This window comes from Synechococcus sp. OH20, from assembly GCF_047502685.1.
Taxonomy (GTDB): Bacteria; Cyanobacteriota; Cyanobacteriia; order Thermostichales; family Thermostichaceae; genus Thermostichus.
Genome location: NZ_JANSIQ010000054.1, coordinates 57,293 through 110,909 on the forward strand (window position 1 = coordinate 57,293; position 53,617 = coordinate 110,909).

Below are 53,617 nucleotides of genomic sequence, written 5' to 3' on the forward strand. Positions count from 1 at the left end.
CGACGGTCACGCAAAAATTCCCATAGCAAGCGTTCGGCGGTAGTCGCCTCGCGGCGTAACTGCTGTGCTCTGGCAATCAGTTCCCGGCTGGCTTCAGGCAATTTGTACTCCCCTTCTCCTGCTGCGTGGGAGAAGGAATCCGGGGATGAGGGCCATCCCCCCTCTCCTGCAGTGCGGGAGAGGGGGTTAGGGGGTGAGGGCACAAACACATTCCCCACCAGCCGATACCCCTTCGCCTCCAGCTCCGCGCGAGTGCGGAAAAGGCCGGAGTCGTTGGACATATCGAACATGCGTAGAAAGTGCACACCCCAGGGGTTGGCCCTCACCCCCGGCCCCTCTCCCCTTGTGGGAGAGGGGGGAGAGTTTTCATTCACTAGCACCGGCACGCGCTGGTAGATAGCCTTTGTCAGCTCGGCATCCTGACGGGTGCGGAAGACGGGCAGGGTGCGGGTGTTGGGATTGATACGGGCAATGTCGTCGGCGGTTAGGGTGAATACACGGCGTGGGTCGCGCAGGTGTTCGGTGCGAGTTGCAAAGAAGCTGAAGGTAGGGGGGCTCACCGACGTGCTTCTCCTGCAGATGGTGAGCAGGCAGAATTTCATACGACTATCTACTGCTGGAAAGAGTTTGTCGCGGTTTTCAAAATCAAACAGGCTGACCAGTTGCCCCTTTTCCACCAGGTCGGCGAAGAAGAATTGGTTGGTGGCGTCGGTGGCGATGCCAGTTGGCACGATGATGCCGGCCCGCCCGCGAGGGTTGAGCAGGGCGCGGACGCGCTCGGCAAACACAGAGTAGGTGTTGATGTCGCCGCGACCGGTATGGGGATATAGCCCACTGCCACGCAGGAAGCGGCTGGTGCTTTCGGCGGCGTGCAGGGCGCGCTGATAGTCTTGCCAGAGGGTGGGGTTGGTGTTGGCGAGTGCTGCAATTAGCCGCCTGCGCGTCGCTGCGTTAGCTGCACGGGCGATGGCGGTATCGCGGCTGGCAAAGAACTCTTCTTCCTGCAACTTGATGCGTTCCCAGGGTGGGTTGCCGAGGATAACATCGAAGCCGCCCTCACTCCCCCAGCCCCCTTCTCCGGGCGAGGGGGGAAGGTGAAACACCTCCGGGAACTCCAGTGGCCAGTGGAAGAAGCGCTGTTCGCAAGCCAGGGCTACGGCGGTGGCCAGAGCGCGGGAGTTGGCTCGATTTTCTAGCCGCTCGCTGACCGCTTTCGTGGTAATGGCCGCCGAGAAGTCCGAGGTCAAGCGCTGGAAAAAGGCCGCCGTCCAAAGGTTGCAGGCTTCTGTCAGTTTCTGGTGTTCTGGGTTTTGACAGTAGCGGGTGTAGAGCTCCTGCTTGCGGCGTACATTGGCTGGCGAGTCGTCCTGGATAGCTTCGAGCTGCTGCCGCTCCTGGCTGAGCTGGGCCACCACCTGGTCGGCCTCAAGCGGCAGAGAAAGCTGGCCTGTTTCCAAATCCCTGCGCTCGGCGCGATTTCGCCCCTTCAGAGAGCGGGCAGCCTCCCTGGAGTCGGCACTTACCGGCTCGAAAGCAGCATCAGGAAGGCCCTTTTCCAGAACCTTTAGATCCGGCACCCCCACCAGCGAGTCGCCACACTTGATGCGGTGATCGAGGAAGGTAAGCGGTTTGCCGGCGCAATGGGCCTCCAGCCAGAGGGCTACGCGGCAGAGTTCCACCGCCAAGGGGTTTTTGTCCACGCCGTAGAGGCAGTGGGCCACCACGTCGCGGATGGCCTCGCGCACAGTCTCGGGGGCGGGCTCCTCTTCGCCGGTGCGAACCTTGGCCAGCTCCTTGCCCAGATGTCGGGCAGCCGCCAAGAGAAAATGCCCAGAGCCACAGGCGGGATCCAGAACCCGCAGCGATAGGATGGCCCGTTCCTTTTCCTCACGGCCGGCTGCAGACTTCAGCCGCTCCTGCAGCACTGGCTCCAGGGCCGAGCGGACAAGTTCTGCCACCAGCTCCGGCGGGGTGTAGTAGGAGCCGGTACTTTTGCGCTCAGAGCCGTAGCCTAAGTCAAAGCAGGGCACACTGCCTGAGGTGTCAATCTGGGGCCGGTAGTCGAGCAGGCTTTCGTAGACGGATCCCAGCTCCTCTACGTCCAAAGCGGCGTAGTTGACCCGGCGCGGCGGCGAGGTCGCGTTCTCTTGGTAGTAGGCCAGGTGCCAGAAGGCCTGCAGCAGATCCCGGTTGCTCAGGCTGCACCCATCCAGCTCCAAAGGGGCAAACAACTCGCCGTTGAGAGGTGCAGCCCCTAGATGCTCTGCCAGCTCCTCCTGGGAAAGCACTCGCCAGAGCACCCGCAGGCTGCACCAGAGATCCTCATGCTCCGTAAAAGCGCTGCGCCGCTCCAAAAGTCGCCGCAGCCGACTCACGCCGTAGTGATCCCGGTAGAGGGGGCTGGCGCTAATTAGCCCCCGCTCCTCCGAGACTAAGAGAAACAAAAAGCGGTAGACCAGCCGCAGCAGTTGCCGGTAGAACTCCTCCGGGGTAAGGCAGTTCGATCCTGGAGAAGCCAGCCGCTCCCGCAGGTGGGAGTTTTTGGGATGGGCAAGAAAACCCTTGGCCAGGCCCTTGAGGCACTCTTCCACCCCATCCCGCAGCCGCTCGCGGACTCGCCCCCCCTGTTCCAGAGCCTGCTGGTAGTACTTCTCCAGCCAACACTCCCGCGCCTGCTCTGCCTTTTGGGGCAAACGGCTGCGGTGCAGCAGGCGAAACAGGATGGCAAAGTCGTTAAAGCGCTGCTCCTCTAGGATCTGCTGCAGGTCAAACTCCACATAGGCCTGCCGGCGCACAAAGGTGCTGTCCCGCAATAGACGGAGGGTCAGCCCGTTGGTGACGATGCCCCAGAGGTGCTCGCTGCGGTTGAGATACTCCTGCAGCAGTGAGTGAGGGGCTAGACGCGGCCTGCCAGTGGAAGCCAGCCGCCCCAGCTCCTGGCGTACCCCCACAATGTGCACCGGCGGAGCATCCTCTGCTTCGCCGGCGCGGTGCGAAATGGCAAAGGTGGCACCGTCCAGCTCATAGGCCCGTGGGTTGTAGCGCAGCTCGTAGCCCAGAAAGCTAAGAAAGGGAATAACCCAGGCATCGCGGGTAACCGACGTGGCCGGATCCCCTTCCGGCAGACGGGCCAGCCGGCGGCGGAAAACTTCCCACTGGGTGCGGGCCTCGGCAAAGACGCTGGCAATTTCTTCCGTCAGGCTGCGCTTGTCTTCTAGCCCAAAGTCTTTCGGCTTCTGGCCTGACAGCTCGCCAGCCAAAAGCTGCTCCAGAATGTCCGGCCCCAAGAGGCCCCCTTCAAGGCGTACAGCAGGAAATTGGCTCATCTGGACAGCAGAGGTTGTAGGACAAGAATTCCCAGCAGATCGGGGGGAAACTGCGGCTTAACCTCCAGCCCGCGCACGCGCTGGGAGATGGCCTGTCGGATGCGCTTGTGGGCCTCAGCCAGCTCGCCAGCTCGCTGGAAAATGGCCTCCCGGATCCCTTGCTGAAGGGGGTGTCCTAGACCCCAGTTTTCTGCAGTCGGCGGCCAGGGGCTGAGGCTGTCTAGCACCTGCTGCACCAACTCCTGCTTTTCTACAAGCGGCAGGTTGGCATCTGGCTTGGCTGCGGCCAAAAGCTGGAGCGCTGCCCTACTTTCCAGCCAGCGGGCTTCGCCTCTTTCTAGGCCAACCCCTCCCAGCACCAGCACCTCCTCCGCTAGCAGAGGCTGAGCCAGCGGCTGCTCCACTAGGTAGCGCACCCGCAGCAACAAGAGGGTGGTGAGCGCAGCCACAGCCCGCGTCCGAACGACCCCGCAGCGGGAGACGACGGCCTCTTCAGGCTTATCTAAGGCCTTCTCTAAGAAAAAGTGGGCCAGGGCAGCGATGAGGCGGTGGTTGCGGCCAACGTATTCCGCTCCTTCCGGCGTGGGGGAGATGAAGCTAATCCGCCACTGTCCACCCTTGGGCTGGGGCAGGACTGAACGAATGGCCTCCGGCAGGGTTGCTGTGCCCTCCTGGCTGAGGTTGACCCGGAAGACTCCAGACTGCCGGTCAGGGATCACAGCCAGACCTAGGCGCTGGGCAGCAGTTAGAAAAAATTGCTGCACGGCCTGCGGATCCCCCAGCACAGCGTCTGTGGCCTCCAGTTCCCGCTGCACTTCTTCCGGCTTGAGGGATCGCTGGGCAAAACGGGTGCGGTTGCGCCGCTCCTGCTCAGCAGAGCGATCCCACTGGGCGTGAAACTGGCTCACCTCTGCCATCCCCAGATCCAGCGCCAACTGGCGCTCCCCTGAGCCGGATCCCTGGCGCAGAAAAAGGGCCTCCAGCACCGCCTGGGTAACGCTTTCACTCGCTTCGGGCACAGGCACGTGGGTGCCAAGGGTGCGGCGGATTTCCCGCGCCTTGTCCAGCAGCACCTGCAGCACCGCACCGTCCACAGGGTTATCCCGCCCGAAAAAGCGGACGACCTTGACCCGTTCGGCCCGTTGGCCATAGCGATCCACCCGCCCCTCCCGCTGTTCCAGCCGGTTGGGGTTCCAGGGCAGGTCGTAGTGGATGACGGCTGTAAACTTTTCCTGCAGGTTGATCCCTTCCGAGAGGCAGTCGGTGGCCACCAGCACCCGTGGCTGGTCAACGGCAATTTCCGCAATCTTGGCCTCCCGTTCCTCGTCGCCCATGCGGCCGGTTACGCAGGCTACCTGAGTTGCGGATCCCAGGTGCTGCCGAAGGTGGTCGGCAAGATACCCTGCTGTGGCCACATAGCGGCACCAGAGAATGGGGTGAAAGCCCTCGGCGAGGAGCCGCTTCACCAGCTCGATGGCCCGCGCCAGCTTGGTGTCTTGGTCTACGCCGTGAAGTTGGTGGGCCAGACGGGCAAGCTCCCGCAACCGGCGGCGGTCGCTGTCGGGCAGAGTTTGCTCTGCAGCTTCAAGAGCTGGCAGCGGTAATTCATCGTCAGTACGCTCTTGTGCCGACTCGAACACCCAGCGGCTAAAGCTCTCCTCAGCCTCTTCTTCCCGAGAGCCTGCGCTGCGATTGGCCAGCGCCGCCAGAGCCGCTGCCGGACTGGACATGACACAGCGCAAAAGAGCCAGCGCCCCCCAGTAGCGTACGCGCCGCTGCCGCTGCTCCATCTGCTGGCCGGTGCGCACCAGCTCCGAGCAGAAGGCATAGGTGCGCTCAAACAGCTCGCGGTAGCAGCGTGAAAGGTCATAGGTCTCATCTTCAGCTTCCCGGGTTGGGAAGCAGGCTGTTTCTTGCCAGGTCTCCTTGATGTCCCGCCGTGTGCGCTGGACAAAGTGACGGGCCAGCTCGATGCGCTGGTTCTCCTTGAGATCCTGAAGGTCCCACTCCTCGAACTCCGGCCGCAGCAGCCTCAGCAACGACCGGAAGGCCTCTGGGATGCCGCTGTGGGGAGTAGCCGTCAGCAGGATTAGGTGGCGGTTGGGCGCTTGGGCAATAGCTCTCAAAAGAGCATGCCGCTCCTGCTGAGCTCTGCCGGAACTGGCCGCTGCCGCCCCGTGCACTTCGTCGGCAATGATCAGCTCAGGACAAAACTGCAGAAATTGAGGGCGGTTGCGCTCCGTTTTAACAAAATCAATGCTGGCCACCTGCACCGGGAAGTATTCGTAGAGATTTTGTCCCGGCGGGGTTTGCCGCTCCAGTTGCCCTACCGTCCCCGACCGGATAACTACCGGCTCGAGGTTAAACTTTTCCGCCAGCTCCCTGGCCCACTGCTCGCACAAGTAAGGCGGGCAGAGGACACAAAAGCGGCGGATCTCGCCGCGATCCAGAAGTTCTCTGGCTATCAGCAGCGCTTCAATGGTCTTGCCCACTCCCACATCATCGGCAATAAATAGCCGCACCGGATCAAGGCGCAGCGCCATGAGCAACGGCACAAACTGGTAGGTTCGTGGCCGGATGGAGATGCGCCCCAGCGAGCGGAAGGGAGTGGCGCCCTCGCGTAAGATAAGGCGCGCTGCCTGCCAGAGGAGATGGGCGGCTGCAGCATCGGCAACTTGGTCGGCGCGGGGCAGCGGGAAGAAGGCCGGCTCGATGCGCTCAAAGGGCAAGGTGCCGCCTATGAGGTTCATCAGTTGTCGGTGAAGGCAAATCGCGTCCTCTGGCCTGCCAGTAAGGGGCCGCAGCACTACCCCTTCTTCGGAATCAGCGGGGAGCACCACCCACTCGCGCTCGCGGCAGCGGACAATTGAACCAGGCTGCATCGATTGGGATCCCTATGAGCGACTCACCTTCCTTTACCGCATCTTTGCCGCTCTTTGGGGTAACTGCCGAACTTCTTCGGCTTTTTCGGGGGCGCTGACCTTAGATTTGCCTCTTACAGGCCAGGGATCCCATCCCCTTTCCCTGGCCCTCATCAATAAGTTAAGAATGGGCAAGAAGTTAAGAATGGGCAAGTTTGACACTCCCACCGCCTAAAGGCAGGGGATTCTTACGCAGTTCAAAAATGAACTCGTAAAGGCGCTGTCAAGACACCTCTAGACAGTTCCTTGAGGCAAAGCCCCAAGGTTCTGCTTACTTTTCTGATCGCATTCTGATCGCATAAGCAGGACGGAGTCCTTGCAGGTTGGCTGAGACGTTAGTATCTCCCGGACGCTTGCCACCGGTCGGGTTTTTCACCGTTTTAGGGGCTCGCCTGGGAACGGCACGTCTCGGTGACAACCATACCATTGATGAGCAACTAAAGTTGCTTACGGGCTTTTCCGCCCCGCACTAAAGTACGGGGCTACCAAGCTATCCCTCTGTGTGTTACGCTTAACTCGCTAGGGAGTATGTTGCGACCTTTCCGGTGCCGGTTCCAAATTCCAGGGTGGGCAGATGAGCGACGAACAGTTGGATGATTTGCAGGAGGCTATGAGCACTGCTGGTCGATCGATCAAAAAAGCGGCCCGACGTGGGGCCTATGAAACTGCCCAGACAGTAGGAGAGGAGCGACGGCGCATCCGTATTCGCACCCTGGATGGCACCGATATTCGCGGCGAGGTATTCCTAGAAGGGACGAAGTTCGAGCGACGGGTTTCCAGCCTGCTCAACGACGAGCGCACGTTTGTCCCCTTAACCGACTCGGAAATGTTCATCAACGGACACCGCGTCGCCCATGCCGACTTTATCTGCGTCAACAAAAACGCCATTTCCTACGTTCTGGAAGAATAGCCTGGCTTGAACCGTCAATCGAGTCGTTTGGGTTGTCCCCCAACCTCTGGGGTGGCTCTCTCCCGATACGATGTCAGCGGCGGTAGGATGAAACAGAGCTGGCCCCAAGCACTTCCAGCCGCTTGCCCGATGAGCAGCACCCGTTATCCGTTTGAGCGCGTTCGCGAGCATTTGCTCTTTCAGTCCTTGGCAGATGCTGAGTGGAAGGCATTGACGGCTGCCCTACTGCCCAGTCGCTTTTCTCCCGGCCAGGTAATCTTCCAAGAAGGGGATCCCAGCAGCGACCTGTACGTAGTTCTCAGCGGGATCGTGGAGCTGCGGCGCCAGTACATGCGCTATCCCGGCGATTACTGGCTGGCAACACTGCATGCTGGGCGCGTGTTTGGAGAACTTTCCTTGCTGACGGGGCGGCGGCGCTCCTTTACCGCAGTGAGCCTAACCGAGGTGCAAACCCTGCGCCTCTCCAGCGAAGGGCTGCTCCTATTGCCCCTGGAAGTCCAGGTGAAGCTTTACCGCGCCTGGACCCAGATCATCGGCGAGCGCCTCTTTTGGCTCGACAGCATGTTCGCAGATCTCCTGGAACAACGGGGGGCGGAAAATGTCGCCTCGGCTATGGCCCTGCTGCAGCAGCGCTATCCTGCTTGAGGAAAAAGAACCCCTGCCGGCAGGCTGGGATCCCTAGAATCAAGGTTCTGGCGCTCCTACAAAGAAGACAAAAATCAAGCGGTGGGATCCCAAATTTTATCTTCAGAATAGCCAGGGCTTGCGGTATTATGTGCTAAGCAGCAGCTCCCGAAGCATTTCAAGCAGCGAGGTTAAGAGCAGTGGTCAGGGTAGCCATCAACGGATTCGGTCGCATCGGTCGCAACTTTTTGCGTTGTTGGCTGGGGCGCTCCCAGTCCAACTTGGATATTGTTGCCATCAACGACACCTCAGACGCTCGCACGGCTGCCCATCTGCTCAAGTACGACTCCATCCTCGGGCCACTGCAAGGGGTGGAAGTGGAGGCCGCCGAGGGTGGCCTGCTGGTTAACGGCAAGCACATCCACGCCGTTTCCGATCGCAACCCCAGCAACCTGCCCTGGAAAGAGTGGAAAGTGGATCTTGTTATTGAGGCCACAGGTGTTTTTGTAGACTACCAGGGTGCCTCTAAACACATAGAGGCGGGAGCCAAGAAGGTGATGATCACGGCTCCGGCCAAGGGAGGCGACATCCCTACCTTTGTGTATGGCGTTAACCAACACACCTATGACCCGGTGCGGCACAACATTGTCAGCAACGCCAGTTGCACCACCAACTGCCTTACCCCCCTCCTCAAAGTGCTGCTGGACAAGTTCGGCGTCCTGCGGGCTACGATGACCACCACCCACAGCTACACCGGCGACCAGCGGATTTTGGATGGTGGCCACCGCGATCTGCGACGGGCGCGGGCGGCGGCGCTGAGCATGGTGCCCACTACCACCGGGGCGGCCAAGGCAGTAGCGCTGGTGATCCCCGAACTGAAGGGCAAGCTGAACGGGGTAGCAGTACGGGTTCCCACGCCCAATGTGTCGCTGGTGGACTTGGTGGTGCAAACAGAGCGGCGTGTGATTGCCGAAGAGGTGAACGCGGCTCTCAAGGAAGCTTCAGAGACCACGATGAAAGGGATCATTGCCTACTCCGATATCCCCTTGGTCTCCATCGACTATCGCGGCCACGACTGCTCGGCGATTGTGGATGCGGAGATGACCAGTGTGCTGGACGGGGATCTGGTGAAGGTGATGGCCTGGTACGACAACGAGTGGGGCTACTCGCAGCGGGTCCTGGATCTGGCTGAATACATGGCTGCTCACTGGGTTGAGTAGGCTGTTGTTTCCTGTCTCAATCCCTCAGAGGCGGAGAGGGAGAATTCGGCAAAAACTTGCCAGCGCTTGCCGTCATGGCTGAGGAGGGTGAGAGCGGAGGCGAGAAAGGATCCCTGGAAAGGGCGAGTTTTGAACTGTGGCCAGGCGGTGCGAAACTGGGCCGGGCTGAGATCCCGAAAGGCCACAGTCATGTGGGGGACAAAGGGACGAGCTGGGGTAGGGGTCGGCTCTGGCTTAAGCAGCAGATTCATGTGGCGCTGTGTCTTGGCCTGGAGCTGTTGCAGCTCAGGGGAGGGCTCGACGTGGATATAGATAACCCGTGGCGCGAAGGCACCGAAGCCGCGGAGCTCAACGGCAACCGGAGCCTGCTCCTTGGCAAACTCTCCCAGGGATCCCGTCAGGGCTGGCAGCTCGGCAGTGGGCCACTCGAAAGGAGGCACCAGGGTAATGTGAGGGGGCGAGCGCAGGGCTGCGCGGCTGGCAAATTGCTCGGCAAACTGTTGTTTGATGGCGGTCACTTGCTCCTGCAAGTCTGCCGGGGGTAGGAGGGCGAGAAACAGCCGCTGTTGGGGAGCGTCGTTCACCATTGCTGGACAGGTGAGGAACCTGTATTATCCAGGCTAGGACAGCCCAGCCCCAGACCTCTACCCCATTCCCTAAGGGTCACAGGGTTTGTCGGGATGCCCGGCATCTTCTTTAGCCACTCATATTCTCATATAATTATCTAGCGATTATCTAGTAGCAGTAGGCTAGAGGGCTCCTCTATGACCCAGCTTTCCGCTCCCCTTCCCCCGCCGGCAACCGTATCTCCAGAGCCTGAGCCGGATCCGATTCCGTCCTACCATTGGCATCTCTTTCTCTGCGCCGACCAGACCAAGCCCAAGTGCTGCGAGAAAGCGGTGGGACTGGAAGCCTGGGAATACCTGAGGCTGCGGATTCAGCAGTTGAACCTAGAGCTGGCGGGCGTAGGCCCTCTGCGCGTCAACCGCACCAAGGCCAACTGCCTGCGGGCCTGCAACTATGGTGTTCCCGGGCCAGTGCTGTTGGTGTACCCCGGTGGGTTTTGGTACCACTCGGCCACGCCCCCGGTGATAGAGCGGGTGCTGCAAGAGCATATCCTGGGCGGGATCCCGGTGGCCGAGTATCTGGTAGCCCAAGATACCCTCAGCGCCCCTGATCCAAAAGAGCGTGGATAGCCTGCACGTACTCTGCCGTCGCCTGTTGCAAATCAGCCTTATCGCTGGAAGCAGGGGGGGGGATCACCTTGCCGATGCGCACCGTGATGGGGCAGAACAGCCGCGGCCAGCGGGATCCCTTGGGCAGCACCTTCTCGGTACCCCAGAGGGCCACGGGGAGCAGAGGTGTCTGGGTGCGCGCTGCCACCAAGGCAGCCCCCAGGTGAGGCTGGGGAATGCGGCCATCGGGGGTGCGGGTGCCGTTGAGAAAGATCCCCACCGCCCATCCCCGCGCCAGGGCTGCTTCCGTGGCTCGCAAGGCAGCGCGGTCAGAGCCGCCTCTCTTGACCGGGTAGGCCCCGTAGAGCCGGATCACCTGCTTCAGCGCTGGCACCCGAAACAGCTCTTCCTTGGCCATGAAGGCTACAGGGCGGCGCACTGCATTGGCCACCAGCGGCGGATCCAAGTGGCTGGCATGGTTGCTGACAATGATCAGGGATCCCTGGCGAGGCACGTTTTCCTGGCCATAGGTGCGGCCAAAATACAGTCCCCGAAACAGTGGATTGACCACTAGCCACTTGAGCAGCCAGTAGGCCAACCAATCCTGGCGGCGATAGCCCATCTGGACGATTTCCCAACTTGGGGGTAGCTCCCTCTTTGAGTGTAGGGGAAAGCGGGGGATCCCCAGCGACTTTGGAGATAGGTTTTCCTGAGACCTTCACTTAGGGTGGGATGCAGTGAGGGCCAGGAGTATGTCACCTCTCCAGATCAGGATCCTCGCCCAAAGCCCGCAACCTTTCCGCCAGACGCTCAGCCCGTTGGCGCTCCTGTTCGGCTCGTTGGCGTTCCAGCTCGGCCCGCTGGTGCTCCCGCTCGGCTCGTTGGTGCTCCAGCTCGGCCCGCTCATCTCCCGTCAACAGCAACTGCCCTTGGGCATCGCACCAGCGCAGCCAGCGGGCTTGTTTCCCCTCGAAAACTCCGTCCCACAGCTTCAGGCCCAGCTCCACCTGTTCCAGCCAGGTCTCGGTCATTTCCGCATAGTGGCGGCCTCGCAGCTCGAAAATGCGCAGCTCCTCTGGCCCCAGCTCGTGGTTGGGATCAAAAACCACGTAGTAGCTGACCCGCATCTGCTCGTAGCGACTGAGCTTGCCCCCTAGCTCGTCGCCTTCGCGGTTGGAGACAATCTCAATCACCACATCCGGCGGCTTGTCAAATTGCCAGAGCAGATAGCACCGGTTCTGCTTCTCCCACCATTGTTCCGGCACCGTGACATCCAGGCTGAGAAAAACATCCGGCACGATGGGAGGTCGGTTAGGGGTGGTGTAGATGCCCACATTGGCTGCTGCCAGGAAGGTTTTGTGGGGCAGAGAGCTGTAGAGTGCCCCCGTCAGGAGACGCTGCTGCTTTTCAGAGGCAAAGTTATCCACCGGGGTATCGTCCTCAGTGACCAGATCAGCGATGTCGGGCAGCAGCAGTTCAGTATCCATGGGCGAAGGCAGTCGGGGATGTCGACATCTTAGCCGTTTCCCCTACTTTTTGCCGCAGAGGACAAGGGCGGCAAAGCTGGCCGCTCTCCAGAAGGGATCCCGCCCGGAGAATGGGGTATCACGGCAAAAGGGATCTCTTTGAGGAAGAACCTTGAACTGTGACGCTTTGGTGATTGGCTGTGGCGTGGTGGGCTGTGCCATCGCCTACGAGCTGTCTTCCGCAGGGCTATCAGTGGTTGGGATCGACGCCAAGGATCCGGCCTCAGGCGCCACGGGCGCGTCACTGGGGGTGTTGATGGGGATCTGCAGCCGCCAGCCGGATGGGGAGGTGGTGCAGTTGCGCCTGAAAAGCCTGGAGCAGTTTGATCCCTTGATTGCCCGGCTGGAAGCGGACTTGGGTCGGAATTTGCCCGTCAATCGGCACGGCATCCTCAAGCTCCTTCGGGAGGAGGAAGTGGACGCTTGGCAAGCAACCCTGGCGGCTCGGCGGCAAGCAGGTTACCGCCTGGAGCTGCTTAGCCCCGGCGAAGTGGGATCCCTGCAGCCGGGTTTGCGCAGCGACCTGGCGGGGGCCCTCTACTCGCCCCAGGATCGCCAAGTCCAACCCAAGCTCCTCACTCAGGCCCTCTTGGAAGCAGCCCAGCGCAAGGGATCCCGCTTTTTCTTCCATCAGCCGGTTCAGAAGATGCAGCGCAGCCCGGATCCCCCCTTTCGCCTGCAGGCAATTGATACGCCCGCCCTCACCTTCTCGGCGGGGCACGTCATTCTGGCGGCAGGGCTGGGCAGCTCTCCTCTGGCCAAAGAGCTGGGGTTGCAGATGCCGTTGCAGGCCGTCAAGGGCCAGGCCCTGCGGGTCAAAGCGCCTAGGATCCCCCTGGGGCCGGTGGTCAGCGACGAGGATCTGCATCTGGTCCCCCTGGGCGATGGATCCCTGTGGGTGGGGGCAACCGTGGAGTTTCAGACCCCCCATCCCCAGCCGACGCTGCTGGCGCTGCAAGATCTGCTGGCCCGCGCCATCCGGCTCTGCCCGGCTTTGGCCGAAGCGACTTTGTTGGAGCACTGGGCCGGCCACCGCCCTCGACCGGTGGGGCAGCGCGCCCCCATCCTGGGGCCGGCTCCCGGCTATGTCAATCTTTTTGTTGCCACTGGCCACTACCGCAATGGAGTGTTGCTGGCCCCGATTAGCGCCGCCGTCCTGAGAGATTTGGTGCTGAAAGGGAAAACAGCCCTCTGCGATCTAAGCGCTTTTGCCCCAAGACCTAAACAGGGCTGAGCGGGCCTATCCCCTGAGGGAGGCGGACTTATGTCAGAATAGAAGGCTGCCCGGCTCAGGCCGGGCCAGCGTGTGACCTGTCGAGTCCTGCAAAGGAGAAGAGAGCCTTGCCGAAGTTCGCCCTAAAAGCCCTGTGGCTAGAAAACGACTTGGCTATTGCTGTGGATCAGGTGGTGGCCAAAAACCGCAGCCCCCTCACCCACTACTTTTTCTGGCCTCGGGATGACGCTTGGGAGCAGCTTAAAGCTGAGCTCGAGAGCAAAACTTGGATCAGCGAGGAAGATCGCATCACTCTGCTCAACCAAGCCACCGAACTCATCAACTACTGGCAAAACGGCGGACGCAACCGCCCCATCAGCGAAGCCCAGGCCCAGTTTCCCGACATCCTGATCGGCGGCAACTCCTAAGCCTCTCGGCCACAACCTGACCCCGGATCTGTCCCACCTTGCTGAGTCTCCCAGTTTTGGGCTAGATTGGCACTCAGGAGTTTAGAGTGCTAACTTTCTGTTGGCTGAGCCGATGGATTCTTCCACTCCGCCCGGCAGCACTCGGCACAGGTAGCCCAGTCGAAATTACGAGGATCGCGGATTTTATGGCAAAACGGATTCTGTTTAGAGAAGAGGCCCGCAAGGCGCTGGAGCAGGGCATCAATCAACTGGCGGATGCGATCAAGGTTACGGTTGGCCCCAAAGGGCGCAACGTGGTCTTGGAGAAGAAGTTTGGTGCCCCCCAGATCGTCAACGATGGGGTCACGATTGCCAAAGAAATCGAGTTGGCGGATCCCTTGGAGAACACCGGTGCCCAGTTGATGCGGGAAGTGGCCTCCAAGACCAACGATGTGGCCGGGGATGGTACCACCACTGCCACCATCTTGGCCCAGAGCATGGTGCGGGAAGGGCTGAAAAACATTTCAGCGGGTGCCAACCCTGTGGCCTTGCGGCGCGGCATTGAAAAGACCACCGCCTACTTAGTGGAGCAAATTGCCGCCCATGCCAAGCCTGTGGAAGGCCGCAAAACCATTGCGGAAGTAGCCACCATCTCTGCCGGCAATGACAGCGAGGTGGGGGAGATGATTGCCAAGGCCATGGATGCCGTGGGGCGAGAGGGGGTGATCACCGTCGAGGAATCCAAGTCCTTGGAGACGGAATTGGAAGTTGTAGAAGGGATGCAGTTCGACCGCGGCTACATTTCCCCCTATTTTGTTACCGACACCGAGCGGATGGTGGCCGAATACGAAAATGCCTATCTGCTCATCACCAGCAACAAGATCTCCAGCCTGCAAGATTTGCTGCCCATCCTGGAGCGGGTGGCCCGTGAAGGTCGGCCTCTTTTGGTCATCGCAGAAGATGTGGAGGGAGAAGCGCTGGCCACTCTGGTGGTCAACAAGCTGCGGGGGGTGCTCAACGCGGTGGCGGTCAAGGCTCCGGCTTTTGGGGATCGGCGCAAGGCCATGCTGGAAGACATTGCCATTCTCACCGGCGGGCAGCTCATCTCCGAGGATCTGGGCATCAAGTTGGAGAACGTCACCCTGAACATGATGGGGGTGGCCCGCAAGATCACCGTCACCAAAGATAAAACGACAATCGTCACCGATGGCAGCACCAAGGCGGCGGTGGAGAAGCGGGTGGCCCAAATTCGCAAGCAACTGGAAACCACCGATTCCGAGTACGACCGCGAGAAGCTGCAGGAGCGGATTGCCAAGTTGGCCGGTGGGGTGGCGGTGATCAAAGTGGGGGCTGCCACCGAAACAGAGCTCAAAGACCGCAAGCTGCGCATTGAGGATGCCCTGAATGCCACTCGAGCGGCGGTGGAAGAAGGGATCGTTCCCGGCGGTGGGGCGACGCTTTTGCATCTGGCCAAAGGGATCCCGGCTTTCAAGGCAACCTTGAAGTCGGAAGAGCAGGTGGGGGCAGAGATTGTCTACCGGGCTTTGCAGGCTCCGCTCTATCAGATTGCCCACAATGCCGGTCTGGAAGGGTCGGTGGTGGTGGAAAAAGTTCTGGAGAAGGAGATGCCTTTTGGCTTCGATGCCCTGACCGGAACCTATGTGGACATGTTTGCTCAGGGGATCGTGGATCCGGCCAAGGTGGTGCGCTCGGCGTTGCAAAACGCGGCTTCCATAGCCGGAATGTATCTCACGACCGAAGCGATTGTGGTGGAAAAACCTGAGCCCAAACCGGCAGCCCCGACGGCTGGCTCCGGGGGCATGGGTATGATGTAGCCCCTCAAACGTAAGCTCCGGCGCTGCTGGGACGGGCTTAGTCTTGGATGTACTCCGCGCCGGAGAGCAGGGCAGCTTCGGCCTTCTGAAACTCCCGTCCCAGGTAGGCCGCATGGCTGAGCTGAGAGACAACCCTCTCCTGCTCTTTTTCGAAGATCTGCACACACAGTTCTTTGGCCGTGCGTCCAACATACACCCGTTCAGGGGAGCGATTGACGGAGCCCCTGGCCGGGAGCACGGCTCCTGTTTCCGGATCGGTGGCCAGCCCCCGCTCGTTAATTACAGTGCGGTAGTACTTGGCGCAAATCAGGTTCTGCTCCCGATCCAGGTAGATGACAAAGTAACCCGCCGGATCCAGCTCCAAGGGCCGGCGGGAGAGATGGTCGTCAAGGCTGCGCATCTGCTCGCTCAGGGGCGTGGAGGAAGGAAGCATAGAACGGCTGACCCAAGACCGCAAGAGAGAAACGTAGCCGAGGCTACGTTTGCCTGCCTTCATTGTGACAGATGAAGCTGCTTTTTGGACAACCTCGGTTCTGGCGGATGGATCCTGTCTTGGGCTAGCGGGGGGCCACTCGATAAAATCGTGTGGTCGTCACCCACTGGTCGGAAGGGATCCCTTCGACGACAATGGCGCGGGCGATGGCACTGCCCAATTGGGATCCCCGCACCCGCACATCGGCAAAGGAGCCACTCTGCTCAAAAGAGGCGATCTCCTGGAAGTTCAGCGGACGGGGAGAGGCTACGGCCAACACCTGGGCTTGGCCGAAAGGTGGAGCGATGGTCAACCGGTAGCTGGCCCCCGGCGGTGGAAAGGTACGCACTTCTCCAGCCCGCAGAAACTCGTTCCCGCCGGAAAAGCGGTTGGGCAAAATCAGATGGGTGCGGCCATCGGCTTGGATGCTGAACAGATAGACGTAGGCATCGCGGTTGGTGCTCAGGGTAATGGCAATCGGTTCTCCAGGCCGGTAGATGGGGTTCGACCCGCGCCGATCCAGCTCCAAATTGACCTGCAAGTCAGAAGGAACGGGGTTGACGATGATGGAGCGGGTGCCAATCTCCAACTGAGCAGTGTCGGCCAGTTGCAGCCTTCGCAAGGGGGGGTAAATGCCCAAGGTTTGCGGAAAAACAGCGGTGGCCGGAGCTACAGACAACCCCAGAGCCAAGGGTAGGAAAAGCAGTTTGGCGTTCATTGTTCAACACCGGATCAAGGGTTATGTTCATCCTAGGAACGGGCCCAGGTGGAGCGGCTCAGGCTTTGCGCAATCTCCAATCTCCTGCCGCGGCAGTTTCTCCTACTGCAGATGGCATCACCGAGGGGAAAAAAACGCTGCAGCGGCGAGGGCACGGCTCCCTTCTCGGCATCTGGAGGAACGTAGCTGAGAGCGGCTAAGCTGCAAATAAGGGATCCCTTCCTCACGCCAGATTCCAAGTCAACCCCCAACCGGCTTATGGCTCACGACAGCTACCAAGAGGGCATCGCGGCGGTACAAGCGGGAGATTTCCAGTCGGCCATGCGGGCGTTTCGGCAAGCAGTTGCTGCCGACCCAACCCACACCGAAGCTCGGTACAAGCTGGCCTGGGTGCTGGGTATGAGCGGCTACCTGGATCCGGCCTTGGCAGAGCTGGAAGCCGTTTTGGCGGCAGATCCCAACCATGTGGCAGCCCATTACAATCGAGGGGCCCTCCTGTTGCAAAAGGCCCAACTGGAAGCAGATGAGGATGGCCAAATCGAGCTATCCGTTCTGCAGCAGGCGGAAGCAGCCTTTCAAGCGGTGATGCGCTTGGATCCCACCGATCAACGAGCCTTTGCTTTTCTCAATTTGGTCAGGCGGGCCATTCGCAACCACCAGCCGCCCACCCAGGTCTCTAGCGGCAGTGGCGGGTAAACCCCTGCACCAAGGCTTCAATCGGCGCAATGCTGGGATCCCCGAGTTCGGCCTCTGCTTCTTGAGAGACCTGTCGTACCACTTCTGGGGGCAACTGCAGCCTATCCACCAACTGCCGAAAGGCGTCCAGCTCTTCCAGATTCACCACGGGTTCTTCCGGGCTGCGGGCGCTGGCCGCAATCACCAGGTAGCCCAACTTGAGGATGAGACGCTTCTCGGCCTCATCGTTGACTTTGGACAGCACCTCTGCCAACGGGACTTGCTGCACCAAATACTGGCGGATCTCCTGCGCTAAGCTGGCCTGCTGGCCGGGATGCGAAGCAAAATGCCGCGAGAGTTGCTGGGCGATGAGCTCCACTTCCGCAACCTCCAGCGCGCCATCAGACCAGGCCATCGCGGTGACAGCTCGCAGCAGATTCATTTGCTTGGGGGTAATGCCGGGCGGGGATGGAGTGGGCATATATCCTCCTGGGGTGGCTCATCTGCCAGTTTAGAAGCGGATCCCAGACCATTTCGGTTAAGTTTGGTGTCTGCTCGATGGCTCTTTCCAACCCGATTCAGACACTCACTTCCTGCTTCACCCCGGCCCCTCTCCCCAAGAAAGAGGGAAGCGCTTGGGCGTCCTACCAGTCGCATGCTCTGTGTAGCCCAAGGCGCAGGGGCAACGCATCGGAGAATGAGTCTCTTGGCTCAATCAGCCTAGCCCGCGGAACTGCTCCCACTGAGCGGGGGTAAAGGTGCGCAGAGCCAAAGCATGGAGGCGGCCATCCTGTAAATAGGTTTTCAAGGCCTCATTCACCAGCCGATGCTGCTTGATCAGGGGCAGGCCCTGAAATTGCTCGGCCACTACAATGGCCTGAAAGTGGCTGCCATCGCCGACAGTGTCTTCCACCTGCACCCTTGCGCCGGGCAGGGCAGCCTGTAGCAACGCCTCGATTTCTCGTGGATCCATGCGCTGTTGTCCCCATGGTCTGTTCAAATGTGTGCCGGAGCTCAAGATCCCGTTTCGGATCTCAACCTGCTCATCCATCACCCTAGACGCTTCTGGGGCAAAACGGGATCCCTTCCTCTGCTCTGCAGGTGGGATGGCTCAGAACCAGAACCTCGGTGATGGGACCGCGTTTGTGGCCCTGGCAGTTGATGGCACGGCTGGCAACGATGGTTTGGATGGGGTAATCCCGGTACAGCTCCCGCACAAAGGGGCAATCGGAATTGGAGAGCAGCACCTGCACCCCTCGGTCGGCCAACTTCCCAAATACCTCTCGCAGGCGGATTTGTTCGGTTTCGCCAAACGCAAACCGGCTGTAGGCGGTGAAGCTGCTGCTGGCAGACAGCGGATGGTAAGGAGGATCCAGATAGACAAAATCTCCGGGTTCGGCCCGTTCCAGCACCTGCCAAAACGGCTGCACCGCGATCTCTACGCCCTGTAAAACTCGTGCCACGGCCCGCAGGTTCTCCGCGTCGCAAATGCGGGGATGACGGTAACGGCCCAGAGGGACATTAAACTCTCCCCGCGAGTTTTCCCGGTAGAGGCCGTTGAAACAGGTTTTGTTTAGGTAAATCAGCCGTGCCGCCCGTTGCACCGGATCCGCAAAACGAGTTGCGCGGATCGTGTAGTAGTGCTCCCGGCTGTGGTGGGCTTGGTGGTGGCTGAGCAGAGCAATGATCTCCTCCACCCGATCCCGCAGGCAGCAATATACATTCACCAGCTCAGGGTTGATATCCGACAACACAAAGCGCCGCGGGATCCCTTGGGCCAGATGAAAAAAGACCGCTCCACCCCCCAAAAAGGGCTCGTGATAGGTGTTCCAGTTGCGCGGGAAAAAGGGTTCGTATTGGCTGAGCAGTTGCCCTTTCCCCCCTGCCCATTTTAGGAAGGGACGCGCTCGAACGGCTGGTGCTGCCGGGGCGGGGTTTGGACTCCCGCGTTCTTCCCAACGCAAAGCCCCGCCTTTGCTCGGGCTGAGGCCGTGAACGGGCGGACAAGGGTAGGAAGGTATCTGGCCGTTCATTGGTGTTTACTTTTTTACCTTCTAAGTGCTCCGCGCTGCTAGCGCCCTCACCCCCGGCCCCTCTCCCGGAGGGAGTCAGCCCTCACCCCCGGCCCCTCTCCCGGAGGGAGAGGGGAGTTAGGGGTAGCGCTCCGCCTCGCCAGTGCGTTCGCGGCGGCTTTGCGTAGCAATAACGACGTAGAGAAACGTTTCATTGACTACAAAACCTGAGGTGTTGGGCAAATGATGCTGGGCGGGGGGTAACGGTTCTGGGAGCAGTATTCCCTCTCTGCAGCGAATGGGCTAGGACTGCATTTGGCTCATCGCCTCTAGGTCCAACACTTTGGCCACCTGTTCCGGGCTCATCAAGTTGCGCTCCAACAGGATTTGGCGGATGGGTTTGCCGGTTTCCAGGGAGAGCTTGGCTATCTCTGCCGCCTGCAAATAGCCAATGTAGGGGTTGAGGGCGGTCACCAGAGCGAGAGTTCCTTCCGCATAGCTGCGGCACCGCTCCGGGTAGGGGATGATGCCTTGAATGCAGCGCTCGGCGAAGACCCGCAGGCTGTTGTTCAAGATCTGCAGGCTGTGCAGAAGGTCGTAGGCGATGAGGGGCATCATCACGTTCAGCTCAAATTGCCCCGCCTGAGCACAGAGGGTGATGGCGGTGTCCAGCCCGATCACCTGGAAGCAGACCATGTTCAGCATCTCGGCCAGCACCGGGTTGTACTTGCCGGGCATGATGGAGGAGCCGGGCTGCACCGGCGGCAGTTGAATCTCCTTGAGGCCGGTCTTGGGGCCGGAATCCATCAGCCGCAGGTCATTGGCCAGTTTGATGCCGTCCTGGGCCAGGTTGCGCAGGGATCCCGACAGGTGCACAAAGGGGGCCATGCTCTGCATCGCTGCCATGGGATGGGGAGCCGGGGTGAGGGGCAACTGGGTGTAATCCGCCAGCCGCTGCACCACCTGTTGTCGGTACTGGGGGGGGGTGTTGAGGCCGGTGCCGACCGCGCTGCCCCCCAAACCTAAGCTGCACAGAGCCTGGCTGGCCTCCTCGATCCAGCGGCGGTGCTGGGCAAAGATGGCCGCATAGGCCCCAAAGCTGTCCCCCAGCCTTACAGGGACAGCATCCTGTAAATGGGTGCGACCGGCTTTGAGGATGCCGCGAAACTCTTGGGCCTTCTGCTCCAGTGCCGCCACCAGGTTGTCCAGTGTGACCAACAGATCCCGCCGCACCCGCGACAGGGCGGCCAGGCGGATGGCGGTGGGGATCACGTCGTTGGTGGACTGGCCGTAGTTGACGTGGTCGTTGGGGCTGACCCGCTCGTAGCGTCCCTTGGGCTCCCCCAGGATCTCCAAAGCCCGGTTGGCCAGCACCTCGTTCACATTCATGTGGTGAGAGGTGCCCGCCCCCGCCTGGTACACATCCACCACAAATTGATCCCGCAGAGATCCCTGGAGGATCTCGTCTGCTGCTTGGACAATCGCCTTGGCCACCTCTGCCGGAATGCAGCCCAGCTCGCCGTTGACTTCAGCCGCCGCCTTTTTGATCAGCACACAGGCTTCCACGTACTCCGGCAGAGGCCTGAGGCCGCTGATGGGAAAGTTCTCCAGGGCGCGGGCGGTTTGGATGCCGTAGTAAACCGATTGGGGCAGTTGTCGCTCCCCCATCGAGTCTCGTTCGCTGCGCACTTGCGGCGGAGTAGTCTCTGGAACCATGGCCGGATGATGTTTGGGGGCCGCCGCTTCAGCCGGCAGGCAGGGATCCCTTTTCCTGGAGGGCGGCCAACTGTTGGCCGATGCGCTCGTTGTTTTCCGCCAAAACCAGTACCATGGCCGCGCAGGCCAGATGGACTCCGGCCCGAAATTCCGCCGAAGACTTGTACTGGATCAGCGCCTCGCTATCCCCCTCCCGCGGGCTCAAGATGAGCTGAACCGACTTCTGGGCCAGGTCTTTTAGTTCCCGTTCCGTTAAACCCAGTTGCACCGCTTTTGCCCTCCCTGCTGGCCGACAAACAACCCTCGATCCCGTCCGGATCGCTGCTTTGGTTATCCTACCGCGGAACCTGACCGGATCCCAGGTGAGCGAGCCTTGACAACTCTTGACAGCTCTAGAAGGAGATAGAAAATGCCAGCTAGTATAGGTGCAGCATGCCTTGGCCGGCGGGCCGACAGCCGCTTGGAGAGTTCAAGTCTGTGGGTCGGCGCCGCCCAAAAGGTGTCTGCTTCTTTTGGCATTTGTCTTTGTCCTGCGTTCCGTTCAGAGAGGAAAACTTGTCCGTAGAGCGTCCACTTGACCGCTTTCCCCGCAAGCAGCGTGCAGAGCTGCCGGCCATCAACGAGCGCATCCGCTTCCCCAAAATCCGCCTCATCGATACCGACGGCACCCAGTTGGGGATCATGAGCCCGCGCGAAGCCCTGCGCCTGGCCGAAGAAAAAGACCTAGACCTGGTCTTGGTGAGCGACAAAGCGGATCCCCCCGTCTGCCGCATCATGGACTACGGCAAGTTCAAGTTTGAGAAGGAGAAAAAAGAGCGGGAGGCCCGCAAAAAACAACACACTGCCGAGATCAAGGAAGTGAAGTTTCGCTACAACATCGGCGAGCACGACTACCACGTGCGCCTGCGCAGCGCCCAACAGTTCCTGGGGGATGGAGACAAGGTGAAAGCCACGGTGATGTTTCGCGGTCGCGAGGCCCAGCACGCCGAGTTGGGGGAAGAACTGCTGCAGCGCTTGTTCAAAGACCTAGAAGGCGTAGCGGAAATGCAGCAGCCTCCCCAAAAGGAAGGGCGCAACATCACGATGATCCTCTCCCCGAAAAAATCCACCTGAGGAGGGATCCCGCCATGCCTCTTGCTGTTGGGGATCCCGCGCCGGAGTTCACCTTGCCCGATGCCGAGGGCAACTTGATCAGCTTGAGCCAGTTGCGGGGCTGGCGGGTGGTGCTCTATTTTTACCCGCGGGACAACACCCCCGGCTGCACCCAAGAAGCCTGTGGCTTTCGGGATGCCTACGCCGAGTATCAGGCCCAGGGGATCCACATCTTGGGGGTGAGCGCCGACGATGCCCGTTCCCACCAAAAATTTGCCCAGAAGCTGCAACTGCCTTTTCCGCTGTTGGTGGACGAGGGGGCTAAGGTGGCCACTGCCTACGGCGTCTATGGCCCGAAAAAGTTCATGGGCAAAGTCTATAACGGCATCCACCGCACCACCTTTGTCATCGATCCGGAGGGGAAGATCGAGGCCGTCATCACCAAGGTCAAAGTGGAGACCCACGCGGCGGAGCTGCTCCAGCAGTTGACCGGCTCCTAGTCTCTCCGTTGGTGGGTGCAGGGGGAGCAGCCCTGTCGGCAAAGGTGCCGAGATTAGGACAAGAAGAGAGCGGGCAGGGGATATAACGATACAAAGTGCCGGTATGGATTCCCCTGGCGCCGTGTCCCGACGCAGCCGTACCACCAAGTCCATTCACGACAGCTACCAAGTTTTGGGTTTGGCTGGCCAAGGTCAGTATGGGCGCGTGTTTTGCGCCCGGCCCCGCCAAGGGGGGGAGCTGGTGGCCCTCAAGGAGCTGCCGGCGGAGCGTTTCCCCACCCCCAACCTGCTGCGGGAGCTGCGCTACTTGCTGACGTTGAACCATCCCAATATCACCCGCTGCTACGCCCTCGAACATGCCCGCGAGGGGCGGTATTTGGTGTTGGAGTACTGCGAGGGGGGCACCCTGCGGGAGCTGATCGACCAGGTGGAGCGGGGGCTGTGGCTGCCGGTCAAGCAGGTTTTGGGCTTTGTGGATCAGATCTTGGCCGGGCTGGATCATGCCCATCGCCAGGGGGTGATCCACTGCGATGTGAAGCCGGAGAACATTTTGCTCAAGCCCACACCCCAGGGCTGGCAACTGAAGCTGACGGACTTTGGCATCGCCCGCCACCCCCAACCTGCCCCCGGCGAGATCGCCGCCACCGGCTCGCCGGCCTACATGGCGCCAGAGCGGTTCTACGGCCAGTTTGGCCCCGCTTCTGACCTCTACGCGGTGGGGATCATCCTCCTGGAGCTGTTGACGGGTCAGCGGCCCTTTTCCGGCTCCCCCAGCCAGTTGATGCACGCCCACCTTAACCAGCCGTTTGTCTGCCCAGAAGGGATCCCGGCCCCGCTGCAGGAACTGCTGGAGATCACGTTGCGCAAGTTGCCCTTGCGGCGGTTTCGCACGGCGGCGCAGATGCGCTCAGCTCTGGCGGTGTTTGCTCAGGAGTGGCAGGAGCCGGCCAGTTGTTGGGTTGGCCCGCACCTGTCCAGGCGATCCCCCCCCGGCCTGCAGGTCTGGGATCTGCCGGATCCGGGTTTTGTGGGCGGTGGCGGGATGGAGTCCCCGCCTGAGCAAAAGTTCTACATCTGCGAGGATCCCAGTGGCTGCCGTTCCCCGCTGCTGTTGCGAGTGACCTCCCAGAAGCTGGAGTGGCTGGAGCTGCAGACCCTTGCCTCAGGAGCGCCGCCTCTGGCCTGTTTCTCCTTGGCCGAACCGTTGCGGCAAGTGCTGCCTTTGCCGAGCTTCCCGGAGGCTTTGGCTTTTTCCAAAAGCAGCCTTTTGCACCTGAGTCCCGCGCGCATCCGTACCCTGCTGAGTTTTGCGGAGGATTGGCAGGCCACCTGGCTGGCAAAGCGGCAGGAGTTGGTCTGGGCCACCGCCCAAGAGCTGGGGGCTGTGCAGTGGCAGCCGACCGGGCCCCAGCCTTTCCCCGATTCCCATCGCTACTTTCGTTGGCCTGGCCCGCAGCCGGCTGGGACGGGATCCCTGCCCCGCTTGCTGGCCCTCTCGGATTATCTGGTTTTGCTGACTGGTGCGGGGCGGCAGTGGGTGCAGATGAGCCTTGTGCCTTATCCCACCGGCTTGCCTTTGCAGCCGGGATCCCAGCCGCTGCGCTATCGCCTACCCCTGGATCCCCAAGGGATGGCGGTCAGCCTGGGGGAACGGCTGCTCTTTGCGGCCCAGCAGGGTTGCTGCCCCTACCTCGACTCGGTACAGGTGAATCCGCTGCGGGTGCGCCGCTGGTTTTTGAGAGGGTGGCCTGTCCAGATGGTCCAAGCCCCTTGGGGTCTGCTGCTGCTGTGTCGGGAGGGAGAAGAGTTCTCGTCCCTCTGGCTGTACGGCGAAGGGGGGGATCCCTTGGCCCAGGTGGCCGTGCCCGTCGGATCTGAAGTGTTGCAGGTGGGGCAAAAGGGGCTGGTCTGGCTGCAGGTGCTGACAGCCGGGCAGTCACAGCGCTTCCAGCTTTGGCAATTGGATCTCAACCAGTTGCCTGTGGATGGCCATACTGCCGAGGTGATCCCCTTGGAGTGAACGACTCCCGACACTCATCTTCGTTGAGTAAACACAATTCACCAATACAGTGCCGGGCTTCCCGCCGATTAAGCTAAAGACAGGACAGCCAACCCGGCACAAGGAAAATTCTTAAAAAAATTCTTGAGGTCGTCTTTTAAATCGTATTTTGGCCTCGGCCTGCCCAACTCCCGACGGTAGTGAGTTTTGTATTGCGCTGATCGTGTTGATGTTGTTGTGGAGGACGTCTTGCCATGGGTCAACATCTGCCAGAACCCTCTGCCCTGGGGGAGGATCCCAGCTTGTTGGTGGAGCGGCTGCGACGCAAAGAGGGCCGTTGGCTGGATTGGGCCAAGGCCTGCCAAAGCTTGCAGCAACAGAAAATGACTCCCCAGGCCATCTTTGAGGCGACTGGGCTTGAGCCCGCCCAGCAAAATCAGATCCTCGTCGCCGCCCAGGTTTACGAGGGGATGGCCAAAGCCGGCGCCAGCCCGGCGGTTCTGGAGCATTTTGCCCACCGAGGCAGCGATATCCTCTACGAGCTGCGCATCCTCTCGCCACAGGATCGGGTTCGGGTGGCGGAATTCGTCCTCAACCGCCATTTGAATGTCGATGAAGCTCATGAGATCGCCCGTGCCGTGAAAAATTACGCCCAACTGCAACGGCTTCCGGACGGGTTTACGGATCACCCCGGCGATGCGGTGGCCTATCAAGCCTGGAGAACGGCCCAGCAAACCCGCGATCTGCAGGAGCGCACTCGGGCTATCGGTCGAGCGTTTCGGTATGTCCATAGCGATACAGCCCGCCAGCAGGTGGAGCAGCTCCTATCCACGGTTGCTGCCAGCTCCCGACCCCAACGCAGCGTTTTGCCCAAGCTGTCTGTGTTTCGCCTGGAAGAAGATCTGCCGCGCCTGCTGCCGGTGGCCGGATCCCTGCCCCTGGCGACCGACATCTGGGAACAGATCCCTGCCGGCGAGCCCCAAGGGCCTTTTGGCTGGGTCACCAGCCCGGCGGAGCAGACTTGGATGGCCTTGCCCGCTTGGCCGGTGATGCAAAAGGCCGGGGATCCGGTCGTCCTACCAGTAGAAAACGGGCTGCTGGGATCCCTGTTGGGCTTGCCGGTGGCCCCTGAGGAAGAACGGGATCCGGTCTTGCTGGTGGTGGATCGCGCTGTTCGGGTTTGGGAAGGAACGGCGGGATTTTTCCTGCTGGATCGGGCTGGACTGGTGGCAGTGGAGTGGATTGAGGATTCACCCTCCTCTCCCCTGTTGGGCCAGGTGCTGCTGGCCGTGCGCCCACCGCGGGTTTTCGATGAGGAGCTGGCTCAGGATCCCTGGCAGTTGGAAGAATAGGCCATCGCAGTGGCCTAGTTGAGCAGAGCCAAGTTATCCCGATGCACAGCGGTATCGACCCCCTCGTAGCCCAGAATGTGAGGGATCTCGGCAGTTTTTTTGCCCTTGATCTGCCGCAGTTCTGCGGCGCTGTAGTTCACCAGACCCCGTGCCACCTCCTGACCGCTGGGATCGCACAGGCGCACGGCGGCCCCCGCCTCAAATTCCCCAGAAACGGCCGTGATCCCTGCCGGCAGCAGCGAACGTCCTTGCTGGCACACCGCCCGTACCGCCCCCTCATCCAAAGTCAAAGATCCCTCGGGGATGAGGCCATAGGCAATCCATCGCTTGCGGGCGCTGGCGGGCTGGGGAGCCGGATCAAAGCGGGTGCCGATGGCCTCGCCGGCCAGAATGGCCGGGATCTGCTCAGGCCGTTTGCCGTTGGTGATCACCACCGTGACGCCTGCGGCTGTAGCAATTTGAGCAGCGGTTAGCTTGGTGGCCATGCCGCCGGTGCCCCAGCCGCTTTTTCCCTGGGCTTCGGCCTTCACCTGGAGAGGGATCCCGGGCAACACCCGCTCGATGGGCTCAGCAGACGGATCCCGGTTGGGGTCAGCCGAATAGAGCTTGTCCACATCGGTGAGCAAGATGAGCCACTTGGCCTGCACCATGCTGGCCACCAACGCCGAAAGCGAGTCGTTGTCGCCGAATTTCAGCTCCTCCACTGCCACGGTGTCGTTTTCGTTGACGATGGGGATAACCCCCATCTGCAGCAGTTGGGCAAACGTGCGATTGGCGTTCACGTAGCGGCTGCGCTCCACCAGATCGCCGCGGGTGAGCAAAACTTGGGCAATCGGCTGGTTGAGAGCCGAGAAGAGGTCATCGTAAAGGCGGATCAGCCGTCCCTGCCCCACCGCAGCCACCGCCTGCTTTTCGGCAATGGCCGTCGGTCGTTGCCGCCAGCCCAGGCGAGCACAACCTACCCCCACCGCTCCGGAGGAGACCAAGATCACCGCGTACCCCTGCCTGCGCAAGTGGGTTAGTACCTCCACCAGCGGCCCCAGCACCGAAAGGCGCAACAGGCCGGTTTGCGTGTCCGTCAGGCTGGAGGTGCCGATCTTCACCACCACCGTCACGTCTGTTGTTGCCATCCCCCTCCTCAACCCATCCCTATCTCACCATAGCGGAGGGCCATCGCTTGCCCTCAGAGTCACCACAGGCGAGAATAAAAACAGTCGAGAAAGCCATCCTCAAGCTCATCTTTCTGTCTGCCTGTGAATCCTGTTCGCACCCTCGCCGCCACCAAAGCGACCTTTTTCAGCGCCTACCCTCGCCCGATCAACGCCGTCTATCGGCGGGTGGTGGAAGAGTTGCTGGTGGAGCTGCATCTGACCACTGTCAACAGTGCCTTCACCTACGACCCGTTTTTTGCTTTGGGGCTGGTCACCCTCTACGAGGGGCTGATGGAAGCTTACCACCCCCCTGAACAGCGAGAGGCCATTTTCAACGCCCTCTGTAAGGCTCTCCACCTCAAGCCGGAGGTGTTGCGCAAGAATGCCGGCGATCTGCTCGAGTTGATGCGCAGCGGGGATCCACGCCAAAGACTGGATCTCCTTTGTCTCAAACCGGGGGCGGAAGATGTGGGCGGGTTGAAAGCCATTTTGGAGCGCATGACCCAGCCTCCCTATGCCTACAGCCGGGTTTTGGCGGTTGGCCTTTACACAGCCTATGAAGTTGTAGCCAAGTCCCTTTTCAAAGAACCGGAAGAGCGCACCCGTCGCTTTTTGGAGGATGTGGTGGGCAAGCTGCCCTTCTCGGCAGAGCGGGTGAAAAAAGATCTGGAGCTCTACCGCAGCAGCTTGGATCGCATGAAGCAGGCGCGGGCCATTGTCGAAGAAATGGTGAAAGCCGCCCGACGCCAGCAGGAACGTCGCCAATCGACCGCCTCTTTGCCCGAGACTTCCGTTGCCGATCCCAAAGAACCCAGCAGCTAAGCCAAGTAGCCAGCCCAGGCTTCCACTACCTCGGGGGAACCGTACCAGCGCCGCCCACCTCGACCCGAATGGTAACAGTTGGGCAGGGTTAGGTTGACAGCCCCCTGTAAGTGGGCAGCCTGGATGGGGGTAATGCCGTCGCCCCACAGCTCTCCTTGGCCGGCGGTGAGCCAATAGCTGTTGTAGGCCAGCCAAGCCAGATAATGCTCTTGCCGCCACAGGGATCCCAGCTTCAACCTCTGCCCTTGGATGGCCTTGCCCGCCACACACACGTATTTGATCTGCGGCCAAAAGGCCCCCGGATAGTGGGTGTTGACAAAGTCCAAATTGCGCCTTGTCCAGCGCTCGCGGCTGGTGTGAGGGGATCCGAGGCTGATCAAGGTCGAGACGTGCTCCCGCCCCTGCCACACCTGTCCCCCATAGGGCACGGATCCCAGGTAGATGCGGGCAATCCAGCCGCCGGCGGAGTGGGCCACCAGGTTAACCCGCTCAACCCCAAACTCGGCCTGGGTGCGCCGAATGGTGGCCTGCAGAGCCCGTAAGATGGGCGTGACGGGCCTTCCCCCCAGTGTGGGAAACCAACTGCGCACCTGCAACGGCACCACCCGCGCCGCATAGCCGCGGGCCTCCAGCGCTTGGCGCAAAGGCTCGTATTCCGCCGCGCCCGCCAGATAACCGGGCAGGATCACCAGGGGAGCCATGGGCTAGCGGGGATACCAAAACATGCCTTTGATCCCCTCGGGGTCGGGGGTAAAGCCCAGCCGTTCGTAAAAGCTGACCACCCCCTGATCGGCAAAAAGGGTGATGTTGCTGATGTCTTGGGCGCGCAGCTCGTGGATTACCTTTTCCATCAGCCGCCTGCCCAGACCCCTGCCCTGGAAATCGGGATGCACCACCACATCCCAGATGGTGGCATTGAAGGCATGGTCAGATGTCGCGCGGGCAAAGCCGATGAGGCGACGATAGCTGCCCCGCTGCAGCCACATCGACACCACCAAGAAGCTGTGCTGCAGGGCTTTTTTCACTTTGTGCATGGGGCGACGCGACCAACCCACTGCATCGCAGAGTTCCTCCAGCTCGTACAGATCCAAGTTGGGATCCAAGCTGAAGAGGATAGTCTCCCCTCGGACCACTACTGTTTCCTGGCGACGGTCGGCCTTGGCTGTTTGCGCCGGCTCTTTGGTTGTAGCAGCCCCTGTTGACCCGAACAGGCCCTTCCAAAAGCTCATGTGAATCGCTGCGGAGTGAAAGCCCACCGCTGGGTTTGGGTGAGCGTGTCCCCAGTATAGCCAGGAAGGATCGGCAGCGAAAATGGCCGATCTGCCTAGGTGCTTCCGCGCAGGTTTGGGACGAGCCTTTGTTGGAGACTGAGAATGGAAAGTCTGGGCAAACCTATGGCTCCTCCCGGCACTGGCACCCTCGTCAATGCCCTGGCCATCCTGGTGGGCAGCGGCCTCGGCTGGGGCATGGGCAGCCGCCTGCCCGAACGCATGAGCCAAACCCTCTTGCAAGCGATGGGAGCCCTGGTGTTGGTCTTGGGGATCCAAATGGCTCTGACCCTCAGCAGTGCCGCCCAAACGCTAACGGTTTTGGTGGCCCTGGTGTCAGGAGCGGTGCTGGGGGAGTGGATCGACATCGAGGCCGCCTTCGAGCGGGTTGGCCAGGCCCTGGAGAAGCAGGTAAGCCGCCGGCTGGGTCCCAGCCCCATTACCCGCGCCTTTGTTGCCGCCAGCATTCTGTTTGTGGTCGGCCCCATGACGTTGCTGGGATCCATCCGGGATGGCTTAGGGGATCCCTCGCTGTTGTTGGTGAAAGCGGCGTTGGATGGGATCGCCACCCTCGCCTTCGCCGCCAGCCTGGGCTGGGGCACCCTATTTTCGGCGCTGCCGGTGCTCTTGGTGCAGGGGGGAGTGGCCTTGTTGGCGCGGCAGTTGCAGCCGCTGTTGCGCCCAGACCTGATGGCGGCCCTAGAGGCCACCGGTGGGATCCTGATCTTGAGCATTGGCCTGAACCTGCTCGGCCTGGCCCGCCTGCGGGTGGCCAACCTGCTACCGGCTCTGTTGATCGTGGAGCTGCTGGTGGGGTTTTTCCCCGTTTGGGATCTCCGTTTCTAGTTTTCCCGGTCGGCGCTATTCCTACGTAACGCTGTCGCGAACGCGCCGCCATAACTCCCCTCTCCCTCAGGGAGAGGGGCTGGGGGTGAGGGCTGCCTCAGGGAGAGGGGTTGGGGGTGAGGGCAGCGGCGCGGAGCGCTTGAGCTGGCGGCAAAGTGTCTTCATCCGTATTTGGCCGAGCTGAGCAGTGTGACCTGCTGGATCGGCACAGCCGTGCAAGCGTTGCCGGACAGTTGCGGGCACCTACGCCGATTGCAGGCGCAGGTGCTGCACCAGAGCTTGTAATCCCAACAGATAGCTTTGCGCCCCAAAACCGCTGATTTGCCCAACCGCTACGGCGGCAATGTAGGAGTGCTGCCGGAAGGACTCGCGGCGGTGGATGTTGCTCAGGTGAACTTCCACGGTGGGCAGTCCCACGGCGGCAATGGCATCTCGGAGGGCAATGCTGGTGTGGGTGTAGGCGCCGGGGTTGATCAAAATACCGGCATGGCGCTGGCGCGCGTGGTGAATGGCATCGATGAGCACCCCTTCATGGTTGGACTGCAGAATTTCCAATCTTGCCCCCAGCCTTTCTGCCTGCTGATGCAGAGCCTGATCGAGCTGCTCCAAGGATACCGAGCCGTAAATGCCCACCTCGCGCACTCCCAGCAGGTTGAGGTTGGGGCCGTGCAACACCAGCAGGCTCAGGGTCTCGCCGCCGGTGGCAATGGCAGTCGGATTAACGACGACGATGGGATCCATTTTCTACCGGAATGGGTGCCGGTTGGGGCTGAGGATGGCCTAGCAGGGTATCGATCACCCGTTCTACCCATTCGCGGAGCTTTTCCAGGACTTTTTCTACCCAATCCATCCGACCTGCCTCTTGCGGTTTTACCAAGGTAGCCTACTCATTGGACTTCTATGATAGCGTTTCTTGCCGAGGGGTGCAGGGTTAGCCTTTTTCCCAACAGGGATCCCTCGCCTCAGCCAGACCAGTTCTTCAGCATCTGGCTGAGGGTTCTGCAGATGATCCGCAGAGTCATGGATCGCAGCAGGATCCCCATCTGCAGGTCTGTTCCTGGCAGCTCAAACCGCTCCACCTGGCCGGCCACCGTCAACGTTAGGGTGGACTCCCGTTGCAAGAACAGGGCACCGTCGGGGTTGAGCTGCCGCTTCAGGGTTTGCAGCTCTTTATCGGAGGGATCCCGCAGCACCACCAAGTCGCTGCCTTCGTAGGCCAAGCCCTCCCGCTCCAGGGTCTCTTCGTCGGCTTCTGCCAACAGCAGATCCAGGTGGGGATGGCGCAGCAGGGTTTTCGCCTGGCGAAAGAGGCTGCCGTTCAGGGGCCTAAAGCTGTGGTTCAGCAGCACGCCCTCCCGACAGACGCATCCTACCCATCTGCCGGGACGGTGGGACAGAATGTGCTCCACCAGGGTGTGCGCCTCGGCCAAGGTAAGGCGGTTGAAGGTCAAAATTGGGATGCGGGCCGTCTTGGGGAACAGGTGGTCGAGGATCGCCCCTGGCACATCCACGCCCGTGCCCATCGCCGGCTTTTGGTGCATGAGCACACCCGGTGCGGCATTGATCTCGATAATGCCCAGGGATCCCTCTTTCCAGGAGCGCTCTAGGCTGGTGGCGATGACATCGATGCCCAAGCACACCAGCGAGAACTGCTGGGCAATGGTTTGGGCCAAAACCACGTTGTCGGGATGGACGGTGGCCGTGACATCGCGGCTCACCCCCCCCGCCGAAAGATTGGACACCTTGCGCAGGTAGACCGTCCGCCCCGGTTCCAGCACGCTGTCCGCCGTCAGGCCCTGCTCCGCCAGAAAGCGCTCCATCGCCTCGTCCCACTGGATCGGCCCCAGCGGAGAGGTGGGGGTATCCCAGCGGGCGGGATCCCGGTTGGCCTGCTCGATCAGTTGCCCAATGCTGCTGTGGCCATCGCCGGTTACCGAGGCCGGGCGTCGTTCTGTGGCCGCCACAAAGCGCCCGCCCACACACAACAGGCGAAAATCGCTGCCCTGCAGATGCTTTTCCAGGATCAGCCGGATCGGCTGCTCAGGGGGAATGGCTGCCACCGCTGCCCTGTAGGCAAAGGCCAATTCTTCTGGGGTTTGAATGCCTGCTGTCACCCCGATCCCCTTGTGGCCGGCCACCGGCTTGAGCACCACCGGATAGCCGATTTCCTGCGCCAATGACAAAGCCTCTGCCAAAGAAGTAACCACTTCCCCCTGGGGCACGGGGAACCCTTGCGCCGCCAGAAAGGCCTTGCAATCGTCTTTGCGGGTGGTGAAGTCAGAGTCGAGATGGCTGTCGCAGTGAAAGGTGGTGGCCACCCCTCGCACTTGGTTGCGCCCATAGCCATACTGCATGACCCCTTCATCCCACAGGTAGCAGGCAGGGATCCCGCGTTCGTGCGCAGCCCGCAAGAGGGCATAGACCGTCGGCCCGCCGTACACCGAGTCGCGAAACAGTTGCTGCAGGCGACGCATCTCCCCCTCAACGTCGAAGGGCTCCCCCTGGGCGATGGCCTCCAGCCAATCCCAGGCAAAATAGACCGCAGCACGAGTGGTACGCCCGTGCAAGGTCTGCACCGCAATGCGCACGTACTCTGGAAACGGGTGACAGCTCCACCGCTGCAAGTGCAGATCCATCTGCAGCCGGTTCACCTCCGCCACCAGCCGAGCAAACAAATGGGCATAGGAAGGATAGGATCCCTCCTGCAAGGAGGGAAAATAGGAGCAGACCTTGGACAGGTAGGCCTCAATAGGCAGCGGCTGGGGGCACTGGGTGAGGGCAAAGTCGAAGGTGAAAGCGGCTGTATCCAGGTAGGGGTTGGGGCCGAGATAATGCTTCAGGTTGAAAATGTCGAAAGCATCCGACTCGCGCGCGTTGATGCGGGGCACGCCCGCCGCCTCCTGCAAAACCATAGCCGGCCTCAAGGGAAAAAGAACACCAGCCTCAGCTCCGGGAAAACCTGACCCTCCCGGCCTAGGCCGCTTCCATTATTCCCGATCCAACCCCCCTCCCCGCAGCACAAGGGATCCCGTGCAGCCTTTCGTCATGCCGCTCCCCAACCCCCCTCTCCCAGAGGGAGAGGGGCTGGGGGTGAGGGAAGCGGCTTGGATTGACACTCCCTCCGACTGAAGTCGGGGGATTCTTACGCAGTCCACAAACGGACTCGCAAAGGCGTTGTCAAGACGCCCCTAGACAGTCACTTGAGGCAAAACCTCAAGATTCTGCTTACTTTTCGTTCCTTCTCGTTCCCCAATGCACGGATCGGGTTTTTCACCGTAGTAGGTGCTTGGGAACGATAAGTTGACGAGCATTATTATTAGTAGTAGAGCAACTAAACTTGCCTACGGGCTTCTCGTCCCCGCGCTAAAGTGCGGGGCTACCAAGCTGTCCTGATGTGTCTTCATTGGGTTTGAGATATAGCTTTTTCCGAACTTTATGGGAGCTCTGTAGCCAAGCGGGAGCCTTACCTACGCAAGAGATCGATCCACATGACTGCAGCAGATAACGCCGGAAGAAGCTGCAGGTAACCGCCCGCCAGCCCTTAAATCCCCTCCCCTTTGCTTGTGGCAGCGCAGAGGGGTAGGGAGGTGTCTCAGACTTATTCGGAATTAGCAACGACCAACCTGCCCATCCGACTAATGAAGGGCGCTCAGGAGCACAACATCCGCAACCAACAGCGCCCCGGCAAAGGCCAGCAGGCTGCGCACGATCTGGCGCTCTTGCTTAGAACGATGGGATCCACCGATGCGGAGCCATTTCAGAGAGGGGGAAAGGCGATACAGCATAGGAAAGCCAGCAGAAGCCTAAAGCCATCATGCCCTATTCTGTGAGCCAGGCGGTTCCCCACGCTGGGGGGGAGAAACGGCTGGCCCTGGGGTGCAATTCCCTCTAGAGTGAGGGTTAGTCCTTTGCCCCTGTCTATGACCCCTCCTCTCGCCCAAGCCGAAACGGTTTTGCACAGTTGCTGGGATCACTGGCAATCTCTGGCCAGGCGTCAGGATGTGCAGCCGGAGTTGAGAGCTTTATCAGCTTTGCGCAAGCGCCTCACCGCCCGCCTGTTTGCCATTGCGGTGTTCGGGCTGGTCAACCGCGGCAAGTCAGCCGTTCTGAATGCCCTGATCGGCGAGGCGCGGCTGGAGGTAGGGCCCCTGAATGGGGTCACCCAACGGCCCCAATCTCTGCTGTGGCAACCGGATCCGGAGATCCCTTGGCGGGTGAGGCTGGTGGATACTCCGGGTTTGAACGAAGTAGAAGGCGCAGCCCGCGAACAGTTGGCCTGGGACGTGGCCCGCTCGGCAGATTTGATCTTGTTTGTCATCGCCACCGACCTAACCCAGTTGGAATACCAAGCCCTGTTGGAGCTGCGCACCCTGCACAAGCCCATCCTGCTGGTGTTGAACAAGTGCGATCTCTATTCAGAAGCCGAATTGCAGGCGATTCGCGCCCAGATCAGCCGCCACCTGGGCTGGGTGTTGCCGCAGGAGATCCTGACCGTCGCCGCTTGCCCAAAACCTCTGAAAGTGCGCACCCACTGGCCGGATGGCCGCATCACCCTGGAGTGGGAACGGCCCGCACCCCAAATTGAGACTCTGCGGGGGCGCATTGTGGAGATTTTGCAAACGGAGGGGGGCTCCCTCCTGGCCTTGAACGTCTTGAGGCGGCTGGATTGGGTTCAGGCCCAGATTCTGGAAAAACAATGGCAGCATCACGCCCGCTTTGTAGAGCAATGGGGCAAGGTTGTTGCCCTCGGCAAGGGGATCGCGGTGGGCCTGGCGCCGCTGGGGTGGGATTTGCTGCTGGCCCCGCTGCTGGATGGCCTGTGGCTGTTGGGCTTGGGGGTACGCTTGCATCTGCCCTGGGAAGCCCTATGGAAGGCGCTGGTCTCTTTTCGCGAAGGGCTGGGGCGACCGCTGCTGCTCAATGGGGCGCTGCTGCTGTGCGCCGAAGGGATGAGCTCCTGGCTGTGGGGAGACTGGGGCAACGGCCTTTTGCCGGGTTTGGTGGCGGGGGCAAGTTTATACCGCCTGGGATCCCTGGCGCCGCAGGCGCTCAGCCGGTTTGCGGCCCAAGCCTTCGGTCTAGGGGCAGGTCTTCATGCCCTGCTCGGACGGGAAAAGCCGGCTACGACAGACGGCGCACCGCCTTTGCCCAGTTCTCTCGCCTAGTTCTGCACCATTTCAGCAGCGTGGTAGGAGCTGCGCACCAATGGCCCGGAGCGCACCTGGCGAAACCCCATCTCACGGGCGATCTGGCCCAGCTCGGCAAACTCCTCCGGCGTCCAGTAGCGCTCCACAGGGCGGTGGGCCAAGGAAGGCTGCAAATATTGCCCCAGGGTGAGCCGGTCGCACCCCACCGCCAGCAGATCCCGGAAGGTTTCCAGCACTTCTGCGCGGGTTTCCCCATGCCCCAGCATCAGGCCGGACTTGGTGGGCAGGCCGGGATCCAGCTCCTTCACCGTTCGCAAAACCCGCAAGGATAGGTCGTAGCCGGAGCTGCGCCGCACCGCCTGCGACAGCCGCCGCACGGTTTCGATGTTGTGGTTGTAGCAGACGGGCTGAGCGGCCACCACACGGGCAATGCAGTCGCGATCGCCGCGAAAGTCGGGGGTGAGCACCTCGATCTGGATCCCAGGGCAGCGCCGCCGGATCGCCTGCATCACCTCCACGAAGCGACCGGATCCCTGGTCGGGCAGGTCGTCGCGGGCTACCGAGGTGAGCACCACATAGCGGAGACCCAGCAGCTCAACCGCCTCGGCCACCTTTTCCGGCTCTGCGGGATCCAACGGTGCAGGCCGCCCACCGGTCACCTGACAAAACGAACAGGCGCGGGTGCAGATCCCGCCCATGAGCAGAAAGGTGGCGGTCTTTTGGCTGTAGCACTCCGCCCGATTGGGACAGCGCCCCTCTTCGCAGATGGTGTGCAGGCCCCGCTGCTTGACCACCTGCTGCACCGCCGAGATATCGCTGGCCTTGCCGATGGAACGCTTGACCCAACTGGGAAGAGGGCTGACAGACATGAGAAAACCGTTGACTGGGGCTAAGTACCTGGAGAAAGCGTCCCTCTCCAACCCAAGGAGAGGGAGACAGCGTCTATTTTGACATGGACGCCTTCTCTGGCAACTGCCTCTGCCCAAAGCGGGTCAGGCTACCTGAGGGGCGGTCAGCATCTGGTTGACGATGCGCTGCACAATCTGAAAGCCGGTCACCGCCTGCCAACCCAAGATCGCCAAAATCACCGCGTTAAGCATCAGGTGAACATTGCGGGCCCAAACCTTCTGGCCATCCTTCATCAGCGGCGCCAAAGCCGCCGAGCTGGCCACCAAGGCGACAATGCCCAAGCCGGCCAGCAGGTGAGGCCCGACAAACAGCTTGCCGTTGTTGAGGTAGGTGACCCCCATGCCGCCCAGGGCTCCGAACACCATGAACACCAGAAACAGGGATCCGGCCAGGAAGTGCCGCTGAGCAAACTTCCCTTTGATCAGCTCCTTGCGTTCTTCTGCCGAGGCGGTGCGCACCCGCCGCGCCTGTAGCCCCAGGTAGAGGGCATACAGAGCCAGGGCAAAGGCCAAAATCATCAGCACAGGGTGAAAAAAAGGCAGTGCCAATTCCAACCAGCGGGGAAGTTGAAGGCTGCTCATAGGGATCGCGCAACGAAGAGGAAGCTGCTTCTAAATTAACATAAATTTAAATTAACCGAAAGCCAATTCCCTTGCTGCTGCAACGAGGGCGCGCATGGGCTCCAGCAGTTGGGGCGCCATCTGGGTGAGGTCTTGATACAGGCAAATTTGCTGTTGGCAGCGGGCTAGGTTATGGGCTTTGCGACTTGGGTACCGCTGCGGATCCCAATTCCAGTAGCAGTCCTCGAACCAATCCTGCAGAAAGCGGATCCCCAATTCCAGGGTAATCAGTTGGATCCCTTGGATGATGAGTTCTGGTTGTAGGGTGTGCAGGTTGCCGGTTTGGGCATAGCCCCGCAACCCCGCCAGGATCGCCTTGGGCTGAAAGGTATTGCCTCGTTTACCCCAGGAGCGCAAAGCATCTCCCAGTTCAACGTAGAGGTTGTGATACATAAAGGTGTCCAGATCCACCAGACCCACAAATCGCCCCTGCTCGTCGAACAAAAAGTTGTTGAACTTGAGATCGCCATGGATGATCTGCGTTGGGATCCCTGAGGGCAGCAAAAGGTGCGGCACAGTTTCGATTAAAAATTGCCATTCTGCTCGCACTTCTGGCGCCGGGTCGCGCTGGCGGAGCTGTTGCCAAAGGTGGGCCGTGTCGTGAAAATGCGGGATCTGGAAGCGAAAGCGATATTGCCACTGGGCCAAGAGCCGGTGCAAGCGTCCAACGGCTGCCCCTGCCTCTTCCAGGTAACTCCCATCGGGCGGGGTTGAATGCGAGGATCCCGGCAGACACTCCATAACCCGCCACAGCCCTTCTGCCCAGCTCAAATGCAGGGATCCATCCCGAGCGCGGCGAAATTGGGGCACGGGGAAGCCTTGTTGCCTTAGCCATTGGCCGACGGCTTGACCGTCTTCGGTGGCAGCAGGATCCAAACGGGGATGAAGACGCTGGGCAATGAAGGATCCCTCAGAGGTATTGAGTTTCCAGGTCTGGTGAATGAGGCCCACTCGGATGGCTTCGGGTGGATCCGGATCCCCCAGTTGAAAGTGCTGGACAAGGGGATCCAGCCAAGTCAAGTCAAGCATAGGCCAGGAAAAATTAAAGTTCTATGGAAGTTGGTCGGCGTTGGGGCATTTGCCCTCCTCAATAAGTAGGGTAAGCCGTTCGGGTTGTGCAGCTTTTTTTCGACTAAACCTGCTACAGTCGCAGCCTTTTTGCCGGTCAGAACCCTCTGCCCAATTGACCGCGAACTCAGGTGTCGTTCTAGCAAACCTGTGAAAGAGACCTATTTGCTACCTTAATGAAGGTTGCTGGCCGGACAATCGTCAGGTTTGCTAATCACCCTATGGATACCCGCCTAATCAACATTGGCTTTGGCAACATCGTCGCCGCCGGACGTGTGATCGCCATTGTGAGTCCCGAGTCAGCGCCCATCAAACGCATCATCAGTGATGCCCGCGAGCGGGGCCAGTTGGTGGATGCTACCTACGGTCGCCGCACCCGCGCTGTCATCATCACCGATTCCGGGCACGTGATTCTCTCTGCTATCCAGCCCGAAACCGTTGCCAACCGCTTCCTAACGGCCAAGCCCGGTTTGTCAGAGGAAACCGAGTGAAAGCCCATCGCCGCAAGCCATCTGCAAGAACCAAGAGTGAGATATTCTAAAACAAACCCAAACCAGCTCGTCGCTCTCTGCCTATGCCAGCCTCTCCTGCCCCAGTTTCCTCTGAGTGTACGCAGCCGCAGGGATCCCTTCCACCTCCTGCCACTTGCGGTCGCCTGCTGGTGTTGACAGGGCCCAGCGGGGTAGGCAAAGGTACGCTGGTCAGCCAATTGCGCCAGCGCCACCCCGAACTGTATTTTTCGGTCTCGGTCACCACCCGCCCGCCCCGCCCCGGCGAACAGGAAGGCGTCAACTACTACTTTCGCAGTCGCGAGGAATTTCTCAGTTTGATCGAAGCCAATGAGCTGTTGGAATGGGCACAGTATGCCGGCAACTTTTACGGCACTCCCCGCGAGATCGTCTGCCAAAAACTCAGACAGGGTCAGGATGTGCTGCTGGAAATTGAGCTGGCCGGGGCCCGCCAGGTGAGGCAGCAGTATCCAGACGCCATTCGCATCTTTCTCTGTCCCCCTTCTCTGGAAGAGCTAGAACGTCGCATTCGTGAGCGCGGACAAGACTCAGAGGCAAGCATCGAGCGGCGCCTAGAACAGGCCCGCAAGGAATTGGATGCCCAAGACGAATTTGACTACGTGATTGTCAACGACAACCTGGAGCGAGCTCTGCAAGAGCTGGAAGCCCTGCTCTATCCTCCCGCCCCCCCTTCGAGAGAGCAGCAGTCTTAGCTTCTCCAACCCTTCCCTCAAAAGCCGGTGTCTGGGTTGCAGCGCCTCGAAACCGCCTCTAGAGTTAACTGGCGGTTAAGAAAAAAGCCGCTGGGGGGTGTGATTTGGCTTTGCTTGTGAGATGATAGTAAAGCTGTGCTTTTTGCGCAGCCTCTGGTTCTAATCAGTTCTATCTGGCCAATTAGGGGATAGTATGCTGCACACACTATCTGGCCAATTAGGGGATAGGTCTCCAGCTCTGATCGGGATCCACTGTATCCTGGAGCTTTACGACTGCCCGGCCAATCTTCTGGATGATGCCTCTCTCGTGCAACAGGCTTTGCGGGAGGCAGCCAGACGTTCCAACTCCACCTTTTTGGGACAACTGTGCCATCCATTTGAGCCGCAGGGGATTACGGCGCTGGCCCTTTTGGGAGAATCCCATATCTCCATCCACACCTGGCCTGAGACGGGCTATGCGGCGGTGGATGTGTTCACCTGTGGTCGCCACACCCGACCGGAAGCGGCCTGCGAATATTTGATCGACGTGTTTCAAGCGCGGCGATATTCCCTGCGCAAGGTGCCCCGCCGCACCACGCAACCGACACTCCTGGAAGAAGACCCCGACTCGGCTGAGGTGCTTACCTGCGAAGCGACCGGACGAAGGCGCTGAGATGGCCGGTGGCAGCTTTTTCCGACTTCACGGGATCTCGAGATTCAACCACTGAAAATCCCGGCATGGGATCTGGGTATCCCAGAGGTCGGTTCCTATCAACGGTACGGCGAGGTGTGCCGATGGACAGCCCGAGGAGTTTCTTTTGGGTTCAGGAGTACTTGACCCCTTGGGACTACACCGCCCGTGCAGTCACGCGCATCCTGGCCTACCGCAAAACCCCTTTCCAGGAGATGCTCATCGCCGAGACGGGGGCCTACGGCAAGGGTCTAATGCTGGATGGGCATTGGCAATCCACCACGGTGGATGAGTTTCTGTACCACGAGGCTCTGGTTCACCCGGCCCTGCTGCAGGTCGTCCAGGCGGGTGGGATCCCGCGGCGAGTGTTGATATTGGGCGGTGCGGAGGGGGCGACGCTGCGGGAGGTGCTGCGTTGGCGCTCGGTGGAGCAGGTGGTGATGGTGGACATCGATGGGGAGGTAGTGGCCGCCTGTCGAGAGCACCTGCCGGAAATGCACCAGGGATCCTTTGAGGATCCGCGTGTGCAGGTCGTGATTGCCGATGCTTTCGACTTTCTCCACCGGACAGAGCCGGTTTGGGATGTCATCCTCTCCGACCTATCGGATCCTGTTGAAGCTGGCCCTGCCTACCGCCTCTTTACCCAGGAGTTTTTCCGCCAGATCCGCTCCAAGTTGCAGCCCGCTGGGGCTTTTGTCCTCCAGGCGGGGCCGACGGGGCCGGTGGACTTGTGGCAGCACACCCGCATCATTCACACCCTGAAAACGGTGTTTGCTGCCGTGCAGCCCTACGCTATCTACGCCCCCACCTACGGCGGCCCGCTGGGGTTTGCCCTGGCAGCCCAGGATCCCATCTCTTCCAGGCCGGAGCCGGAACAGATCGACCAGATTCTGAGCCAGCAGTTGGATCCCGCTCGAGGGACGCTGCGCTTTCTCGATGGCATCACCCTGCTGGGGCTTTACCAAGTCCCGGCTCACCTGCGCCGCGCCATTGCCGCCGAGACCACGGTTTACACCCTGGATAACCCTCCTCAGGTCGAGTAACCTGTCGGCCCCAATCCGCGATTAAAAATGGGATCCCAGGGTATTTGTCTTCGATGCCATAACTTGGTAGATTCGTGAGCAGCCGAATTTTGCTTCCCTGATGAAAGTCCTGGTTATTGGTGGTGACGGATACTGCGGCTGGGCGACAGCCCTGCACCTGTCTAACAGGGGCTATGAGGTGGCCATTCTCGATTCCTACGTGCGCCGCCTCTGGGATCTGCAACTGGGGGTTTCTACCCTGACGCCCATTGCCCAGCTCGAGCAGCGGGTGGATCGTTGGAAGGGCTTGACCGGCAAAGATATTCCCATTTTCGTTTGCGACGTCACCAACTACGAAGCCTTGATCTCCTGCATGCGCCGCTTCCCGCCGGATGCCATCGTCCACTTTGGCGAGCAGCGCTCTGCCCCCTACTCGATGATCAGCCGCGAACATGCGGTGATGACCCAGGTGAACAACGTGGTGGGCACCCTGAACATCCTCTACGCCATCAAGGAGGAATTTCCCGATTGCCACCTGGTGAAGTTGGGCACCATGGGCGAGTATGGCACCCCCAACATCGACATCGAGGAGGGGTACATCACCATCGAGCACAACGGCCGCAAGGATACCCTGCCCTATCCCAAGCAGCCGGGATCCATGTATCACCTCTCCAAAGTGCACGACAGCCACAACATCCACTTCGCCTGCCGCGTCTGGGGCCTGCGGGCCACCGACCTCAATCAAGGAGTGGTGTACGGCGTGTTAACAGAAGAAACCGGCATGGACGAAGTGCTGATCAACCGCCTCGACTACGACGGCGTGTTCGGCACGGCTCTAAACCGCTTTTGCATTCAGGCGGCGGTGGGGCACCCACTGACGGTGTACGGCAAGGGGGGCCAAACCCGTGGCTTCCTGGATATCCGCGACACGGTGCGCTGTGTGGAGCTGGCCATCGCCCATCCCGCCGAGCCGGGTCAGTTCCGGGTGATGAACCAGTTCACGGAGCAATTTAGCGTGGAGCAACTGGCGCTGTTGGTGCAAAAGGCGGGGGCCACCCTGGGTCTGAAGGTGGAGATCAACTACCTGGAGAACCCCCGCGTCGAGCTAGAGGAGCACTACTACAACGCCAAAAATACCAAGCTCCTAGATCTGGGCCTGCAGCCTCACTATCTGTCTGACTCACTTTTGGATTCGCTGCTCAACTTCGCCCTCAAGTACAAAGACCGGGTGGATGTGCGGCAGATCCTGCCCAAGGTGAAGTGGAAGGGCTAGCTCTCTAGGCAAGCTTGGGCCAGGCTCAGCCAGCCGCGGGCCAGATTCTCCAGGTCATAGCCCCCTTCTAGGCCGAAGACGGTCTTGCGGGTCACCTGCTCCAGGCAGAGGTGAGCCAGGCGGCCAAAGTCTTCCTGCTCCAGCAGCATGCTGGCCAAGGGATCCCCTTTGGCACAGTCAAAGCCGGCGCTCACCAGCAGCAAATCCGGCTGGAAGGCCCGCAAGAAGGGCAAAATCTTCTCATCGAGAGCCTTTTTATAGGCCGACCAGTCTGACCCAGCAGGCAGAGGCACATTGCAGAGGTTGCCGTGGATCCCGGTTTCCTGGGCCAAGCCCGTGCCGGGGTAGAGGGGAAACTGATGGATAGAGGCATAGGCCAGTTGGGGGTGGCGCTCCACCACCGCCTGCGTGCCGTTGCCGTGATGGACATCCCAATCGAAAATCGCCACCCGCCTTACCCCTGGCTGCTCCAGGGCCCAGAGGGCAGCAATGGCGGCGTTGCTGAAGAGGCAAAACCCCATCGCCCGTTCTGGCTCCGCGTGATGCCCCGGCGGGCGACACAGCACCAAAGCCGCCTGAGCTGCGGCCAAAGCCGAAGCGGAAGCGGCAAGCCAGGCTCCCACCGCCAAGCGCGCCGCCTCGAAGCTTGCTGCGGAAACGGAAGTATCTGCGTCGATGCGTCCCCCGCCCCTCGCGGCCAACTCGGCCACCCGTTGAATGTGCCAGCGCGGGTGAACCCGCTCCAGTTCCGCAAGATCGGCCAAGGGGGGATCCCGCCACTCCAGGCAGTCGGCAAAAGAAGCGCTGCGCAGCGCCTTGACAATGGCCTGCAGTCGAGCCGGGCGCTCGGGATGAAAGGGGCCCGTATCGTGGCGAAGAAAGGTCTCTGAATAGTAGACGGGCAACATACCAGGGCGAGGCAATGTTCTCGCAGTCTAGCCTAAGCCCGTGCTCCTCTACCCGTAAAAAGCTTCCGACATGGATCCCGCATAGGGGTCAACGCCAAAAGAAGCTTGTTGCAGCTTCTGCTTGACCACATCCCGCACCACTGAGCGGAGCAATTCCAGCTCAGAGGGGTTGAGCTGATCGCGGCTGGGACACTCATCGGCAGCCAGCCACATGTAGACAGCAGGAACGCGGTTTAGGATCTGCTGCATCATCGCTTCCCGCTCCTTGGCGTCATGAAACACCTGCTGATGGGGATGCTCGGTACAGAGGTAATTTTCCAGCTCTCCTAGGGCCAGATACTCAACGATATTAACCAACATCTTTTCCATCATGATCAACGTCCCTCCTAAAAATCCCTGTCACTCTTAAAACAGGTATTAAACAAAGCGTGTGTAAGATCTCTTCTGCGGCTAAGCCTTTCCATCTCTATTTACCTCGTTTGTCTTCCCGCTTGCCGCTAAAAGCAGCCAACAGGAACCATCAGAAACCGTGAAGATCGCTTCGCTGGCATCCGGCATCAACGAAAAATTATCGAGCTTCCGAGGAGAGCAGGGTACAGTATTTAACAAAGACTATAGAAGCTTAGCCACAGTGAGAAAGAAGATCTCACTCAACCACTCCTCGCCCACCACGCTAGCATACGACTATGTGAAAAATTATGGGAATATCAAGGAACTTACATATTTTTTGACAATTGGCTAACTTAGCGCGCCAAAGCCGGCTTGGAATACTGCTGAGACAAGTGCTGAGACGCCAGACAGGTGGCTGCTGGCCCCAGCTACGGGCTCCGCAAAGCCGTTGCAGCTTAGGGATCTGAACTCAGAAACAATGAGGCTAACCCGCCAATGGTAAATCAACTCGCTGGGCCTGGATCCAGAAAGATTCTAGGTCATAGTAGTTTCTTTCCTCTTGCAAGAGCACATGGACGATGAGATCCGCATAGTCGATCAGAATCCAGGAGCCTGAGTCTTGGCCTTCGATGCGGCGCGGAGCTTGTTGCCACTTCTCCCAAAGATTTTCCTCAATTGCCCGGGCAATGGCGCGAACCTGTGTAAGCGAATAGCCGCTGATCAAAAGGAAGTAGTCTGCCAGTGTGGAAATCTGGGACACATCCAGCAGAACAATGTCGCCACCTTTTTTTTCTTCCGCCGCGCGAGCTGCGCTCAACGCCATGCGATAGATGGGATCCCCGGCAGGGGCAGGCATAAGCTGTAGCAACTAAAACCCTCCCGAAACGACTGAGTTGCCTTGGAACATAACCTCCTCTAAATCCTTTCTATCTAAAGGATGCAACAGAAAATGATTCCGAGTCATGAGGGTGCGCGGATGAATCACCTGATTCCGATCTAGCAAAAATTTTAGGCTCAAGTCACAGACTCCCACCACGGTTTTAGACAAATCTACAAAAGCCATCTGCCGCAACCGCTCCAATTCTGGGCTGCTGCCCCGATTCGGCTCCAGAGCATCGGCTACAAAAACCACACAACTCAGCGGATCCATGCCGGGCCGCCCCAGGGTGTGGTTGGCAATGGCCGCCAAAATCTCTGCATCCTGTACCTGAAACTGCTCCCGTGCCAGCAGGGATCCCACCTCGGCGTGGAGAATGTGGGGTTCGGCCCGCTCGATCTCGTCCAGCTCCCGTTCCTGAGCCACCCTTTGCAACAGTTGCTCCGGCGGGAAGGACTTGGCCAGGTCGTGCATCAACCCTGCCCAAGCAGCTTTTTGCTCGTCCAGCCCATAGTGGGCCGCCAGTTGCCGGGCCATTGCCTCTACCCCCAAGATATGGCGAAGGCGAGGGGGCGGCACCTGACGCTGTAGCCAGGCCAACACCTCCTCCCGCTGCAGTTGAGCGCCGCTCACCCTAGTCATTTTGCAACTTCAGCACCGCCATAAATGCTTCTTGGGGCACATCCACCGTTCCCACTGCCTTCATGCGTTTTTTCCCCTCTTTTTGCTTTTCCAAAAGCTTGCGTTTGCGGGTCACATCTCCTCCGTAGCACTTGGCCAAGACATTTTTGCGCAGGGCCGGTATGGTTTCACGAGCAATCACTTTGGAGCCGATCGCCGCCTGAATGGGCACTTCAAATTGATGGCGGGGGATCAGCTCCCGCAACTTGGCAACCAGGGAACGGCCTACATAAAAAGCTTTGTCCCGATGCACAATAGTGGATAAAGAATCCACCACCTCGCCGTTAATCAAAATGTCCAAGCGCACCAGATCATCCGCACGATAACCCACCATTTGGTAGTCCATGCTGGCGTAGCCACGGGTGCGCGATTTCAATTGATCGAAAAAGTCGGTGACCACTTCTGCCAGCGGTAGCTCATATACAAGCGTAGTTCGACCCTGCGCCAGATATTTCATGTCCTTAAAGGTGCCGCGTTTGGTCTCGCACAGCTCCATCACGGTACCGACAAATTCCTCAGGAAGAATCACCTCTACCCTCACAATCGGCTCCTCAATGCTGGTGCGCTCGTTGGGGGAAGGCAGCTTGCTGGGATTGTCTACCCGAATCACAGAGCCGTTGTTGAGGGTAACTTGGTACACCACCGTCGGAGCTGTAATCACCAAATCGAGGTTGTACTCCCGTTCTAGGCGCTCCTGAACCACCTCCATGTGCAGCAGGCCCAGAAAACCACAGCGGAAGCCAAAGCCCATGGCAGGGGAAACTTCCGGCTCAAAGTAGAGAGCAGCATCGTTGAGCTTGAGTTTTTCCAGAGCTTCTTTGAGTTCGGCGTATTGATCGGAGCTGCTGGGGAAGAGGCCACAAAACACCATCGGCTTGGCTTCTTTGTAGCCGGGCAGAGGTTCAGAGGCCTTGCGATGGACAAGCGTAATGGTATCCCCAACACGGGCGTGTTCCACGCTCTTGATGGCAGCGGCCACGTAGCCCACCTCGCCCGCATGCAGGGCCTCGACCGGCTCTTGATGGGGGCGCATCACCCCCAGCTCGGTAATCTCGTATTCTCGGCCAGAGGCCATGAAGCAAATCTTGTCTCCCGTCTTCACCTCCCCATCCATGATGCGCACATAGACGATCACACCGCGGTAGGAGTCGTAGTAGCTATCGAAAATCAAAGCCCGCAAGGGATCCGCCACCGTATCCCGTGGCGGGGGCACCCGCTGCACAATAGCCTCTAGGATCTCTTGGATGCCGATGCCCATTTTGGCAGAAGCCAGGATCGCCCCGCTGCAATCGAGGCCGATCACCTGTTCAATTTCGGCGATGACCCGCTCCGGCTCCGCCCCCGGCAGGTCAATTTTGTTGATCACCGGGATGATCTCTAGGTTGTTCTCTAGGGCCAGATAGACGTTGGCCAGGGTCTGCGCTTCCACACCTTGAGAGGCATCCACCACCAGCAGCGCCCCTTCGCAGGCTGCCAGGGAGCGGGAGACTTCGTAGGTAAAGTCCACATGCCCCGGCGTGTCGATGAGGTTGAGCACATAGTTCTGGCCGTCTTGGGCGCGGTAGTTCATGCGGGCCGCCTGCAGCTTGATGGTGATGCCCCGTTCCCGCTCCAGTTCCATGTTGTCCAACAGTTGCGGCTTCATCTCGCGAGCTGAAACGGTGCCGGTTTCTTGCAAGAGCCGGTCGGCCAGGGTGGATTTGCCGTGGTCGATGTGGGCGATGATGGAAAAGTTGCGAATGCGGGAGACGGGAACGTCGGTCATAAGAACCTGTCAGGGCAAAGATTTTTTACAATGCTAGCCTCTTTGGCCCTCTGCCCAGGCCAAGGTTGTCCAGAAGTTAACCGGCAAGGAGGAAGATAGAGTCGTTTCAAACAAGACGAAGACACTTTGCCGCCGACCCGCCCTCACCCCCGGCCCCTCTCCCATCCCAAGCGCTCCGCGCCGCTCACGCGACCACCCCCGGCCCCTCTCCCGGCCCTCACCCCCGGCCCCTCTCCCGGCCCTCACCCCCGGCCCCTCTCCCAGAGGGAGAGGGGAGTTAGAGCGACAGCATTGCGTAGTAATAACGAGGTGGAGAAGTGTTTCATTGCTATTTGATAATGACTATAACAACCCTTCTGACGGTTGCCAGAGCAACTTAAAGCGGCTGGGACAGCTTTTCCCGGCAACGCCGACTATGGTCGATGTAACGGATGGGGCGCTCGCGTGGCAGCAATCTTACTCAGCAGACTTCCCCTCAAGGCGGAGAAACCAGAAGGAACTCAGATGAGTTGTGGCAACTCCGCCAGGGAGCTGTGGGGCTGGCTCGACAGCAGAGGGATCGGCCCAAAATCTCGGCCTTACTTGTCTAGCTTCTCGATGTAGGGGCGAATGTCGTTGAGGTCGATGTAGCGGTCGGTGGCGTTGCGCAGCTCGCGAGCGATCATCCCTTCGGTGGAGACGACCGTAATCAGAGTGTTTTTGGAGCGCAACAGCTCGACGGCCCGCTCAAAATCGCCATCGCCGCTAAACAAAACGATCCTGTCGTATTGCCCAACGGTGTTGAACATATCGATCACAATTTCAATATCCAGATTTGCTTTTTGGGAGTATCGACCGGAGTCTTCGTCTCGATACTCTTTGAGGATCTTGGTGCGTACGGTGAAGCCCAAGCTGATCAGAGCATCTCGAAAAGCCCTTTGATCGTTGGGATCCTTGATGCCGGTGTACCAAAATGCGTTGACTAGCTCGACATTGGGCTGTGACCTAACAAAATAATCCAAGACTCGGCGCGGGTCGAAAAACCAGCCATTTTTTTGTTGGGCATAAAACATATTGTTCCCATCGATAAAGATGGAAACCCGCGTGACGGGATGGCGAAACATAAAGATTTTTCCGGGAATATAAGGTGGACTGGTCAGGAAAAGAGGGCGAAAACGAGAGTGTCGATTATCCTAAGGTAAGGGGTGGCTATGGCAGGCCAGCGCCTGCTGATACCAATCTCTCATCATAGCGAAAACAGGGATCTTTTTCCCTAGCTATTAGCCCAGGCGCCTTTGGAGATCAGGGTGGGTTCCGGCTGCCCTAGGGCATAGCTGGAGCCGGGTCGATCCGCTTGGCTGACATATAGCTCCGCCAATTGTCGGGCCAGGTTGCGGATGCGCCCAATGTAGAGGGTGCGCTCGGCTACGGCAATGACGCCGCGGGCATCGAGCAGGTTAAAGGTGTGGGAGCACTTGAGCACATAGTCGTAGGCGGGCAGGAGCAGAGACACAGCCAACCGATCCGGCAACAGTTGTTTCTGCAGCTTCTGGTGTGTGGTTTCGATCAAGCGCTTAGCCTCGGCTTCGTAGAGGCGGAACAATTCCAGCAGCATTTCAGGGTCGGAATACTCGAAGTTGTAGTAGGACTGCTCCACCTCGTTTTGGAAATAGATTTGTCCATAGGTAATCCGGCCCAGGGAAGGGTGCTCATTCCAGCAGAGATCGAAAACCGAATCTACCCCCTGCAGGTACATGGCCAGGCGCTCTAGCCCATAGGTAATTTCTACAGAAACCGGGCGACAATCCTGCCCGCCCACCTGTTGAAAGTAGGTGAACTGGGTAACTTCCATGCCGTCCAGCCACACTTCCCAGCCCACACCCCAAGCCCCCAAGGTGGGAGATTCCCAATCATCTTCCACAAAGCGAATGTCGTGCTCTGCCGGGTTGATGCCCAGAGCTTGTAGGCTATCTAGGTACACATCTTGGATGTTGTCGGGGGAGGGTTTGATCAGCACTTGGTATTGAAAATAATGCTGCAGGCGGTTGGGGTTTTGGCCGTAGCGCCCATCGGTGGGGCGGCGACAAGGTTCGACATAGGCCACCCGCCAGGGATCTGGCCCCAGGGCGCGCAAAAACGTGTGGGGGCTCATGGTGCCGGCGCCTTTTTCCAGGTCGTAGGGTTGCAGGATGAGGCAGCCTTGTTCCCCCCAAAACTGCTGCAGGCGAAAGATCAAGTCCTGAAAGGTGTGGGCTGACATGACAAGGGCTGGGCAAAGCTACCCTATCCTACCAATCTCCCCCGCTCAGTCGATCAGCTCTTCTTCTCGATCGGCTGAATCTGAGTAGTCCCACTCGATGGGGGGCATTTGGTCGAAGGCTTGTTTGAGGGCGCTCTCCCAGAGCTTGCGCATCTTGGCCAGGTAGGGATCCCCGGTGCGCAGGCGCAGGCGGTGGGTAACTTTGAACTGATTGGCCGGCACCATCACCAGGTCGATGGGGGGGCCGACGGAGATGTTGGACTTCATGGTGGAGTCGATGGAGAGGAGAGCGCATTTGGCCGCATCCTGCAGCGAGGTTTCGTAGGAGAGGGTGCGATCCAGGATGGGCTTGCCGTATTTGGTTTCCCCCACTTGCAAAAAAGGCGTTTCTGGGGTGGCTTGAATGCAATTGCCCTGGCTGTAGATCAAAAAAAGGGCCGGCTCCTCGCCGCGGATTTGTCCTCCCAGCAACAGGCTGCACTGGGCGTCGATGCCGTCTTTTTCCAACCAGGGTCGGTCTTGCTCTTGGATGTAACGAATTTTGGATCCCAGGTAGCGGGCCACGTCGTAGAGATGGGGAAACGTGTGAAGATTCGCACTTTCCTGCTGTCGCAGATCCCGCTGCACTTCCGTTAAAACGCTCTGGGTAATAGACAGGTTGCCAGAGGTGCAAATTAAGATTACCCGTTCTTCGGGCAAGGAAAAATCGAACAGCTTCTGGTAGGTGGAGACATAGTCCACCCCGGCGTTGGTGCGGGAATCTGCTGCCATCACCAAGCCAAAACGGGTGAGGATGCCAAGGCAGTAGGTCATGGGAACGATTGGCTCGGCCTTCTGATTGTAGAGGGTTGTAGAGGGTCAGGAGAGAGCGAATCCAATTTTGTGGCGGATTTCCTCCCGCAGGCGGGCGGTGATCGAGGCTTCGTCCAAATCGGCCAAAATCTGGGCTATGGCGGCTTTGGGCCCCTCCGGCCCCCAACTGGCTCCCTGGGCCAGGTAGCGACGGGCCGCCTCCCCGATGGCGTAGCAGGAAAACCCGGCCAACACCGCCTGGGTCAGGGCCACCGAACCGTAGGCCCCCAGAGAGAGTCCCCCAGCAAAGGGCAGGGATCCCCCCAGCAAGGTTTTCAGGGATCCCAGGCCCAACAGCGCCACCCATTCTCCTGCCCCCAGGCTGAGCATGCTGAGGACGATCTTCTGCAGCAGTTGGGCGGCTCCCGCGCTGCTCATGGGCCAGCCATACAGGCGGGACAGGCGCAGGATCAGGATGACATCCAGAGCCAGCCCTCCCAGAGTATCCAGCAGGGTAATGGGGTTGAGGGCAACCGCCAGCGCTTTGGTGCGGGCAGCGGCGGCGATGAGATCTTGGGCCTGCTGGGCGCGGCTTTGCAGCTTGCGCTCGATCACCTGTTGGTTGACGCGATCGGCAAACAGGAGGGCATTCAAGGCCAGCAGTGAGCGCCCCTCCCGATGCAGGACTTCCAGGATTTTCAGGCGCAGCTCGTCCACCTGCGGGGATCCCACTTCCAGTTGGGCGCCGAAGCTCCCGTCCGGCCTTTGCACCAGGCGAGGCACGCGCGGGGAGGCCGCCACCATGACAATTTCGTTGGGGGAAAGGAGCTGCCGTACCCGTTCGTTGCGGATCTTGTCGTAAATGGCCTGGCGATCCGCCTCTGGGTACTGGTCGATCTTGTTGAAGACCAGCAGCATGGGCTTGCCCGCCTCCCGCAGGGCCGCCAGGGCCTCAAACTCCACCCGCGTCAGATCCCCACAGACGACAAACAGGATCAGATCCGACCGCTGCGCCACCTCTTGGGCCAGCCGCGCCCGCTCCTCGCCGTCCACCTCATCGAGGCCAGGGGTGTCGATCAGCTCCAGACGGGATCCCTGCCAGTGGGTAACCTGTACCGATTGAATGGCTGGCGGGGGAAGTTGGGATCCCCGGGCCGGGGCGGCTGGGACCTTGGGGCGGGTTTCCCAACTGATGTTCCAAACGGCAGCTCGATGGGTACGGGTGACGCCGTGGGTTGGCCCCGTCTCGAACACCGGCTCGCCCAACAGGGCATTGAGCAGGGAGGACTTGCCCCGCCCCACCAGGCCAAAGGCGGCGATGTGGATCACCTCAGTCTCCAGCTTGTCCAGCAGCGTTTGCAGATCCTCTAACTCCCCTTCTAGGCCCGCGATCTCTTGGGGGTGCAGATCCAGTTGGGCCACCCACTGGCGCAGGCTGCGCTTGGCTTGCTGGTAGTTGAGGTCATCTTCTAGGGTGTTGCGGCGAGCCATGGCCGTAGCGCTCAATAGCAGTGGAGAATAGCCCAGCAGGGGCGGGTGTCAACCCTCAACGACAACGATCAACGACAGGCAGAAAAGCTAATCTCAAAGAAAGGCAGTTGGCCTTGCCGAGATCTGCAACTTCAAAAATAACGTTAAAACTAACGTTGAGAACCGAGAGTTCGCGACAGGAGGTTTTTCATGCCCAGGGCCATCTGGAACGGGGTGGTGGTGGCGGAGACCGACCGCTACGAAACCGTGGAAGGCAACATCTATTTTCCGCCGGAATCTTTGCGGCGGGAATACTTTCAGCCCAGCCCCACCCACACCACCTGCCCTTGGAAGGGGCAAGCCAGCTACTACACCCTCGTGGTCAACGGCCAGGAGAACAAAGACGCCGCCTGGTACTACCCCGATCCCAAGCCGGCTGCAGCCAACATCCGCGGCTACGTGGCCTTCTGGAAGGGCGTCAAGGTAGAACCCTAGCCGTTTGCCGGCTGGGTATGATGGAAAGAATCGGAGAGGCAAGGCAATGCTGACCAAGGGCCGGATCCCGTTCAGGCTGACCTGCTGGGCAAAAAAATTGTGTTGGGCCGGATTGAGCCTGGTGCTGTTGGGCTGCAGCCCGGCAGGCTTGCGCACGCCGCGCCCCACCCTGGCCGGCAGCGGCCTCAACAGTATCTTCCCCGATGGGGAGCCTGCTTTCAGTGGCGATGGTCGCTACCTGGTGTTTTCCTCTGCCCGCAGCGGCAGCCAGGATATTTTTCTCTACGACACGGTGGAACAGCGGCTGGTGGACTTGCCCGGTCTGAATTCCAGCGATGTGGCTGCCACCTCGCCCGACATCAGCGCCGACGGTCGCTACATCGTCTATGTCTCCAATGCGCTGGGCAAGTCAGAGATCTTTCTCTACGACCGGCAAACCCGCCGCGTCGAAAACATCAGCAGCCGGGTGCCGGGGGATGTGCGCAACCCCACCATCAGCGGCGATGGCCGCTTTATCGCCTTTGAAAGCAACGGTCGCGGCCAGTGGCACATCGAGATCTTTGACCGCGGCCCGGCGGCGGCCACACGGCCCTCTGCCCCCAGCTCCTCCACTGCCGGCAACAATCCCAACAATCCCTAAAGAGATCCCGCTGTTTGGATGACGCCCTAGCCACTCTGGATCTGCCCCATGCCCACTGCCTTTGCCCAACGACTGGAGCCGCTGCACTCTAATGTCTTCGACCAGCTAGACCAGGCCAAGTGGGAGGCGCGTCGGTCGGGCTTGGATGTCATCGACCTTTCTTTGGGCTCCTCAGATCTGCCCCCGCCTCCGGAAGCGCTGGCAGCCATTCAATCCGCTTTGTCGGATCCCGCCACCTACGGCTACACTCTGTTTCACGACACCGCCGATTTCCGCGCCGCCTGCGCCAAGTGGTACCTGAGGAAGTTCGGCCTGGGGATCGACCCAGAAACCGAGGTGCTGCCGCTGATCGGATCCCAGCAGGGAACGGCCCTTCTACCGCTGGCCTTGCTCAATCCCGGGGATATTGCTTTGGTCACCGACCCCGGCTACCCCTCCCACGTGGGCGGGATCCATCTGGCGGGAGGGATCCCTTACTATTTGCCCCTGCGGGCGAAAAACCGCTTCCTGCCCCAGTGGGACGAGATCCCGGTGGAGGTCTGTCGTCGGGCGCGGCTGTTGGTGCTGAGCTATCCCCACAACCCCACCACCGCCACCGTCACCCCAGAGTTTTGGCAGGAAGCGCTGCAATTTTGTCGGCAGCACGATATCTTCCTGGCCCATGACTTTCCCTATGTGGACTGGCGTTTCGACGGCCAGGTGGCTCCCTCGGCGCTGCTGGCGGATCCAGACAAGACCCGCACCATCGAGTTCTTTTCCCTCTCTAAGTCCTATCACATGGGGGGGTTCCGGGTGGCCTATGCCATCGGCAGCCGCGAGCTGATCCGAGCTTTGCGCCTGGTGAAGTCCACCATCGACTTCCACCCCTACCAGGGCATTCTGCGGGGGGCAGCGGCGGCCTTGGCGGCTCCCGATAGCTTCTTGGATCACTGGCGGCAGGTGTACCTCCAGCGGCGGGATATCGCGGTGGCAGCCTTGCACCGCATCGGCTGGCCCGTGCCCCTGCCGGAGGCCACCATGTACCTGTGGGCGCCTTTGCCGGAGTCCTACCGTGGTTCCTCAGCCCAGTTTTGTCTGGACTTGGTGAGGGCTACCGGCGTTGCCCTGTCGCCGGGCTCTGGCTTTGGCCCCAGTGGCGAAGGCTATGTCCGCTTTGCCCTGGTGGCGGAGGGATCCCGGCTGGAGGAAGCAATAGGTCGGATTGGGGAGTTTTTGTCCCAGTGCATGTCTTAAGCTTGAAATGCCCTCACCCCTAACCCCTCTCCCTCTGGGAGAGGGAAGTTAGAGCAGCGCGTTCGCAACAGCGTTACGTAGCAACAACAATGTGACGAACCGTCTCATTGCTATTTGAAATGACCGTAAAATAACAGCCGCAGCTTTTTCGAGTTTCATCTGAATGCGCGGGATACCCCACTCGGGTGGGAAAGGATAGCGCCCAATATACTTAGTATGACCCAAGTTCTGACTATCTCTTGCAAGCTCAAGGTATCTGCGTCGCAAGCCACAAAGTTGAATGCGACCAGGGCCTACGGCCCGCTGGCGCGAACAGAGGGGGACAACTGGAATGGACAGCAGTTGAACCAGGTAAGAGACCACTACAGCCTGTTAATTTAAAATAGGGTACAGGTTTCAAGAGGAAGGAGAGAAGG

Annotated in this window: 54 protein-coding genes (1 of these 54 only partly in view); 23 read left to right on the top strand and 31 right to left on the bottom strand. The window is 60.1% G+C overall.

Annotated elements, in window-relative coordinates; all coding sequences use genetic code 11:
• Window positions 1-3,326, bottom strand: the 5' portion of a protein-coding gene (locus NW826_RS11550) for a DUF559 domain-containing protein (RefSeq protein WP_414510200.1). 1,381 nt of this gene lie to the left of the window's left edge; the window shows 3,326 of its 4,707 coding nt (coding positions 1-3,326); the start codon lies at window positions 3,324-3,326; its stop codon lies beyond the left edge, outside the window.
• Window positions 3,323-6,208, bottom strand: coding sequence for a helicase-related protein (locus NW826_RS11555; RefSeq protein WP_414510201.1), 2,886 nt, complete (start codon window positions 6,206-6,208; stop codon window positions 3,323-3,325). The genes NW826_RS11550 and NW826_RS11555 overlap by 4 nt, the downstream gene beginning before the upstream one ends.
• A gap of 613 nt (window positions 6,209-6,821) precedes the next feature.
• Between NW826_RS11555 and NW826_RS11560 the strand changes: the two genes are divergently transcribed.
• From NW826_RS11560 to gap, 3 genes are all read left to right on the top strand, one after another.
• Entirely contained in the window at window positions 6,822-7,157 is a 336-nt protein-coding gene (locus NW826_RS11560) for a hypothetical protein (protein ID WP_414336710.1), read from the top strand.
• Window positions 7,158-7,286: 129 nt separating this feature from the next.
• The gene (locus NW826_RS11565; protein ID WP_414510202.1) at window positions 7,287-7,802 is read left to right on the top strand and encodes a Crp/Fnr family transcriptional regulator; all 516 of its coding nucleotides are present in this window, start codon (window positions 7,287-7,289) and stop codon (window positions 7,800-7,802) included.
• Between the two features lie 179 nt (window positions 7,803-7,981).
• On the top strand, window positions 7,982-9,001 hold the full coding sequence (gene gap / locus NW826_RS11570) for a type I glyceraldehyde-3-phosphate dehydrogenase (protein ID WP_414510203.1): 1,020 nt from the start codon (window positions 7,982-7,984) through the stop codon (window positions 8,999-9,001).
• On the opposite strand, the gene NW826_RS11575 is transcribed toward gap, so the two are convergent.
• Window positions 8,986-9,588, bottom strand: coding sequence for a 2'-5' RNA ligase family protein (locus tag NW826_RS11575; RefSeq protein ID WP_414510204.1), 603 nt, complete (start codon window positions 9,586-9,588; stop codon window positions 8,986-8,988). The genes gap and NW826_RS11575 overlap by 16 nt on opposite strands.
• A gap of 177 nt (window positions 9,589-9,765) precedes the next feature.
• Between NW826_RS11575 and NW826_RS11580 the strand changes: the two genes are divergently transcribed.
• Complete coding sequence (locus tag NW826_RS11580) at window positions 9,766-10,197, top strand: (2Fe-2S) ferredoxin domain-containing protein (protein WP_414371711.1); 432 nt, start codon at window positions 9,766-9,768, stop codon at window positions 10,195-10,197.
• Here NW826_RS11580 and NW826_RS11585 read toward each other — a convergent pair.
• Both NW826_RS11585 and NW826_RS11590 read right to left on the bottom strand, forming a co-directional pair.
• Entirely contained in the window at window positions 10,166-10,798 is a 633-nt protein-coding gene (locus NW826_RS11585) for a lysophospholipid acyltransferase family protein (protein WP_414334248.1), read from the bottom strand. The two genes, NW826_RS11580 and NW826_RS11585, sit on opposite strands and share 32 nt — an antisense overlap.
• A gap of 133 nt (window positions 10,799-10,931) precedes the next feature.
• Window positions 10,932-11,663 carry a Uma2 family endonuclease gene (locus NW826_RS11590; protein WP_414510205.1) on the bottom strand — a complete coding sequence of 244 codons (732 nt, stop codon included), beginning with the start codon at window positions 11,661-11,663 and terminating at the stop codon, window positions 10,932-10,934.
• 151 nt (window positions 11,664-11,814) lie between these two features.
• On the opposite strand from NW826_RS11590, the gene NW826_RS11595 reads away from it, so the two are divergent.
• The 3 genes from NW826_RS11595 (at window position 11,815) to groL (ending at window position 15,157) form a co-directional block, all read left to right on the top strand.
• On the top strand, window positions 11,815-12,936 hold the full coding sequence (locus NW826_RS11595) for an NAD(P)/FAD-dependent oxidoreductase (RefSeq protein ID WP_414510206.1): 1,122 nt from the start codon (window positions 11,815-11,817) through the stop codon (window positions 12,934-12,936).
• 77 nt (window positions 12,937-13,013) lie between these two features.
• A complete protein-coding gene (locus NW826_RS11600) occupies window positions 13,014-13,343 on the top strand; it encodes a 30S ribosomal protein PSRP-3 (RefSeq protein WP_414334283.1) in 330 nt (109 codons plus the stop codon).
• A gap of 185 nt (window positions 13,344-13,528) precedes the next feature.
• The gene (gene groL / locus NW826_RS11605) at window positions 13,529-15,157 is read left to right on the top strand and encodes a chaperonin GroEL (RefSeq protein ID WP_414334253.1); all 1,629 of its coding nucleotides are present in this window, start codon (window positions 13,529-13,531) and stop codon (window positions 15,155-15,157) included.
• A gap of 37 nt (window positions 15,158-15,194) precedes the next feature.
• Here the strand turns inward: groL and NW826_RS11610 are convergent, their stop codons facing one another.
• Both NW826_RS11610 and NW826_RS11615 read right to left on the bottom strand, forming a co-directional pair.
• Window positions 15,195-15,590: a DUF4346 domain-containing protein gene (locus NW826_RS11610; RefSeq protein ID WP_414336719.1), complete on the bottom strand. Its 396-nt coding sequence runs from the start codon at window positions 15,588-15,590 to the stop codon at window positions 15,195-15,197.
• A 124-nt stretch (window positions 15,591-15,714) separates the two neighbouring features.
• Window positions 15,715-16,347, bottom strand: coding sequence for a DUF4384 domain-containing protein (locus NW826_RS11615; RefSeq protein WP_414510207.1), 633 nt, complete (start codon window positions 16,345-16,347; stop codon window positions 15,715-15,717).
• Between the two features lie 258 nt (window positions 16,348-16,605).
• On the opposite strand from NW826_RS11615, the gene NW826_RS11620 reads away from it, so the two are divergent.
• On the top strand, window positions 16,606-17,043 hold the full coding sequence (locus tag NW826_RS11620) for a tetratricopeptide repeat protein (RefSeq protein WP_414334259.1): 438 nt from the start codon (window positions 16,606-16,608) through the stop codon (window positions 17,041-17,043).
• Here NW826_RS11620 and NW826_RS11625 read toward each other — a convergent pair.
• From NW826_RS11625 to NW826_RS11645, 5 genes are all read right to left on the bottom strand, one after another.
• A complete protein-coding gene (locus NW826_RS11625; RefSeq protein WP_414336722.1) occupies window positions 17,024-17,503 on the bottom strand; it encodes a TerB family tellurite resistance protein in 480 nt (159 codons plus the stop codon). The genes NW826_RS11620 and NW826_RS11625 overlap by 20 nt on opposite strands.
• Before the next feature lie 234 nt (window positions 17,504-17,737).
• Entirely contained in the window at window positions 17,738-18,073 is a 336-nt protein-coding gene (locus tag NW826_RS11630; RefSeq protein ID WP_414510208.1) for a BolA family protein, read from the bottom strand.
• 4 nt (window positions 18,074-18,077) lie between these two features.
• On the bottom strand, window positions 18,078-19,055 hold the full coding sequence (locus NW826_RS11635; protein ID WP_414510209.1) for a DNA adenine methylase: 978 nt from the start codon (window positions 19,053-19,055) through the stop codon (window positions 18,078-18,080).
• A 282-nt stretch (window positions 19,056-19,337) separates the two neighbouring features.
• Window positions 19,338-20,750, bottom strand: a complete 1,413-nt coding sequence (locus NW826_RS11640; RefSeq protein WP_414368911.1) for an aspartate ammonia-lyase — start codon at window positions 20,748-20,750, stop codon at window positions 19,338-19,340.
• Window positions 20,751-20,778: 28 nt separating this feature from the next.
• Window positions 20,779-21,018, bottom strand: a complete 240-nt coding sequence (locus tag NW826_RS11645) for a hypothetical protein (protein ID WP_414336724.1) — start codon at window positions 21,016-21,018, stop codon at window positions 20,779-20,781.
• A 287-nt stretch (window positions 21,019-21,305) separates the two neighbouring features.
• On the opposite strand from NW826_RS11645, the gene infC reads away from it, so the two are divergent.
• From infC to raf1, 4 genes are all read left to right on the top strand, one after another.
• Complete coding sequence (gene infC, locus NW826_RS11650) at window positions 21,306-21,863, top strand: translation initiation factor IF-3 (RefSeq protein WP_414334268.1); 558 nt, start codon at window positions 21,306-21,308, stop codon at window positions 21,861-21,863.
• A 14-nt stretch (window positions 21,864-21,877) separates the two neighbouring features.
• Complete coding sequence (gene bcp / locus NW826_RS11655; protein ID WP_414510210.1) at window positions 21,878-22,342, top strand: thioredoxin-dependent thiol peroxidase; 465 nt, start codon at window positions 21,878-21,880, stop codon at window positions 22,340-22,342.
• A 103-nt stretch (window positions 22,343-22,445) separates the two neighbouring features.
• Window positions 22,446-24,362: a serine/threonine-protein kinase gene (locus NW826_RS11660; protein ID WP_414334272.1), complete on the top strand. Its 1,917-nt coding sequence runs from the start codon at window positions 22,446-22,448 to the stop codon at window positions 24,360-24,362.
• A 233-nt stretch (window positions 24,363-24,595) separates the two neighbouring features.
• Window positions 24,596-25,693, top strand: a complete 1,098-nt coding sequence (gene raf1, locus NW826_RS11665) for a RuBisCO accumulation factor 1 (RefSeq protein ID WP_414347147.1) — start codon at window positions 24,596-24,598, stop codon at window positions 25,691-25,693.
• Between the two features lie 14 nt (window positions 25,694-25,707).
• Here raf1 and proB read toward each other — a convergent pair whose 3' ends face one another.
• Window positions 25,708-26,823, bottom strand: coding sequence for a glutamate 5-kinase (gene proB, locus NW826_RS11670; protein ID WP_414334274.1), 1,116 nt, complete (start codon window positions 26,821-26,823; stop codon window positions 25,708-25,710).
• A 123-nt stretch (window positions 26,824-26,946) separates the two neighbouring features.
• Here proB and psb29 point away from each other — a divergent pair, with 123 nt between their 5' ends.
• Window positions 26,947-27,666: a photosystem II biogenesis protein Psp29 gene (gene psb29 / locus NW826_RS11675; RefSeq protein ID WP_414510211.1), complete on the top strand. Its 720-nt coding sequence runs from the start codon at window positions 26,947-26,949 to the stop codon at window positions 27,664-27,666.
• Here the strand turns inward: psb29 and NW826_RS11680 are convergent.
• Both NW826_RS11680 and NW826_RS11685 read right to left on the bottom strand, forming a co-directional pair.
• On the bottom strand, window positions 27,663-28,367 hold the full coding sequence (locus NW826_RS11680) for an esterase/lipase family protein (RefSeq protein WP_414334277.1): 705 nt from the start codon (window positions 28,365-28,367) through the stop codon (window positions 27,663-27,665). The two genes, psb29 and NW826_RS11680, sit on opposite strands and share 4 nt — an antisense overlap.
• Before the next feature lie 3 nt (window positions 28,368-28,370).
• Window positions 28,371-28,895, bottom strand: coding sequence for a GNAT family N-acetyltransferase (locus NW826_RS11685; protein ID WP_414334279.1), 525 nt, complete (start codon window positions 28,893-28,895; stop codon window positions 28,371-28,373).
• Between the two features lie 165 nt (window positions 28,896-29,060).
• Between NW826_RS11685 and NW826_RS11690 the strand changes: the two genes are divergently transcribed.
• A complete protein-coding gene (locus NW826_RS11690; protein WP_414510212.1) occupies window positions 29,061-29,780 on the top strand; it encodes a DUF554 domain-containing protein in 720 nt (239 codons plus the stop codon).
• Window positions 29,781-30,023: 243 nt separating this feature from the next.
• Here the strand turns inward: NW826_RS11690 and aroQ are convergent, their stop codons facing one another.
• From aroQ to NW826_RS11710, 4 genes are all read right to left on the bottom strand, one after another.
• Window positions 30,024-30,521 carry a type II 3-dehydroquinate dehydratase gene (aroQ, locus tag NW826_RS11695; protein ID WP_414335700.1) on the bottom strand — a complete coding sequence of 166 codons (498 nt, stop codon included), beginning with the start codon at window positions 30,519-30,521 and terminating at the stop codon, window positions 30,024-30,026.
• Window positions 30,499-30,630 (bottom strand): hypothetical protein, encoded by a 132-nt coding sequence (locus NW826_RS11700; RefSeq protein WP_414335702.1) that lies wholly within the window; start codon window positions 30,628-30,630, stop codon window positions 30,499-30,501. The genes aroQ and NW826_RS11700 overlap by 23 nt, the downstream gene beginning before the upstream one ends.
• Window positions 30,631-30,742: 112 nt before the next feature.
• Window positions 30,743-32,692, bottom strand: a complete 1,950-nt coding sequence (locus NW826_RS11705; RefSeq protein ID WP_414510213.1) for an acetate--CoA ligase family protein — start codon at window positions 32,690-32,692, stop codon at window positions 30,743-30,745.
• Between the two features lie 723 nt (window positions 32,693-33,415).
• Window positions 33,416-33,565, bottom strand: coding sequence for a hypothetical protein (locus tag NW826_RS11710; RefSeq protein ID WP_414335704.1), 150 nt, complete (start codon window positions 33,563-33,565; stop codon window positions 33,416-33,418).
• A 135-nt stretch (window positions 33,566-33,700) separates the two neighbouring features.
• On the opposite strand from NW826_RS11710, the gene NW826_RS11715 reads away from it, so the two are divergent.
• Window positions 33,701-34,945 carry an Era-like GTP-binding protein gene (locus NW826_RS11715; RefSeq protein WP_414510214.1) on the top strand — a complete coding sequence of 415 codons (1,245 nt, stop codon included), beginning with the start codon at window positions 33,701-33,703 and terminating at the stop codon, window positions 34,943-34,945.
• Here NW826_RS11715 and lipA read toward each other — a convergent pair.
• From lipA to NW826_RS11730, 3 genes are all read right to left on the bottom strand, one after another.
• The gene (lipA, locus tag NW826_RS11720; RefSeq protein ID WP_414510215.1) at window positions 34,942-35,796 is read right to left on the bottom strand and encodes a lipoyl synthase; all 855 of its coding nucleotides are present in this window, start codon (window positions 35,794-35,796) and stop codon (window positions 34,942-34,944) included. The genes NW826_RS11715 and lipA overlap by 4 nt on opposite strands.
• 123 nt (window positions 35,797-35,919) lie before the next feature.
• The gene (locus NW826_RS11725) at window positions 35,920-36,417 is read right to left on the bottom strand and encodes a DUF4079 domain-containing protein (RefSeq protein WP_414335709.1); all 498 of its coding nucleotides are present in this window, start codon (window positions 36,415-36,417) and stop codon (window positions 35,920-35,922) included.
• A 51-nt stretch (window positions 36,418-36,468) separates the two neighbouring features.
• A complete protein-coding gene (locus tag NW826_RS11730) occupies window positions 36,469-37,485 on the bottom strand; it encodes a phosphotransferase enzyme family protein (protein ID WP_414335710.1) in 1,017 nt (338 codons plus the stop codon).
• 260 nt (window positions 37,486-37,745) lie between these two features.
• On the opposite strand from NW826_RS11730, the gene remA reads away from it, so the two are divergent.
• The 5 genes from remA (at window position 37,746) to NW826_RS11755 (ending at window position 41,711) form a co-directional block, all read left to right on the top strand.
• Window positions 37,746-38,015 carry an extracellular matrix/biofilm regulator RemA gene (gene remA / locus NW826_RS11735; RefSeq protein ID WP_414335047.1) on the top strand — a complete coding sequence of 90 codons (270 nt, stop codon included), beginning with the start codon at window positions 37,746-37,748 and terminating at the stop codon, window positions 38,013-38,015.
• 83 nt (window positions 38,016-38,098) lie between these two features.
• Window positions 38,099-38,746 carry a guanylate kinase gene (gene gmk / locus NW826_RS11740; protein ID WP_414335046.1) on the top strand — a complete coding sequence of 216 codons (648 nt, stop codon included), beginning with the start codon at window positions 38,099-38,101 and terminating at the stop codon, window positions 38,744-38,746.
• A gap of 193 nt (window positions 38,747-38,939) precedes the next feature.
• Window positions 38,940-39,398: an adenosylmethionine decarboxylase gene (speD, locus tag NW826_RS11745; RefSeq protein ID WP_414335045.1), complete on the top strand. Its 459-nt coding sequence runs from the start codon at window positions 38,940-38,942 to the stop codon at window positions 39,396-39,398.
• A gap of 122 nt (window positions 39,399-39,520) precedes the next feature.
• Entirely contained in the window at window positions 39,521-40,459 is a 939-nt protein-coding gene (locus NW826_RS11750; protein WP_414510216.1) for a spermidine synthase, read from the top strand.
• A 100-nt stretch (window positions 40,460-40,559) separates the two neighbouring features.
• Window positions 40,560-41,711 carry an NAD-dependent epimerase/dehydratase family protein gene (locus tag NW826_RS11755; protein ID WP_414335043.1) on the top strand — a complete coding sequence of 384 codons (1,152 nt, stop codon included), beginning with the start codon at window positions 40,560-40,562 and terminating at the stop codon, window positions 41,709-41,711.
• Here NW826_RS11755 and NW826_RS11760 read toward each other — a convergent pair.
• The 9 genes from NW826_RS11760 to NW826_RS11800 all read right to left on the bottom strand — a co-directional run bounded on the left by NW826_RS11760 (window position 41,708) and on the right by NW826_RS11800 (window position 50,854).
• Window positions 41,708-42,619 carry a histone deacetylase gene (locus NW826_RS11760; RefSeq protein ID WP_414510217.1) on the bottom strand — a complete coding sequence of 304 codons (912 nt, stop codon included), beginning with the start codon at window positions 42,617-42,619 and terminating at the stop codon, window positions 41,708-41,710. The genes NW826_RS11755 and NW826_RS11760 overlap by 4 nt on opposite strands.
• Before the next feature lie 48 nt (window positions 42,620-42,667).
• Window positions 42,668-42,991: a hypothetical protein gene (locus NW826_RS11765; protein WP_414347671.1), complete on the bottom strand. Its 324-nt coding sequence runs from the start codon at window positions 42,989-42,991 to the stop codon at window positions 42,668-42,670.
• 502 nt (window positions 42,992-43,493) lie between these two features.
• A complete protein-coding gene (rsfS, locus tag NW826_RS11770; RefSeq protein ID WP_414335040.1) occupies window positions 43,494-43,865 on the bottom strand; it encodes a ribosome silencing factor in 372 nt (123 codons plus the stop codon).
• Window positions 43,866-43,877: 12 nt separating this feature from the next.
• The gene (gene yqeK, locus NW826_RS11775; protein WP_414510218.1) at window positions 43,878-44,528 is read right to left on the bottom strand and encodes a bis(5'-nucleosyl)-tetraphosphatase (symmetrical) YqeK; all 651 of its coding nucleotides are present in this window, start codon (window positions 44,526-44,528) and stop codon (window positions 43,878-43,880) included.
• On the bottom strand, window positions 44,521-46,332 hold the full coding sequence (lepA, locus tag NW826_RS11780; protein WP_414335038.1) for a translation elongation factor 4: 1,812 nt from the start codon (window positions 46,330-46,332) through the stop codon (window positions 44,521-44,523). Before lepA ends, yqeK begins: the two co-directional genes overlap by 8 nt.
• A 578-nt stretch (window positions 46,333-46,910) precedes the next feature.
• Entirely contained in the window at window positions 46,911-47,435 is a 525-nt protein-coding gene (locus NW826_RS11785) for an NYN domain-containing protein (RefSeq protein WP_414335037.1), read from the bottom strand.
• Window positions 47,436-47,584: 149 nt separating this feature from the next.
• The gene (gene glyQ, locus NW826_RS11790; protein ID WP_414510219.1) at window positions 47,585-48,571 is read right to left on the bottom strand and encodes a glycine--tRNA ligase subunit alpha; all 987 of its coding nucleotides are present in this window, start codon (window positions 48,569-48,571) and stop codon (window positions 47,585-47,587) included.
• A 45-nt stretch (window positions 48,572-48,616) separates the two neighbouring features.
• On the bottom strand, window positions 48,617-49,384 hold the full coding sequence (locus tag NW826_RS11795; protein WP_414335035.1) for a peptidase: 768 nt from the start codon (window positions 49,382-49,384) through the stop codon (window positions 48,617-48,619).
• A 45-nt stretch (window positions 49,385-49,429) separates the two neighbouring features.
• Entirely contained in the window at window positions 49,430-50,854 is a 1,425-nt protein-coding gene (locus tag NW826_RS11800) for a DUF697 domain-containing protein (RefSeq protein ID WP_414510220.1), read from the bottom strand.
• Between the two features lie 189 nt (window positions 50,855-51,043).
• Here NW826_RS11800 and NW826_RS11805 point away from each other — a divergent pair, with 189 nt between their 5' ends.
• From NW826_RS11805 to NW826_RS11815, 3 genes are read left to right on the top strand one after another with little or no spacing between them, the layout of a single operon-like run.
• Complete coding sequence (locus NW826_RS11805; protein ID WP_414335033.1) at window positions 51,044-51,328, top strand: DUF427 domain-containing protein; 285 nt, start codon at window positions 51,044-51,046, stop codon at window positions 51,326-51,328.
• 46 nt (window positions 51,329-51,374) lie between these two features.
• Window positions 51,375-51,968: a TolB family protein gene (locus tag NW826_RS11810; protein WP_414347668.1), complete on the top strand. Its 594-nt coding sequence runs from the start codon at window positions 51,375-51,377 to the stop codon at window positions 51,966-51,968.
• A 48-nt stretch (window positions 51,969-52,016) separates the two neighbouring features.
• A complete protein-coding gene (locus NW826_RS11815; RefSeq protein ID WP_414510221.1) occupies window positions 52,017-53,201 on the top strand; it encodes an LL-diaminopimelate aminotransferase in 1,185 nt (394 codons plus the stop codon).
• The last annotated feature ends 416 nt before the right edge of the window (window positions 53,202-53,617 follow it).

Coding starts and splice junctions, on each gene's coding strand:
- NW826_RS11555 (WP_414510201.1), bottom strand. CDS start 6,208: ATGCAGCCTGGTTCAATTGTCCGCTGCCGCGAGCGCGAGTGGGTGGTG.
- NW826_RS11560 (WP_414336710.1), top strand. CDS start 6,822: ATGAGCGACGAACAGTTGGATGATTTGCAGGAGGCTATGAGCACTGCT.
- NW826_RS11565 (WP_414510202.1), top strand. CDS start 7,287: ATGAGCAGCACCCGTTATCCGTTTGAGCGCGTTCGCGAGCATTTGCTC.
- NW826_RS11575 (WP_414510204.1), bottom strand. CDS start 9,588: ATGGTGAACGACGCTCCCCAACAGCGGCTGTTTCTCGCCCTCCTACCC.
- NW826_RS11580 (WP_414371711.1), top strand. CDS start 9,766: ATGACCCAGCTTTCCGCTCCCCTTCCCCCGCCGGCAACCGTATCTCCA.
- NW826_RS11585 (WP_414334248.1), bottom strand. CDS start 10,798: ATGGGCTATCGCCGCCAGGATTGGTTGGCCTACTGGCTGCTCAAGTGG.
- NW826_RS11590 (WP_414510205.1), bottom strand. CDS start 11,663: ATGGATACTGAACTGCTGCTGCCCGACATCGCTGATCTGGTCACTGAG.
- groL (WP_414334253.1), top strand. CDS start 13,529: ATGGCAAAACGGATTCTGTTTAGAGAAGAGGCCCGCAAGGCGCTGGAG.
- NW826_RS11610 (WP_414336719.1), bottom strand. CDS start 15,590: ATGCTTCCTTCCTCCACGCCCCTGAGCGAGCAGATGCGCAGCCTTGAC.
- NW826_RS11615 (WP_414510207.1), bottom strand. CDS start 16,347: ATGAACGCCAAACTGCTTTTCCTACCCTTGGCTCTGGGGTTGTCTGTA.
- NW826_RS11620 (WP_414334259.1), top strand. CDS start 16,606: ATGGCTCACGACAGCTACCAAGAGGGCATCGCGGCGGTACAAGCGGGA.
- NW826_RS11625 (WP_414336722.1), bottom strand. CDS start 17,503: ATGCCCACTCCATCCCCGCCCGGCATTACCCCCAAGCAAATGAATCTG.
- NW826_RS11630 (WP_414510208.1), bottom strand. CDS start 18,073: ATGGATGAGCAGGTTGAGATCCGAAACGGGATCTTGAGCTCCGGCACA.
- NW826_RS11635 (WP_414510209.1), bottom strand. CDS start 19,055: ATGAACGGCCAGATACCTTCCTACCCTTGTCCGCCCGTTCACGGCCTC.
- NW826_RS11640 (WP_414368911.1), bottom strand. CDS start 20,750: ATGGTTCCAGAGACTACTCCGCCGCAAGTGCGCAGCGAACGAGACTCG.
- bcp (WP_414510210.1), top strand. CDS start 21,878: ATGCCTCTTGCTGTTGGGGATCCCGCGCCGGAGTTCACCTTGCCCGAT.
- NW826_RS11660 (WP_414334272.1), top strand. CDS start 22,446: ATGGATTCCCCTGGCGCCGTGTCCCGACGCAGCCGTACCACCAAGTCC.
- raf1 (WP_414347147.1), top strand. CDS start 24,596: ATGGGTCAACATCTGCCAGAACCCTCTGCCCTGGGGGAGGATCCCAGC.
- proB (WP_414334274.1), bottom strand. CDS start 26,823: ATGGCAACAACAGACGTGACGGTGGTGGTGAAGATCGGCACCTCCAGC.
- NW826_RS11680 (WP_414334277.1), bottom strand. CDS start 28,367: ATGGCTCCCCTGGTGATCCTGCCCGGTTATCTGGCGGGCGCGGCGGAA.
- NW826_RS11685 (WP_414334279.1), bottom strand. CDS start 28,895: ATGAGCTTTTGGAAGGGCCTGTTCGGGTCAACAGGGGCTGCTACAACC.
- NW826_RS11690 (WP_414510212.1), top strand. CDS start 29,061: ATGGCTCCTCCCGGCACTGGCACCCTCGTCAATGCCCTGGCCATCCTG.
- aroQ (WP_414335700.1), bottom strand. CDS start 30,521: ATGGATCCCATCGTCGTCGTTAATCCGACTGCCATTGCCACCGGCGGC.
- NW826_RS11700 (WP_414335702.1), bottom strand. CDS start 30,630: ATGGATTGGGTAGAAAAAGTCCTGGAAAAGCTCCGCGAATGGGTAGAA.
- NW826_RS11705 (WP_414510213.1), bottom strand. CDS start 32,692: ATGGTTTTGCAGGAGGCGGCGGGCGTGCCCCGCATCAACGCGCGCGAG.
- NW826_RS11710 (WP_414335704.1), bottom strand. CDS start 33,565: ATGCTGTATCGCCTTTCCCCCTCTCTGAAATGGCTCCGCATCGGTGGA.
- NW826_RS11715 (WP_414510214.1), top strand. CDS start 33,701: ATGACCCCTCCTCTCGCCCAAGCCGAAACGGTTTTGCACAGTTGCTGG.
- lipA (WP_414510215.1), bottom strand. CDS start 35,796: ATGTCTGTCAGCCCTCTTCCCAGTTGGGTCAAGCGTTCCATCGGCAAG.
- NW826_RS11725 (WP_414335709.1), bottom strand. CDS start 36,417: ATGAGCAGCCTTCAACTTCCCCGCTGGTTGGAATTGGCACTGCCTTTT.
- NW826_RS11730 (WP_414335710.1), bottom strand. CDS start 37,485: ATGCTTGACTTGACTTGGCTGGATCCCCTTGTCCAGCACTTTCAACTG.
- remA (WP_414335047.1), top strand. CDS start 37,746: ATGGATACCCGCCTAATCAACATTGGCTTTGGCAACATCGTCGCCGCC.
- gmk (WP_414335046.1), top strand. CDS start 38,099: ATGCCAGCCTCTCCTGCCCCAGTTTCCTCTGAGTGTACGCAGCCGCAG.
- speD (WP_414335045.1), top strand. CDS start 38,940: ATGCTGCACACACTATCTGGCCAATTAGGGGATAGGTCTCCAGCTCTG.
- NW826_RS11750 (WP_414510216.1), top strand. CDS start 39,521: ATGGACAGCCCGAGGAGTTTCTTTTGGGTTCAGGAGTACTTGACCCCT.
- NW826_RS11755 (WP_414335043.1), top strand. CDS start 40,560: ATGAAAGTCCTGGTTATTGGTGGTGACGGATACTGCGGCTGGGCGACA.
- NW826_RS11760 (WP_414510217.1), bottom strand. CDS start 42,619: ATGTTGCCCGTCTACTATTCAGAGACCTTTCTTCGCCACGATACGGGC.
- NW826_RS11765 (WP_414347671.1), bottom strand. CDS start 42,991: ATGATGGAAAAGATGTTGGTTAATATCGTTGAGTATCTGGCCCTAGGA.
- rsfS (WP_414335040.1), bottom strand. CDS start 43,865: ATGCCTGCCCCTGCCGGGGATCCCATCTATCGCATGGCGTTGAGCGCA.
- yqeK (WP_414510218.1), bottom strand. CDS start 44,528: ATGACTAGGGTGAGCGGCGCTCAACTGCAGCGGGAGGAGGTGTTGGCC.
- lepA (WP_414335038.1), bottom strand. CDS start 46,332: ATGACCGACGTTCCCGTCTCCCGCATTCGCAACTTTTCCATCATCGCC.
- NW826_RS11785 (WP_414335037.1), bottom strand. CDS start 47,435: ATGTTTCGCCATCCCGTCACGCGGGTTTCCATCTTTATCGATGGGAAC.
- glyQ (WP_414510219.1), bottom strand. CDS start 48,571: ATGTCAGCCCACACCTTTCAGGACTTGATCTTTCGCCTGCAGCAGTTT.
- NW826_RS11795 (WP_414335035.1), bottom strand. CDS start 49,384: ATGACCTACTGCCTTGGCATCCTCACCCGTTTTGGCTTGGTGATGGCA.
- NW826_RS11800 (WP_414510220.1), bottom strand. CDS start 50,854: ATGGCTCGCCGCAACACCCTAGAAGATGACCTCAACTACCAGCAAGCC.
- NW826_RS11805 (WP_414335033.1), top strand. CDS start 51,044: ATGCCCAGGGCCATCTGGAACGGGGTGGTGGTGGCGGAGACCGACCGC.
- NW826_RS11810 (WP_414347668.1), top strand. CDS start 51,375: ATGCTGACCAAGGGCCGGATCCCGTTCAGGCTGACCTGCTGGGCAAAA.
- NW826_RS11815 (WP_414510221.1), top strand. CDS start 52,017: ATGCCCACTGCCTTTGCCCAACGACTGGAGCCGCTGCACTCTAATGTC.